Here is a 57,671-nt window from a genome sequence, read left to right on the forward strand (position 1 = left end):
ATGGTATCGTTCAAGGCTCAATCACGTCTAATGGTTTTACCAACCCCGTTTTTAACTCATGAACGATGCCAAATTCTTAACAAAATGCTTTTTCTACATCAAACGGTACTTTATCTCGCAATACATAAAAACAAGCTCTCGCTAATTTATGTGCCACTGTTTTAATAGCGATCGTTTGATTAGTTTTAGCTGATTTTCGTTGATAATAACTTTTAACGGTTTTGTTATAACGAATGGCAAAATTGGCGGCTTCTACAAAAGCCCAGGCTAAGTATTTATTGCCATTCTTGGAATTGGTTTTACCTTTCTTTTTACCGTTGCTATAACGAGCGCCACTAACACAACGGCAATAGGATGCATAATTCCCTACTTTATTAAAACGTTTAATATCGCCGGTTTCTAACATGATAGTGAGGGCGAGAATATTGCCAATACCGTCAATCGTAGTCAACTCTTGAAAATCGGGTTTTAATTGAACTTGTGTTAATACGATTTTTTCTAATAGTTTGATTTGCTCTTTTAGACACTTCATCACGGCCAGATTACAAATCGTTGCCTGTGCCGTGTTTGCAGATGAGAAATGAGTCATTATAGCTTCGGGAGTTAACTGTTTTATCTTATTGTTACTCATTTTGTAACTTAGATGACGCATGTATAGTCCTTGAATGGACAAAAGATTGAGAGTGGATTGCTGAACAAGCTGCATGCGTTTGCGCATTAAATCACGGACGGTTCGTTGCTCTTTTGGGTAAATATAACCTTCAGGTAATACACCTAATCGCAGCATTTCAGCAAGCCAGTCAGCATCGGTTTTATCATCCCCATATTTCAAACCAGAATATTGCTGAATAGCTGTGGTATTAGCGAGATGTACTTGGAAATCAGCTTCATTCAGAGCGTCAACTAGCCAATACCAGTTGAATGTAGACTCAACGACTAAGCCTGTTAATTGTTGCTTAAATGGAGCCAGAAACAGAAAAATTTGTTTTATATCGTTGGGTAATTTACGTCGCGCCATAACATCACCAGTTTCATCTTTAATTGAAAAAACGCTGTTATTTGAATGTAAGTCAATGCCACCATATAGTTTCATTTTAAAGCCCTCGTTTTAGCTATGCGTATAACATACACTCTAGGCTTGAACGTTACTCGTAAGGGCTTACTATATGATTATCACGTCTTGCATCAGAGAAACTACACGTTTCATAATGGCAGCCGCTGCTTTAGTAGATAGCTGCTGACTCACAATGGTAGATAGGAAAGTTTCAAATCCCGGTGGGCTGATTCTCGGTGCCGGCGGTCCTAACTCTTCAAATGCTTTTTCAATATTTTGATCTACAAGGCTAAGAGCGTGCATTCCGCTAACTATCGTTTTTTTATCCATATTCGTACCATTTCCAATATTGACGGTTAAGACTTTGCTAATTTTATTCTACTCCACAATCTTCCATCTATAGCTGATAAACCTAGAGCAATCAGCAATATTCCAACAAAATGGATTACTTCTAAAGACTCACTTAGAAACAGTGAACCCAACAGAACAGCTGAAACAGGGACCAGCAGCGTAACAAGTAAAACGTTCGTTGCTCCTGCTAATTCCAGTATTTTGAAGTAAAGGACGTAGGCAAGCGCAGTGGAAAGTACAGCAAGCCCTGTAATTGCAGACAATGTTTCTAAGCTAATTTCAGCAGCATTAAATTGACCATCAACAGTTAGGGTTATCGGAACCAGTACGATCGTCGACGCTGTAACTTGCCCTGCGGCAGTAATTATCGGATTTATGCCCATCGTTTTAAATCGGCGCCCATAAACACCTGCAAATGCGTAAGATAAAGCCGCTGTGATAATGGCCAGTTGAGCCGCCAGACTGCCGCTTCCACTTATCGCAGGTAGTCCTATCATCACTACCACGCCAATAAAGCCGGCAGCGATTCCCGCTAGTTTTAACGGCGTTATACGTTCGTCCGGAAGTAAAAATCCTGCCACTACAACGGTGAAAATGGGAGTTGCGGCGTTCAGAATAGACGCGAGTCCTGATGCTATTTGAGTTTGTCCCCATACAATGAGCGTAAACGGGATAATGTTATTTAACAGGCCCATTCCTAGAAAAGCTCCCCATACTCGTAAATCCTTTGGCGGGCGAAGTCCAGTCATTAGTACGATGCCCCATAACGTTATTGCTGCAATCCCCACTCGGAGGGTAACAATGGTCAACGGAGGAAGGTCTGTTACTACCACGCCGACGAAGAAAAATGAGCCGCCCCAGAGCATAGAAAGTAAAATAAGCATTGCCCATACGCGTGCATTCATTGAGGTATTAATCGAAGATGTCATAGTCAGTTCCATTGTGTGTTAATTTGTCTTTAACCTATATTAGCTAAGTGTTGAAAAACAAAACATCCGATTCTTGCGCCTTATTCCACTTTCTACATTTCAAAGCGTATTCAGCATCAATTGATGTTGATCGAAATTACTTAGCAAGAAACGGATGGAAGCATCAATAGACATGCGCTTAAATAGGTATTATCAATAACTAAGTAGAGATTACACCATGTCAATACTATCTGAGATCGAAATGAGAAAAGCTATCGAGAGACGGGATAAATCCTTCGATGGATTGTTTTTCTACGGAGTCATCACTACAGGCATTTTCTGCCTGCCGTCTTGTTCTGCCAGACCCGCAAAACATGAAAACATTAGATTCTTTTTAAGTGTTGAAGCGGCAATGACAGCGGGTTTTAGACCCTGCAAACGTTGTTATCCTGTGAATGGAAGTTCTCAAATAGAAAAATTGATAGAAGTGGCGCGCTACATTGAAGTACATTTGGATGAAAAAATGACGCTGCCAAGCTTAGGGGAAATTGCAGGCTTGTCACCCTCGAGGCTGCAGAAAGTATTCAAAAAAACATTCGGTGTATCACCTAAAGTATATCAAGATGCCGTTCGTATGCGCCATTTCAAGCATTCATTAAAAAAAGGTGATGGAGTAACGGATGCAATATATTCTGCCGGGTTTGGCTCCATTAGTCGAGTGTACGGTGAGTCGACTCGTAATATAGGCATGACGCCCAAAGTGTATCGGGCGGGCGGTGCGGGTGAGGTCATCAACTACGCATGCCGCAATACAGCTCTTGGTTTCATGATGATGGCCGCGACAGATAAAGGGATCTGCTCTGTACAGTTTGCTGATAATGAAAGTGCTTTGTTATCTCTGTTAAGGGCTGAATTTCCTAAAGCTGAACTTATTATATCCGCATCACAAAAGGCACCTGAGCTTGATATCTGGATGGAAGCTCTCGATCAACACCTAAGCCAAGGCGCTCCCAGACCAGATTTGCCGTTAGATATGAGGGGCACAGCATTTCAAATTAAGGTGTGGCAATTTTTGTTGAGTATTAAAGAAGGTGAAGTTCTTAGCTACGGCGAAGTAGCTGAACAGGTAGATAATCCCAAAGCGGCCCGTGCGGTAGGAACTGCTTGCGGTAAAAACCCTATTGGTGTGCTGATACCTTGTCATCGCGTTTTAAGAAGCGATGGAGGGTTAGGTGGATATCGTTGGGGATTAGAGCGTAAACGGACATTATTAGATAAGGAAAGAAGAAAGCGATCGCAATAAATTTTCCGTATTATTGTACGTAACTGTTTCAGCCTAACTTTTGAATTGCCAATGCAAAAGTGCTTAGTTTGATTGGAGTTAATGCCGAAGAGCGCTGCTGACTCGTATGCACCCAATAGTTCCGACCTTAAAATTGATAAGGCCCCAAAGTACTTTTATGTGCGGTTTCAGGGGAGCGTTTGACTTCTCCCAAGCAGGAGGTATCTTTAATTAATAGGCTCTTAAAGGAATGGCTGACCAATATGGAAACAATAAAACTCACTGTACAGAAATACTGGCTGGAAGCTGTCGATGATCAGCAGTTTTTAGATGATTTGGGTGTGCTGGCCGAGCTCAAAGGCGATCGAGTTTATTCAGAAACATTTAAATTATTAGCAGACTTTACTATTTCACCAGCCGATGCAGGCAGGCACTGGGGCTTATTTTTAAAACACCGGGATCTGTTATTAAATCAGCTCAATAGCTCTATTAATATGGTTGCGTTACTTTGTGATTATCTCGCTCGTCAAAACTTTAAGTTTACTCCGAAAATAACCGATATGATGAGTTTTGAAGAAACCCTTAACAAATCGACACACGACGAGTTGACTCATTTACTAAACCGCAGTTTTTTTGAAGAAACTCTAGAACATCAGCTGGCTCAAGCAAAACGGCTTGAATCGCTTATCAGTTTGTTGTTCATTGATATTGATGATTTCAAAGAGGTTAATGATAACTATGGTCACCAGGCTGGCGATTCTGTGTTATGTATTGTCGCAAAAATAATTGAACAGGAAATTCGTCAAAGTGATTTTGCAGTACGCTTTGGTGGTGAAGAGTTTGTGATTGTAATGCCTAACACAGCGTCGATGGATGCACTTATTCTCGCTGAAAGAATTCGTCGTAATATAGCTGACCACAGGTTTATTAATGACGGTAAAGAATTACGACTGACCATCAGCGGCGGCGTGACGACTTATCCGATAGATGCTGATAATAAAGAAGATCTGATTTATTATGCGGACAGTGCCTTGTACCAGGCAAAAGGGGCTGGGAAAAACTGTATTTCTATCTACAAGGCAGATAAACGTCGTTATCTGCGTATTGCTTTAGACGGGAAAGTTAGAGTTCGTCAACTTGATTTTAATTGTAATGAGGAATATACAGGGATCAGCAAGGATATCGGAATAGGCGGTATTTTGTTCGAAAATAATTGCCCTATGGATCTGGGGACTAATGTACAGCTCAGCACTAAAATTAATAATAACGATCCCATCGTGCTGATTGGTACCGTCGTTCGAGTTGAACTAATTACTGTCGATCGATATGACATCGGCGTAGCGCTTTCTTTCAAGGAGCTGGACAAACTGGCTAAAACTGAGATTGCAAAGGTTGTGGTTAAGCATGTAGACACCGAAGATGCCTGAGTCCAGTTAGAATGATAACGTATTCAAATTTTCCGTCCTTTATCTCATTATCTAGTTTCGAGTCGAAAGTCGGGGATACATGTATTTATTTAAACCAAAGGGGCCACGATGTCTGCTAATTCCCAGAAGCGGAGAGCCCTATGAATGAGTAGATATGTCAGACCTAGTTTGAATACATTATATTTTTATAATGCGGTGTTGAGTTTATACCAATCTATACCCGTATTTATACAAAAGCCCGGACAGTTTTTGCTGTCCGGTATTTTGTTATTTATGTCTAACGGGTTATATTTTGAATTTAGACAGGTTTGTGATTAATCCTTCTCCCAGTTCACCGAGACGTGTACTTGCACTGCGTGCACCCTGTGCATTGTCGGTTACTTCATTGGTGATATTAAAGATCTGCGTAACATTGCGGCTGACATCGGCTGCTACTGCATTCTGCTCCTCGGAAGCCGCTGCTATCTGCGCATTCATGCCGGTGATTTCATCAATCGTTGTCTGGATATCAGATAATGCTACGCCGGCATTTGCTGATTCATCGACAGTTTTTTGTAAGGCCAGTTGACTCTCATCCATGGAGTCATTAGCTTCAGTGGAAGCTTTTTGTAACTCATCAATAATTTTTTCAATTTCAGAAGTCGACTCCTGAGTACGTTTCGCCAGGCTGCGTACTTCGTCTGCTACCACGGCAAAACCTCGTCCCTGTTCGCCTGCTCTGGCCGCTTCAATCGCGGCGTTCAGTGCCAGTAAGTTAGTTTGTTCAGCGATGCTTTTTATAACATCTAATACTGAGCCGATTGATTCGCTTTTATCTCGAAGCTGGCTGATTTTATCTGCGGTTATCATCATATCGTTACCCAGCAGGTTAATCTGTGCTGCGGTATCATTAACAACGGCACTGCCGGTCTGTGCCAGTTTACTGCAGGTTTCGGTACTTTTGGCGGTATGGCTGGCGTTTTGTGCAATCTCATTGGTGGTCAGCGACATTTCATGCAGAGCCGTTGAGGCCTGCTCGGTTTCCTGAAGCTGCTGCTGTGTTGCCTGGACATTTTTTGACGCGGAGTTAATGATGGTATTAGAAGTCTTATTCACTTCATTAGCGGCTTCCACTACGCCTTTAACAATACTGTGCAGCTGGGTTATAAAGTGGTTAAAGTCATCTGCAAGTTTACCGATTTCGTCATTACTTTTAATGCTTAAACGGCTGGTGAGGTCACCGCCGCCCGATGCAATAATGGATAAAGCATCACCCACAGTACGCAGCGGTTTAACAACAAGATTAGAAAGGGCCAGCCAGTTCGTTAACTGTAAGACTATGATTAAAATGAAACCAATAGCAAAAAAGGCACTTTTTACCGCAGTCAGCAGCGTGTCATTGCTGTCTGTGCGGTAGACAATCACTAGCTTACCTATGTGCTTATTGCCGCTCCAGTTGATAGCAACCTCTTTTGATATTATCTGCTGATTTTGCGGTTGTGAATCGGCCGTTGTTTTTTCAGATAACAGCTGATCTCGGTGATCATAAACTGAAATTTTGTGGATATAAGGGCGCATTACAAAAGCGCCTAGAATATCCCCGATCAGCTCTTTATCGTAGGCAAAAACAGGCTCCTTAAGCACAATCTCTAATGTTGTCTGCGAGTCTGTCATTTCTTCTGACAGTAAGTCATCAAAGTAGCCGCGGGCAAAAATATAGCTGGTGGAAAAAACAATAACCATCACCAGTAATGAAACACTGCTCAGCAGCAGCATAGATTTTCTTGTAATTGAATTCATCTTCTTTTCTTCCTACAGGTTGGTGATATCTAACCATAATTCGGGGCGGTCAACAGGTGTATCCGGATGCATATTCGGGTTATTTATTCTAATCACGGTGCGGTTTTTTAAATTGGTTTTCTGCAGTGCATCTTTAATCATCTGATGATTTAAAAACAGTTGATTAAAGCTGCCGTCGGCAATTGCTGTTTCAAATCCCTGCACTAACTTATCATGCAGTGCCTGGTTGTTTTTCTCGACATAGAAATACATAGCAAAGGGGTAAACCAGCAGAACGTTTTTTTCTACAGAAAGGTTAAGCTCAGGCCGTGCCGTCACTTCAGCCCAGGGTTCATGTACGGCGCGTGGAAAATAATCAAAACGTTCGCCTTCCAGCATATAAAAAAGGTTGGGGTATTTAAGCGTAGTAACCACAGGAAGCGCCGCGTCCTGCAGTACTTTTGTATCGCCCCAGAGTGTCCCCTGACCAGCGGTTAACTGTTTAAGTTGAGCCAGTGTTTTAATATTATCGAAACGTGTCTGATGTTCTTTTTTGATAATAAAAATGCGGTGGCCGAGCAGCCCTTTATACAGGGGAATACGAATGGTCAGTAATTTATCATCTAAATGCGGAGAAGCGCCGGCCCACATCAAATCGACTTTTCCTAACTGTATTTCCTCAATCAGACGCGGCTCCGGCAGCTCTTCTGATAATTGTCGTATACCTGCCTGCGGATCTGATTTGCTGAGTATTAAAGAGAGGATATCCTGGACCAGACCATCACGGGGAGGGACCTTGTGAATGACAACTTCACTACTTTGCGCAGGTATTGCGCTTGAAAGGCAGACAAAGATAAGCAAGTTACCTATCCATTTGTTTATTTGCATATGCTTGTTCCTGTTTGTTGTTGATCTAAAACATAGGTTTTCGTGTTATTTTTGTTTCGGGTATGCACAATCAACCATAAAGGCGGGTTGAGTACATGTATGTGGAAACAAAGATGATTTACAACGAGCTGGTGCTAACAAAGGCACACTGATGATGCTGAGTGATTTGTTAAGCTGAATATATACAGGATGATTATATTTTCAACTTTCAACAGGATAGTTTATAAAATATTGTTCTTTTGTGGTGCGTTTTATGGCTGATAGCCTTATTTTTCAATTTGTTACAAATAGTTACACGTTGTAACGACGGGGATAAATACTTAATTTGTGACTGCTGGAGGGGAGAAGAGCAGGGAGTTACCCTGCTTTTTATTGATTAAAGAGCTGTCAGCAGAGTTTATCTGCTCAAGTTAATTAATCCCAGAAAATGGTTCTGAAATGTTTACGACAGACTGACTCATAACTTTCATTACCGCCTATTTCTACCTGAGCACCTTCACGTATTGGACTGCCGCTGCCGTCAAGGCGCAGGATCATATTCGCTTTACGGCCGCAATGGCAGATGGTTTTTAGTTCAACCAGTTTATCAGCCCATGCCAGCAGGTAGTGACTGCCGCTGAACAGCTCTCCCTGGAAATCTGTTTTGATCCCATAACATAATACCGGAATGCCTAGATTATCCACCACGTGGGTCAGCTGTCTTACTTGATCTTTACTTAAGAACTGCGATTCATCGATTAAGATACAATGCTGCGGCTGTTTTTTATGCGCCGTTTCTATGATCTCCGCTAAATTATCGTCACTGCTAAAAACCTGAGCATCGCTTTCAATGCCGATTCTTGATGCGACTTTGCCCACTCCAGCGCGGTCATCAATTGATGCGGTCATGACCAGGGTGTTCATACCACGCTCGCGGTAGTTATAAGATGACTGTAAAAGAGAAGTTGATTTACCGGCATTCATCGCCGAGTAGTAATAATAGAGTTGCGCCAAAATATGGTTCCTTATTGCCCAAATATGCGACGCTAGTTTAGCATTCAATTAGTTTGAAGCGCACTGATAAATATCATTGTCAGGGTTTTGCCTGCGCTGTACTTTTGTAGGTGATAACCCGGTTATCTGTTTTTGCGTTTAACAGGCACGGTTACGGCGTACCTGGCGGGTGTTCAACACTGAGTTTTTTGTTTATATTTGACCGGAATCGTTGTCAATGTCTATGCTTTGTTATAGTCATTTAAGGAGAACATTTAATGAAAAACAGCTGGATTTTTCTTATATCTCTTTTATTTGCTCTGCTTTCTTTCAAAGTTATTTCAAATGAGACTGTCGTATTTGCTATCGGCGAGTGGCCGCCTTATGTATCGCAAACAAACTCTACTGATAAAATTGCAGAAGTGATTGTTTCTGAAGCGTTAAATCTGGAAGGTGTTGATGTTAAATATGAATATTTCCCCTGGAAACGTTCGCTTGAGCGTGTTGAAGACGGCACCTATGCGGGAACATTTCCCTGGTGGTCTACTGAAGAGAGGCAAGTTGATTTTATTATCAACCAGGAACCGGTGATTGTTGCCAATGAGGTTTTTTTCCATTTAAAAAGTACGGATTTTAAATGGGACAGTTTTGATGATTTAAAAAAATATAAAATCGGAGGAAACCTCTCTTATTCTCATGTTGAACAGCTTGAAAGTAAAGGAATAGAGGTAGATGTTGCCCCGAAAGAAGAGCTGAGTTTTAAGAAACTGTTGAACGGGCGCATTGATGCCTTACCAGCTGACTTTATTGTTGGTTACGATACTATCCATAAACTGTTCTCTCCTGTTAAGGTTTCTTTGTTTACTAATCACCCTAAGTCGCTGAGAAGGGGGGATTTATTTATGCTGATTTCCAGAAAGTATCCTGACTCCCAGGAAATTGCTGATAAATTAGATCGTGGATTAAAGAAATTAAAGGAATCAGGCAGGCATGATGAAATTATTATTGAGTTTCTAGAAAGGAAATAAGCAAGAGAAATGACTCTGCTTAACTCTTAAAATATGAAGTTCTCTTTATTTACTGTCCAGCCTGAACAGGGTATTTTCATTTTTGTTTAAGCAGCATAATCTGCAGTGTCTATGTCCTATAATAGTCAGTAACAAGGAGTTTATATGAAAAATAACTGCTCTCTGCTGATTAGTTTTTTGCTGCTGAGTCTGTCGTTTAATGCTTTTGCCGGTGAAAAAATAGTATTAGCAATTGGGGAATGGGGGCCCTATGTATCAGAAACTAATTACCGGGATAAAATTCTAGAAGTCATTGTTAAAGAAGCTTTTATACGCCAGGGAATTGAAGTTGAATATAAATATTTTCCCTGGAAACGTTCTCTTGAGCGGGTGCGGAATGGCCTGATAATCGGGAGCTTTCCCTGGTGGTCTGATGAAAAAAGAGAACAAGATTTTATTATCAATAATGAACCCCTGCTTGTCGCGAAAGAAGTTTTTTTCCATTTAAAAAGTACTGATTTCAAGTGGGAAAAGATGGATGATCTTAAAAAGTATAAGATTGGAGGAACGCTTTCCTTTGAGCATATTGAGCGCTTTAAAAAGCAGGGCATAGCGCTTGATATTGCGGTAAAAGAAGATCTTAGCTTTAAAAAATTATTAGCAGGCAGAATTGATGCTTTACCTGCTGATTTTATAGTTGGCTACGCAACGATTAACAGGCTGTTTTCGCCCGCTAAAGTATCCCTGTTTACTAACCACCCGAAAGTCAGCAAGCAGGCGGGTATGTATATGCTGCTTTCCAGAGAGTTTGCCAACGCTCAGAAGACCGCTGAAAAACTGGATCTTGGGTTAAAAGAGCTGAAGAAATCCGGCCGCTACGATGAGATTATTATGGAATTTATGGAAATGAAATAAGACGGAAGATAACCTTCTCATTCTGTTTCCTGTTTATATCGACTCTCACTCTTCTTAATAAAACTCCCTATTGAACGACTGTTATACCAATTCCACTAATTAGATGATCTATTTAGGCGTAAGGAAAATGGATGAAAGCAAGGCATTGATTGTAGTGACTAGTTGTTCTAATTACAAACGAAGCTAGCATTCATTTTAACAAGCGTAAATGAATAGATAATTAATGGATTTGGTATTACTGCCCCGATATTTATCTGCTCTAACAAAAAGCTAACTGAAACCCTGCCTTTGTTTGTTAGTTCTCTAATTTCCAGGTATTTTGCGATCAGGATAAGGTCTTTTTCATGCACAAATATAAACTATAGTTATGTAGTCACAACACTTTGTTTTTTAAAAATCGCTGTTCGTGGAGTGAGTTTGTTTTTCTGCATACAGCTAAAACGGCGGTATTCTCGAGTGGTGGTACAATTTACGCAGACTACAGACTTGCTTACCGCACGGCTCATGAAAAAGTCGGTTAAATTATCAAAGAGGGCATAGGATCGCGTTTTGATCCTGAGATATATTGGATATTTACAAGTTAGGTGATGAATTCAGAACGATTCCGCTGTGCTTTAAATCGGATGATGGTGATATTGAATAAATATATAAAGCGCAGCTCAGACAGTTATGCTTAGCCAGTGGAGCTGCTTATCAATATTTTTAAGTTGTCTTATAAATGAATATACTCTTAAACTATGAACATGCCGTCCGGCTGGGCATGTTTTTGAGCCTTTTTATTATACTCGCTGGTATAGAATTTTTATTTCCGCTCGCCGAACGTAAATGCGGCCGACTCAGTCAGTGGTCGGTAAATCTGTCTTTGGCTTTTCTTGCTGGTCTTTTTTTGAATATTCTTGTGCCGTTACTGGCTGTCGGTGTCGCCCTGTCTGCTGCTGAGCATTCAATCGGACTCTTTAATATTATTGATATTCCTTATGCTGCAGCGGTGGTATTCGCGCTGTTGATGCTGGATCTGCTTATTTACGGCCAGCATGTTCTGATGCATAAAATACCGCTGCTTTGGTCGGTACATCGAATGCACCATACGGAAATTGGGCTTGATGTCAGCTCAGCTGTGCGTTTTCATCCTATTGAAATCATTATTTCCATGCTGATTAAGATGTTGTTTGTTGTGATTTTTGGCATTCCGGCGGGCGCAGTAATTATTTTTGAAGTGTTATTAAACGCTCTGGCACTTTTTAATCACAGTAATCTTAAGCTGCCGAAGGCCGTTGATAAACACCTGCGTAAATTTATTGTCACCCCCGAAGTGCACTGGATCCATCATTCTGATATAGCGCAGGAAACTAACAGTAATTATGGTTTTAATCTAATTCTCTGGGATAAACTGTTTTCCACTTATAGAGATAAACCTGCAGTAGATTACCCGCTAATGCGCCAGGGGCTTAGTGAATTCGGTGTAGAGAAACCTTTAAGTTTATATCAACTGTTAATGCTGCCGTTTCAAGGAAATAAAAACGTTTAAGAGAACTTTGCTTTTATTGCTTGGCGCACCTGTTTATGAACCGGATCGTTTAAAAACCTGCGGTGATAAACCATATGCACAGGCATTTTAGGCAGTGTGACCGGGTAGTCGAGTACTTGAATATTTAAGCGCTTTGCCCGTTTCTCAGGCAGATAAGGGGTATACAAACTAAAAGCTGTTTAAGAAAGTATTGATTTAATTTCTTCACGCACCTGTTTGTGAACGGGGTCATTTAAAAAGCGCCGATGATAAACCATATTAATTGGAATTCGCGGCAGCTCGACCGGGTATTTAAAAACTTGAATTTTTAAAATATCCGCCCAGTTTTCAGCAAGGGTGCGGGAGCAGGCACTGATATAATCAGTTTTTGCTACCGTCAGGAGCACATTAGCAAGTGACGATACTTCCATTTTAATATTGCGTTTTTTTACCCGGTCAGCTTTAAACTTCAGTCCGCTGATATTTTTACGTGTCATCTGGTAAAGGACATGGCTTTCAGAATAGAACTGCTGCTGAGACAGTGAGCCGTTAATTCTAGGGTGGTCCATACGGCAGACGGCTACGACTTCTTCATCATATAAATGTTCAACAATAAATGCGTGCTCTTCAGGAAATACGCTGTCAATGATTAGATCTACTTTTTGCGTACGCAGATGCTCCAGCAGCAGTACTTCTTCAATAGGCGGTTCATGGAATGTTACGCGGCTAAGGGAGCCGAGCTGCTGCAGTGCAGTTTCCATGGCATAGGCATGGATCTCTTCTTTTTCGGTAACCCAGTTTCAATCAGTTCCATCGCGCCTTCAAGTTTATTAGCCAGCATAATTGCTGAACTTGTTGCTGTGATGCCCCGGCCTTCTTTGACGAACAATTTTTTGTTAGGGCGCTTTTCCAGGCGGCGAAGCGCCGCGCTTATCGCGGGTTGAGTTAGATCCAGCGCATCGGCCGCTTTAGTTATTGACTGATACTTATAAACAGCCAGAAAAGGTTTGATTAGATTCAGATCCATGCGAACTCCTGCCTTTAAAGTAGATAAGAACTATAACGCACTGAAATCAGCCGCCGCAATCGAGTTCTTAATAAACTGCGGCCTGACAGCTGTCTATATACGTTAACGTTTTCATAGACGCAGATACCCGCCTTTTTATCGACGAGCGATTCAATTATCTATGCTTTGCCTGTTGTTTATTTTTAATAATTATTATCAAGGTTCGATATTTACCATTTATCGGCAGGTAATTACCTGCCGTAAACTGTCCCTAATCGTTATTCTAAATCCATCAGTAATAACGGAGAGGCATCATGGAAAAGAAGGTTTCATTAACATTAGCAGCAGCACTATTTTCAGTCACGGCATGTACATCAGCAGTCACTGCACCGGAGAATAATATGGAAATTTCAAATAAAGAGAAAACAATCGCAGTGCTTAACAGCATAGAAACAGGCGATCAGCAGGCGGTTGCATATATTAACCCATTACAATATACCCAGCATAATTTAGCTGTTGGGGACGGTCTGGCAGGGTTCGGCGCAGTATTACAGGCATTGCCGAAGAACAGTGCAAAAGTAAATGTAGTGCGGGCTTTTGAAGATGGTGATTATGTTTTCACTCATACGGACTACAACTTCTTCGGGCCGAAAGTCGGGTTCGATCTGTTTCGTTTTGAAGACGGCCTGATTGTCGAGCATTGGGACAATCTGGTGGTTAAATCAGAACTGCCTAATCCAAGCGGACGTACGCAGTTAGACGGTCCGGTTGAGATAACTGACTTGGATAAAACAGAGGAAAATAAAGCACTGGTTGCTGACTTTGTTGACACAATTCTAGTGAAAGGTGAATTTGATAAATTAACTAACTATTTTGACGGTGATAACTACCTGCAGCACAACACTGCCATTGCTGACGGTCTGTCCGGGCTGGGTAATGCGTTAGCCGCCATGGCAGAGCAGGGTATCACAATGGTCTACAGCAATAATCATATTGTATTAGGTGAAGGTAACTTTGTACTAAGTATCAGTGAAGGTACATTTGCCGGTGAAGCGACCTCATTTTATGATCTGTTCCGCGTAGAAAACGGAAAAATAGCGGAGCACTGGGATGTTATCGAAACCATTGCACCAAAGGAACAATGGAAGAATAACAACGGTAAATTCGGCAACCTGTAACTTATCTTCAATATTAATGGAGCACAAACATACTGTTTGTGCTCTATGACTGACAAATAAGGTATTAATTATGAAAAAATTTATTGCATCACTTATTATCATTCCTGCCATTTTTTGTGCTGGGGTTTCTGCTTCACAAGGTGATTTTGGCGGTTCTACGCCTAAAATGGCGTCAGAAAAAGTAGAAAAATCACAGCATCTGTTAGATGGAAGTATTGTCGAGTATCAGTTTCAGCATGGTGGCGCTGTGCGTTTGGAATTGTATGACGGGTTATTAAAATATGAATGGACTGCAGGGCCGATGAAAGGCAATAATAATAAGGATCTGCCATACCGTTCACGAAAAATAGCGGATAAAATGTATATGGTTAACTGGTATGAGCAGTCTAAACTTGATTATATTACGCTTGTTTTAAATTTTAATAACAATGTTATGCACGCTTCCGGGATCTTAAATATAGGATCAGAAAAACAGTTCAGTACTTTTGCTGGTGGTATCCTTGATGAAGTGAAACTGATTGAAAAATAGATGCCCTAGGAGATAACAATTTATTCATTAAGGAAAACTACTATGGACAGGGATGTTAAACATCGTTGTAGTTTGAAATTAATTAGTAACAAGGTCATGTGATAATAATGGAAAGTTTTCCAGAGGTGCCCAAAGTAGAATTTCGTTTTCCTGATGCTGCTAACCCCGGGCTGGAAGTGTTAGATCTTGAAACCCTTTATAAGCGCTTGTCACAGTGTAAGCATGATCCGTCTCAAGCGCACAGGATTAAGTTTCATAGTTTGATTTATATAACTCAGGGTGAAGGCGCACACTTTATTGATTTTCACGAGCATCAGTATCAGCCTGGCAGCTTTATTTTCGTGAATAAAAATCAAATCCATGCCTATGACTTTGTAAACCGTCCGCAGGGTAAGCTGATAGTGGTTACTGAAGAGTTTATCGATAGCATCCACGCTAATATCCGCCTGCCGTTTTTTACTCCGATGCACTTAGTTTCTTCCTATTTACCTGTGCTTACCCTTAATCCGTCACTGAGAGAAAGTTGTGAAGCGCTTCTGCATGAAATCAGTAAGGAGCAGAACTGCTCGAACAGCGATAATTTACTGGTGCAGTTACTTTTTTCAGCATTATTATTAAAGCTGACCCGAGAAAGAAGTGCTGATGGTACGAGATATTTAAGCGAGCAGCGCGCGCAGAAGTTTGCGCAGTTCCTGGTATTAATTGAGGATCATTACACAGTGACGAGAGAAGCATCGGCTTATGCCGATATGATGCACATTACCTATAAATCATTAAACCAGATCTGTAAACTGGCCTGTAATCAAACCGCCAAACAGCTGATTGATGCGCACCTTATTCTGCAGGCAAAACGGAAACTAATCGTAGATAGTTATCAGATCCAGCAGCTTGCTTATCAGCTGGGTTTTGATGAGGTCACTAACTTTGTCAAATTTTTCAAAAGACATACTCTGCTTACCCCTTCACAGTTTAAAGAGTGCTTTAAAAGGTAAACGGTTAGCAGCAGGTGCAAATGCCGGGGTGATTTTAACCAGCAAGGCTGAGCAGATATTTATTTAGATTAGTATTACATGCAGTTGTGCTGTTTGGTACAGGTAAAAACGCCTTTGTCAGGTGTGATAAACCCAGGTATTGCCTTTGCTGTAAAAAAGTTAAGTTCCAGTGCTGACTGGAACATAACCTTGACAGCTTGAATCAGAGAAGCTCCTGTTCGACTGCTTTATTTATGAATATGAACATCCATTTGCGGGTAAGGTATATTAAGGCCTTCTTTAGGGAATGATTTGTATACATTTTCATTCATATCAAAGAATACTCCCCAGTAGTCCGGCGCTTTAACCCAGGCACGAACAGTGAAATTAACGGAGCTGTCAGCTAATGCCGAAACGGCAATCAGCACATCCGGATCTTTTAATATACGCTGGTCTGCATCACAAAGCTGTTTGATAACCGCACGTGCTTTATCTAAATCATCTCCATAACCAACCCCGATAGTCCAGTCTACTCTGCGTGTTTCTTCAGTTGAGAAATTCACCATAGAGCCCGTTGATAAACCGCCGTTCGGCAGAATAATGGTTTTGTTATCTGGTGTTTTTAAAATGGTATTGAAAATCTGAATCTGATTAACACAACCTGTGTGTCCCTGTGCTTGCAGGACATCACCAACTTTAAACGGTTTAAATATTAAAATCATTACACCACCGGCAAAGTTCTGCAGCGTACCGGAAAGAGCCATACCTACTGCTAAACCAGCGGCCGCTAAAATCGCCACAAAAGAGGTCATTTCAATACTCAGCATACTAAGTACTGTAATACCTAGCATGACTTTAAGTAAAATAGCACTCAGGCTGGATAGGAATGGTTTCAAAGAAACATCAACCTTACTTTTATCCATGATCTTATTTAGCGTGCTGATAAGAATTTTTATCACCCATATACCAATGACCCAGACCGCGACGGCTGCAATTAACTTCGGCCCGTATTCTAGAACAAAGGTTTGTGTCAGGCTTAATATTTCTGCTGTATCCATACATTTTCTCTCTTTAAGTTGTTAGTTATTAGCTGTTGTGCTTATTTGAAAAATCCAGATTAACATGCTTTATTGATATTTATTTATTCTTATTTGAGTGATTTTTGTTTAGCCCTACAATTTTTAGCCTAAATCTGTTTTTATTCAAAGATCCAGTTCACTTTATGCAGATATTCACAATAAAAGCTAATGAATCAGGAGGCTTAGCCGTTAATAGCGGCTGCTGGGAAAAATATGCTGGGCGGCTGTGTAACTGTTTCATTCACTTTTCCCTTAAGGCAGCTATAATTTTTTACAGCAGGCAGGTAAAACAATCACTTTCCCAAGCTGTTTGTTTATCTCAGGCGTGACGTTAGAGCCTTCTGATGCAATAAGTTTGAAGAAAGTTCTTTTGGCAGATTAATACTTTATTTTATTCTCTGAACCGGATCTTAATTATGCTGGGTAAAATGCTAATACTACTTTTTGCATCTATTATTTCTACTTTCTCTAACGTCTCCAATGCAGGGGCAAATAGTACTGAGTTACAGTTGATAACCGAAGAATGGGCCCCTTACAATTATCTGGAGGGGGACAAGAACAGCGGATTTTCTGTGGAAGTCATTCGCGCAGTTATGCAGGAATTAGGCGAAGATCATCAGATAAATGTTTTCCCGGGTGCGAGGGGAATGCTGATGTTAGAAAACATGCCGAATGTTATGAATTTTTCGCTTTTCCGTACTCCCGAAAGAGAGGATAAATATAAATGGATAGGTCCGCTCTCAGATGAAGCTGTTTTCTTCTACAAAAGAAAGGGTGATCCGCGTATCTTCAGCAGTATAAATGATATTAAGGCTGTTAAAGCAGTGTCGGCGCCTGCAAACGGTCTGGTATTATCCCATGCTGACAAACTGGGAATCAGCAGCATAATAAAGTCACATAGAAAAGAGCACCAACTGATTCTTTTATTAAAAGGAAGAGTTGACCTGCTTGTTAGTGTGACACCTATCGGGATCTCCTATTACCTTAATAAAATGAACTACCCGGTTGATTCCGTTGTAAAAACTCAGGTTATGCTTTTAAAATTTCCATTATATATCGCCTGTTCAAAAGAAATTCCTGACAGCATTATAGAAAAGTGGCAAAGTGCCTTAGATAAGGTTAAGTCCAGCGCCCGCTACCAGCAGATTTATAATAAGTATCTATTTGATAGATACTAATTTAATGAGCTGCAGCTGAAATCACTCCGGCTCCGGTGCATGACTGTCGGCAATACGGTCATTAATTTCGTTGACGACTAATTCCCGAAGCTCATATAAATCATCCATTGAAACTTCGGTAAGGTGAATGGAACCGAAGATACGTTTCGAGACTAAATCCCGTTCAGCGCAGACTGTATGCGCGATACCGCGGCTGGGGATTGAAATCGGCTTACCGAGAAAATCATCTTTTTTCATTATCTCATGATTACAGAACATGCATCGCATAATTCATTCTCCACTGGTTTATAGATTTGATAAATATAGGGCCTGTTTAGTAAATGATAGTATCAAAATAAAAAATTGAGTCCGCAGCTGATTGATTACTTTCTTTAGTTAACATTTACTTTTCAGTATATTACATTTCATGTGCCATTAATTGACCTTGTTTTAATGCCTGCGATAAGCGATATCCTGCCTTTTACTGTTAAGCCGATTTCATTTGCTGAAGCTGAGAACAATGCGTGTAAAATATTAACTACCTATGTCGTTGAGAAAACAGCAGCCCTAGTATTTTACCGCTTGAAGGTAAGGTACTAGTGATTCTGTTATATAAACCCTTCTCTCTGTCCGCCTTTTAAACTGACTTTTATCATCTATATGATAAAGGTGCTAATCTGTTGGTTAAACAACATATTAATTTTAGGATGCTGTCGATGATTAAAAATATCTGTTATGAGGCTGAGTGGCTGGATCAGGAAAATGTAAAACCGAGTTCACTTTCTTGGGGGCGTACCAACGATCAGCCGTTGATCAGGCAGCGAAGAACATTTTTAGGCCCAAGCGGTTTATTACAGGAAGACAGAAAACTTTTATGGGTACTTTTTCAGCCGGGTAATTCTTCGGTTGATAAATCGTTTGTCGATTATCCGGATGAACTGCAGCAGTCATATCTTGTTAAAGTTGAACTGCTGTGCAGTGAGAAGTTTGCTTTTTCAGAAGAAGATCATTCCCGCTATTATTCTGGTACATTAAACACTTGGTATGACTGCATTATTATTGAAAGAATAAACCTTTACGATATTCCGGAGTTGCTCGGCAGTACGGAGCTTAAGTCTCTGCCTGATTATGATGAGAATGAAGCGGTCACAATGACTGAATTTGAATCATTTTTTGTCATTTATGCTGATGATCAGGCATATGCAGGCAAAAAATCATTGTATATCAAGCAGAATAACAAAGTGTATTTAACGCTGCATCACGAGTATTTTGGAGATGATCGTGAAACGACATGTTATAACTACCGCCTCACTCCGGAACAAATTATCAGGCTGAAAGCTTATTTGTAATAACTTGTTAAGAACTGCTGATACTGTGCAGCTGCCTGTGCTCGTCGAATGTTATTCTGGCGCCGCAGGTTTGTTAACAACGGGGCGCGGTTTTCCCTGCGCATCGATTGCAACGTAATTAAATTCAGCATCACAGACTAAATAAGGCGCGCTGACACCGTCAACTGCAACAGTTTTAACCCAGACTTCAAGTGCAACAGAAAGAGATGCGTTGCCGATCCTTGTACATTCGCCATAGCAGCATACCACATCACCGACGCTAACCGGGGCTTTAAAAGTAATGCTGGATACAGATACTGTTACCACACGGCCGCCGGAAATCTCCTTGGCAAGAATAGCGCCGGCTAAATCGAGTTGCGACATGATCCAGCCACCGAAAATATCCCCGTTGGCATTAGTATCTGCCGGCATCGCAAGTGTGCGCAGTAATAATTCGCCACGGGCAAATGGTTCGGATGGTGTGTGTTTATTCATAAATACGTTCTCATTGATAATAAAAGTTAGCCAGAATCGCCAAGCGTCTGATTGAGGCATTTTATCACTGCTTCCTGTAAAAAAGCACGGTAAAGACAGGGCATTTTTGTCAACTAAAAGGCAAAGTGCTACAGTTGAAGATTAGTGTTTATTAATTGTACAGAGACGGCTGTTAATTCAAACGGAAAGCTAAGTGTTCAGGCTGCAGGATAAATATAAGGAAGATTTGACGCTGTGCTCATTAAAAAACGGCACACAGAGTGTGCCGTTTTTTGCTTAAGTGATGTTTATTTTTCTATTAAATAAATATGTTCGCTGCTGACATAATAATCGTCGGCTAAAAAGTTTTTACCTAAAATCATGCTGTAGTCAAAGCGGCTGCGGTCCTGCAGATTGACCCGTACTTTTTTAGTTTCGCCATTGAGTGTAACGTCCATGATAACAACCGGGCGTTCTTTGGCTTTTTCACCCGCTTTGGCTTTGACTCTCATGACATCCACCACTTCTTTAGTAAATTCTTTTTTAGTTCCTAATTTATTTTCATAGGTAAAGGTCACCATCTCTTTACCTTTATCTTTAAAACGCTGAATATTAACAGCGTTCATAGAACTTACATCTGCACCGGTATCAAGTTTAGCCGGGAAAGCTAATTTACCGATCTGCACAACTTCTATATAACCGGCTTTAACTGGAGCGTGGGCCGTTAAGATATTTTCCGATCTAAGGTTAAGAACCCGCTTATCAGAAAAAAAGCTTCTACCCAGAAAAATATCCGGCTGCTGTGAATCCTCTTTGATATCAAGTGCAAGCAGTAGTGTAAACGGTTTCGCATTTAACGTGACATCGCCTTCTATAACAGGTCTGCGTTCTTTACCGACAACAATGGTTTTCTCAATAGGTTTGAGTATTTCCTGCTGCAGGCCGTCTTTTTTAATGGTTATTTTTACTTTGTTTTGTTTTTCTAAAACTTCAAATTTCTCTACCTGCAGCTTTGATGTGTTAGCCGCAAAAGAGGGAGCTGCTGAAAGTTTAATATTTTCAAATAGAATATCTTCCTTTGCAGATATTACCTCGGTTGTCTTGCTGCTAAATTTTTCTGTCTTTGCAGCCAGAAGGTATTCTCTGCTCGGGTCAATCATAAAAAACTTACTTAAAGATTTACGCCCCAGGCGTAACTGACTGCTGTTTTTTGAGCGGTCTTTTAAATAAACTAATATATGCTCTTTAAATCCGTTAGCCGCCTCAATTGGGATATAAACCAGCGGGGTTGAGTAATCCTTGAAATTCAGCATGCGCACTATCGGCAGCTGCATATTCTTCTTTTTGTTGTTTGAACCGATAAGATCAAAGCTGACCGTGTCGCTCTTCTGATCAACTTTTACGTTCTGTGCATTTAAGATGCTGTAGCGGTTGCGCAGTGACATACTGACATTAACGGGAATATCTAATACAGAAAGACGCTCTTTTCTACCTATGATTTGTGCTTCTTTTTGTGTCTGTAGATAATCATATCCGGCTAAAACCCACGCATTTCCCTGCAGATAGCTTCTGCCTACTAGAAAAGGTGTAGAGAAGGTGCTGCGGTTGGTTAAATTAACCGGCGTAGTGACTTTGTGGCCGCCGATAGTTAATGCCATTTCGATTACCGGTCTGAAAATAGGCTCAGGGCTGCTGCGGCTGCGTATGGAGCTGATATTAAACAGAGGCCGGGTAATGGTAATATCTGCACCTGTATACGGGTTTGGTATTGTAAACTCTACTGTTGCCTGAATGTTTTTTTCTTTTGATGTGAAATGGTCTTTGTCTAATCTTTCTTTTGGGCCACCGAGTTCATAAACTATTGTTTTCAGTAGTTCATTAGTTTTTAAACCCTTATATTTTTCATTTAAGCTGGTTACCACAATATTATCGGCGTGCATTGAGGTGGTTTCAGCTCCAGTATCAATTTTTCCAGGGAACGGGATTGCACCTAATTCTGAAACATCATTGTAGTAGATGTTTTCTAAACGCCCTAAAACTGGTTTATCGTCCACTTGATAACTGGCTTGGTTCATTATGACCTCAGCGCCTGCGGTGGAGTACAATAGTAAAGCTATAAATGCGGTCAGAATTTTTTTTATCATGTTTCATCACTCACAATTCTTATATTATTAAATAAAGCTTAACAGCTGCTTACTGTCAATCTGCCGCTAAGTTCGTTTATACCCGTTATCATTCAATAAGGGCTAGCCATTGTCATCATATTACGCCATAAATGCATCTTGATTGGTAACAGGCATATACCCTTTAATATACCCGTTACACTTCAAGATGCAAAGTCAGCAAATCAAGGGACAGATAGATTTTAGGTATGCGGCTGAAGGTATAACAAGAAATATTGTTGCTGTTTGTTCTCTTAATGCAGAAACTTGATGATTTATTAGCCATTTCCTATTCGTCGTGTAACACAATTTTAATTTAGAGCCCGTTTAGTGTAAATAATTCTTGCTTGTCCTGCTTGTACTGTTGTACTGTTGCGCCATTACACTTGTGCATCAGGGAGATTGAGAATGATAGCTAAATTATTGAGTGAAACAGTCGGTAGTGAGGACTTAACATTACTCATTCCTCTGTTGTTGTCACCTGAAGAGCTTAATGCAGTTAATGGGCGTATCTTGGTTTATAAAGAGCTGCTGCTTGGTGAAAAGCCGCAGCGTGAGATCGCCAAAGAATATAAAATCAGCATTGCAACCATTACACGTGGTTCAAACAATTTGAAATCGATGAGCAGTGCAGAAAGAAAATTATTACAAAAATTATTAATTAAGGAATAACTTTATGTCAGAAGCAATGACCAGCGAGGCACTGCCGTCTAAACAGGATAAGCAGATATCTTCACTCGGTGGTATTTTTATTATCACGGGAACCAGCATCGGTGCTGGTATGTTTTCCCTGCCGGTTCTAACGTCTAATATGTGGTTCGGCTGGGCTGCCTTGTTTCTTGCTGTTTCCTGGTACTGTATGTACAGCTCTGCTTTATATTTACTCGAAGCAAATCAGAAGTTTAAGCACGGTGTGAACTTCGATACTATGACGAAAACCTTATTATCTCCTTCGTTACGTGTAATCAACGGTTTATCTGTTCTGTTTGTTAGTTATATTCTGGTTTATGCCTATATATCCGGCGGCGGCTCTATGCTCGGACACAGCCTGCAGTCCGGATTAGGTATTAACTTGAGTCAGTCAGTAAGCAGTTTTATATTTGCAGTTTTACTGGGTTTAATTGTCAGCTTCAGTACTCGCGCAGTAGATCGTTTCACGTCAGCCATGCTCGGCGGCATGGTGATCACCTTCAGCATTGCTATTTTCGGTCTGCTTAATAATGCGCAATTTTCACAGCTGCAGCCTTTTGCTGAAATGAGCGACCGCCTGCAGTACAGCTGGGCTGCGATTCCCGCATTAATGGTATGTTTTGGTTTCCACTCAAATATTCCCAGTCTGGTTAAGTATTACCAGAAAGACAGCAAAAAAGTGGTTAACTCAATTCGGTACGGCAGTTTGTTAGCGATAGCTATCTATCTAGTATGGTTACTGGCTAGCTTTACAGCGATCGGCCGGGATGGTTTTGCCGCTGTTATTGATGCCGGTGGTAATATGGGCGCATTAGTTGCTGCGATGGAATCTGCTGATTCTGGTCCTACGCTGGCTGTTATGCTGCAGCTGTTTGCTAACTTCGCTGTAGCGACATCATTTCTTGGGGTTGCACTGGGCTTATTTGATTTCTTAACTGATCTGTTGAAAATGGATAACAGTATTGCCGGGCGCAGTAAAATTGCACTGCTGACATTTATTCCACCAATGATCGGCGGCGTGTTATTTCCTAATGGTTTTATTTATGCGATTGGTTATGCCGGTTTTGCGGCTGCTGTTTTTGCATTGTTCACTCCGGTTGCTTTAGCATATCAAGCGCGCAAGAAAATGCCGGAAAGCCGCTTTATTGTACCCGGCGGTAACCTGCGTATGCTGGCGGTAATTATATTTGCTGTCTGTGTGGTGGTATTCCAGATTTTATCTATGTTAGGTCTGGTTGCCTAAAAATACAGACACTATGCAGAATTAATTGTACTGATAGAAAAGTTTACTAGTAATAGCCCCAGGTTAATTGAATAACCCGGGGCTTTTTTTTGTCTGTAAACTGTACGGTTAAATCTTTTTATCTTCTTTGGCAGATGGTGATTATGTTTTTGAGCGTTAAATAGACGAGTTCGACTAAACTTATCAGGAGCTGTTTTAATTCAATGAGTATATCCATTTCATATAATGAAGGGGCCGATAATGAATAATAAGATAAATATGCTGATTGTGGTCAGCTGTACGGCGCTGTTCGTACCTAATGCGTTAAGCGGCTGGTTTGATAGTGTCACAGATATTTTCGCTGAAAAGGACACGCAGGAGATAACTAAAGCGCTAAGTCAATCCAGTGAGTTAAGTGTTGATGAAATTACCGAGGCATTCAAACAGTCTCTGCAGATAGCTTCTGAAAATGTTGTCAGCCAGCTTGGCGCAGTTGATGGATTTAATGCTGATTCAGCTGTTCATATTCCCCTGCCTGAAGATCTGCAGAGCGTAAAATCGATATTAGACAAGGTCGGTCTAGCGAGTGCAGTTGAAGACCTTGAACTGAAACTTAACCGTGCAGCAGAGGCAGCTGCCCCGAAAGCTAAATCGTTGTTTCTTAACTCAGTGAAAGAGATGTCATTTGATGATGTACGCGCTATTTATAACGGCCCAGATGATGCTGCAACAAAATATTTTCAGGCCTCAATGTCTGAGTCATTAAGTAAAGAGATGAGGCCGATTGTAGAGAGCAGTTTAGCGGAAGTCGGCGCAGTACAGGCGTATGATAATGTCATGGCTGATTATAAAGATGTTCCCTTTGTGCCTGATGTAAAAGCTGATTTAACGAATCATGTTATTGAAAAAGGTATGCAGGGAATATTTTATTATATTGCCGAGCAGGAAGCTGCTATTCGTGCAGATCCGCAAAAGCAGACAACTGCGCTGCTGAAAAAAGTATTTGGTGTAGAGTGATGGGATTAAAAATCTCACTGAGATTGGGAGCCTGATTAGCAGTGTAGTAACTGCTTTGCCTCCTTATAAATGGCAGAATAACGCTGCTTGTCAGAACTTGACACAATTTCCATCTCAGCAGATACTTTTTGTGTTAGTTGAATGATTTATAAAACCACCTGCGGCTCCTTGCTGTGCATCTCAAGCCGGTGTCTGGCAAAGCCTTTCAGATAACATGGGATAAAGTAGCTCGAACTGATCTGTACTGCTGAAGTGATGCTGATTTATTTTCAATGAGATAGTAAATGAAAAAATATATTTTAGTCTTTTTTATCGTGTTTGGGGGGCTTATCGGCACCGCTCAGGCTGCTGTCGAAACAATTAAAGTCGGCGGTTATTATTTTCCGCCTTTTGTTGATAAAAATGATAAAGAGCAATATTTTGGCATTGCAATTGACCTGATAAAAGAGATGAATTATTTTCAGGATAAGTTCTACTTTCAGTTCGTGCCGACTTCACCTAAAAGACGTTATTCGGCTTTTGAGCAGAAAGAATTTGATTTGATCATGTTTGAAGATTTAGCCTGGGGCTGGAAAAACAAAGATCTGGCCGCTTCAAAGGTGATTTTACAAGGGGGGGAAGTGTATATCACCAAAGCAGAGCCCTTTAAAAATCAAAGTTATTTTGATAGTCTCAAAGATAAATCGTTTGCAGTTATTCTTGGTTATCACTATGGTTTTGCTGGTTTTAATGCCGATGAAAAATTTCTTAAAAAAAACTTTAAAATTAAATTGAATACTGCGCATAGCATCAATATTAAGATGATTTTATCCGGTAGAACGGATATTTCGGTAGTCTCTCTCTCTAATTTAAACCGTTATTTAAAAAAAAATCCGGGAAAAAGAGAGATGCTGTTAGTTTCCGAAAAGTTTGATCAGCAATATAATCATCGAATTCTACTGCGAAAAGATGCGCAGATCGATGTGCTGGAAATGAATACCTTATTAACCCAAATGGACAAGGCGGGCATATTACTGCGTATTTGGGAAAAGTACGGAATTCTCTCTCCTGCTAACCGCCCGTAACTATCCTTTGTGCTCTGCGACCCTGTTTTTAACATTATCAAATTCCAATGTGTTGATCTGCAAGGCTTTCCTGTACGAAAGAGATAAAAGTTTTTATTTTAGCGGAAGGGTATATCAGCTGCGGGTAAAGCAGATAAATACTCTGCCCATGAGTATACTGCTCTTCTAATACTTTATGCAGGGTTCCCTGCTGCAGCTCTTTATTTACATAATAACCGGCTACTCGGATAATGCCTTTGCCGGCCAGTGCCTGCTGCTTGAGCAGATGATGATCGTTAATTGTTAACCAGCCGTTTACCGTCGCATGTGCAGATTTTAAAGGCCAATTACGCGGTTCTAAAGCAGATAAACACTGATGTTTAGACAAGTCTTTAATAGTTTTCGGAGTTCCCTGCAACGCCAGGTATCCAGGAGAAGCACATAAACAGTGCTGATAGGAAAACAGCTCTTTAGCAACCATATTCTGAGGTGGCTCCAGGGTGGCACGAAAAGCTAAATCAAAATCATCTTGATTTAAATCATAATTGATATAACTCGAATCGAGAACAAAATAGATTTCGGGATAGCGCTGCTGAAAAGCATGGCAGATATCTAATAGAAAAGATTCGGTAAACAACTTAGGTGCGGTGATGCGTATCACTCCCGTTAACGCGTTATGTTCCTGATGTATATTTCGTTCTAAATCTAACATAGTGCTTTTAATCTTTTTTCCCTGGCGCAGGATCTTTTCCCCTTCCGGCGTTAAGCGCACACTGCGGGTTGTTCTCAGCAGCAGCGGGCATTTTAACTCCTTTTCCAGCTTCTTTATCTGATCTGATAAATAACCTTTTGATATCGATAAGTTGTCTGCTGCTTTGGTAAAACTAAGCTGCTGGGCGATTTCTACAAATAACATCAGGCATTCAATTTTTTTATGCTGCTGCATAGGGGCACCAAGTCTACGAAAAGATAAACCCATTATTCTACGGCATAGCAAAAAATAGCAAGTCATTGTTCACTATAACTAACAATGATTTCGTTTTTTTGCTCTTCCGCTTTATCTGCTGACTATTACAATGTGCTTTTAAAAAACAATTCGATTATGAAAAGTCGGCCGTAAGGAATGATCAAAATGAACAGTAAGAAAAAAACGATTCCATTAAATCAGTATTTAGCAGATGTCAGCACTTTATCTTACGGCTGCATGGGACTGGGCGGGGGCTGGAACCAAAACCCGGTCAGCAGGGAGAATATAAATCAAGCTCATCAAGTGGTTGATACTGCTCTGCAGGCGGGTATTAATTTATTTGATCATGCTGATATTTATACCATGGGCAAAGCAGAAAAAGTATTTGGACAGGTATTAACCGAGTCTCCCGGGTTACGTGAAAAAATGTATATCCAGTCAAAGTGTGCGATTCGTCCTGCAGATGATTCAGGGCCTACGCGTTATGATTTTTCTAGACAATGGGTAAGCAGTTCGGTGGACAATATTTTGACGCGTTTAAACAGCGAATATATTGATATTCTGCTTCTGCATCGTCCGGATCCGTTAATGGAATTAGATGAAATTGCTGAGACGCTTTATCAGCTTAAAAACAGCGGTAAAGTTCACCACTTTGGTGTTTCTAATATGCATCAGCACCAGATAGCTTTTCTGCAGTCAGCGCTTGATGCCCCAATCGTGACTAATCAGATTGAAATAAGTCTGGATAAACTCGGCTGGCTGGAAGAAGGAATTATGGCGGGTAATCCCGAGGGGCGAGATATTAACTTTAGCGCTGGAACACTTGAGTATTGCCGTCTGAATAATGTACAAATTCAAGCCTGGGGAAGTTTAGCTCGCGGGTTATTCAGCGGCCGAGATACGACAGGTGCAAGTGCTGCGGTTAAGGGGACCTCATTATTAGTGTCTAAACTGGCTGACAAGTATCAGGCTCCATGTGAAGCGGTTGTTTTAGCATGGTTAATGCGTCACCCGGCACGAGTTCAGCCGGTTATCGGGACAACGAATCTGGATCGGATCAAAGCCTGCTGCCAGGCAGAGCTGGTCAACTTAACGCGTGAAGAGTGGTACTCGTTATACGAAAGTGCACGTGGACAAGCGTTACCGTAAGTTTCATCAAGAAAACAAGCTGGTTATTCGATTTATATCACAGGGAGAAGTCATGGGTATATTGTCCAAAGTAATTTCTTTATTGGCTGTTAACATCAGCAGACTAATAACGTTTTTTTCTAATATACAGCAGTTTCAGGAGCGTATCTGGGTGGTCAGCATTCAACCTAATTTGGAAATGAATAACAATGTGCTTAATAATACGTTTTTAGTTAGTGAAGACAGTTTTGACAGCCCTATGCAGTGGATGGAAAAGCAGGGATATCGGGCTGAAATTATTAACCGTGTCGATAGAATGCGGCGCTCGCAGGTTATTAAAATTCAGCTGGAAAACAGTCTGCATAGTCTGATTAGAGTGAAGTAACCCGCCTCAACCTAGCCTCACAGAAAAATACATTACAGCGCTTAAGGATACGGCAGGTTCATTCTGCCGTAATAAGCTTCTATGTCTGCAATACATTGAAATTATTAAATAATAGTTAATATGTCTTATCCGTTTATCTATTTACTGGTCGCTCATATTCAGATAATCTCGATTCATAATCAGATCATTCCCATAGAGAGTGGAAATATTATGGCGCACATACCGGTTAATTTTTTAGATAAATTAAAGTTTGAAACTGCAAAATTTAACAACCCGCAATATTTCTTTCAATTCTGGCAGTTTAGCGGTGAAATAGATGATGTGCTTCTGCAGTCAGCATTAAAACTCAGCTATGCATCGATCCCTAAATTAAATACTAAGCTGACTTTTACACAGGGTGATTATCACTACATAGAGCAGAGTTTTGCCAATAATTTTGTCACTTTTAATACATCCGGCGAGCTGAGCTGTGAACTTCAAAAAATATTAGAAAAGGATCTGTTTTCTATTGTGCACAGCAGCTGTGCTGCTCCGTTTATTTTACTAAAAATCCAGGATACAACTCAGGAGCGTTTTCTTATCTGCCTGATGATCAACCATATCTATTGTGACGCAGGATCTGCTTATCTGTTTATGGAGTGTTTAACCGGTTTTTATAATGCACTGTGTAGTGAACAGGGCAAACCCAGCCCTACAGTAGAGAAGCCTGTCGATGATGCTGATTTTGTGGCTGACGGGCTAAGCCGTTTAACCGGTGCAGAAAAAATAATGTTTGCAGATGCCTGTGTAGAACAGGCTGAAAGCGGAGCGCATTTTTTCTCGCAGGCTAATGAAGTAAAAAAAATCTACAGTGAAAGTGCCGGTAACGAAGTATTATATGATTATTTTCATCTACCCTTAAGCGCTTTAAATAAACCGCAAAACTGCAGCCTTAACTCAGTTGTGTCGGCATTGATTACGGGGACTTTTCTTGAATTAAAAGGAGATAAGACCGGTCAGGCAGCTTCGATATCCGTGTCGGCGAATGTTAGAGCGAAAGGCTGCCGGCTCTTTGGTAATTATGTTACCGCTATTCCGATACAGCTGCGCAGCAGTCATCAGGACTCATTACTTACTCAGTTTCAGCAGCAGATGAGCTCTTTTAAAAAGAACCCGACGGCACTGCTGGCTTCCTACCATCGTCTTGCAGCTCTATTTAAGCAGATTAAAGCACAGGATATTATGGCCGGATTTAGAGCCATGAGTTTAAAGTACCATTTTTATATTTCCAATTATGGTGCCTACAATCCTCTGCATAATGACGAGCTGTCCTTCTCTAACTGCAGGTTAGAAACAGCAGGGGGCTTTAATTTTCCTCTGCAGGCACACTACGGACTAATTTTCACATTGGTGCCGTTTAATAAATCAATCGGTATCAGCATTGCCTGTTCACCTTCGGTATTTTCAAAAAAAGAGATGCAGCAGTTTAAGTCTCTAATGCTGGAAAAATTGAAATAAGCACGAGTATAATTAATGTTTTCTGCAGCCGTAAAGAATCAATGGTTACTCTGAATCCACTGCCTATTTCTGTTCCATAAACAATCAAAAAAATATTTTTTACAGGCTGTATCATGTTGTTTTTGTAGATTTTTTGTAATAAAAATGTTCTTATTTTCCGCGCTTAAATAAAAATGCAATAAAAGCAGAATATTATTCAGTGTGAAAATCTTAGAAATCCAACATATTAAGGAAAAAAAATGCATAACACAGCAGTTATGAAGGCCTCCCAAAGTAATAAATTACAGCGCTTTATCCATTCTCTAGGCCCTGGTATTCTGATGGCAACGGCGGCTGTTGGAGGATCTCACCTTGTTGCATCAACACAAGCCGGTGCGATTTACGGCTGGCAGTTAGCTGGTCTTATTTTGTTAGTTAATCTGCTTAAATACCCATTTTTTAGAGCCGGTATTCAATACACTATGGGCACCGACCAAAGTCTGGTTGAGGGGTATTCGCAAATGGGGCGCGGTTATTTATGGTTATTTACTATTCTTAGTGTTGTTTCAGCAGTAATAAATACCGCTGCATTACTGTTGTTCAGCGCAAGTTTACTCGGATATTTCCTGCCTTTTGAGCTGTCGCTGCCGGTGCTTTCCGGTATTGTTTTAACTGCCTGTCTGGCAATTTTATATAAAGGGCATTATAAAGCGCTGGATAGTCTGTCAAAAATTATTATGTTGACCCTGACGATAGCAACTATCGCGGCTGTTATTATTGCAGCTGGACAGGTGAGTGCGGCACCAGCTGCTTTTGAAGCACCTTCAGCCTGGACGATTGCGTCATTTGGATTTATTGTGATCACTATGGGCTGGATGCCGGCTCCAATTGAAATATCCTGCTTAACTTCACTATGGCTAAAAAGTCAGCGTAAAGAGCGTCAGGTAACCAATAAATCTGCATTACTTGACTTTAATGTCGGTTATATCAGCACTGCATTATTAGCCGTTGTATTTCTTGCCCTCGGTGCTTTAGTGCTTCATGGCCATGTGGATGAATTACAAAGCTCCGGTATCGGCTTTTCACATCAGCTGGTGAGTATGTACTCCTCAACAATTGGTGAATGGTCGCGCAGTTTTATTGCTCTGATTGCTTTTTTCTGTATCTTCGGCAGCACCATTACTGTTATTGATGGTTATTCGCGTGCATTAGCAGAAGCACAGCTGCTGCTTCAGAATAAGGAGTTAGATCAGCGCCGCACCCATCAGGTATGGATGGCTGTTGTTAGTCTGGCCGCAATTTCAGTGATTGTGTTTTTTGCTTCCTCATTAATGGCTATGCTTAATTTTGCAATGATACTCGCATTTATGACCACGCCGGTTTTTGCCCTGTTAAATTATAAGCTGGTGGTAAACGCAGAGCTGCCTGCACAGCTTGCATTTACCAGAAAAATGAAAGTATTATCCTGGATTGGTTTAACTTACTTATTCGGCTTTTTAATCGTCTTTATCTGGTGGAAATGGTTAATGTAATCAGCATGCATAAACTCAGTTAAGCATCATCGGAATGGGGCTGGCATAATCAGCCTAACAAAATTTGCCTCATTCCCAACTAAATATTGTTAATACCCTCAGCGAGGGCATTTTTACCTGTGTACTGTTTATATCAGAACAGACTTAATCACTTTTAGTCAGCATCTTCGCAAAAGATCACTCTGCATATACCGCTTGAACAAATTCAGCTTCTGGTTTCTGCTGCGCTTTTTGTGCAAAACACATAAACAACAGGCCTATCAGGCAGAACAGTGCGGCTGCCATATACACGGCCTGATAACTGATATATTCAGCAATCAGACCGACCATTAAGCTGCTTGATAACCCGCTTAACATCAGGCTGTTATTAAACAGGGTCGAAGCCATACCCATCTGCTTTTTCATCATATCCTGTACAACCAGCATGCCTAAGCTGGCATTAATACCGATAAACAAACCGTTAAACAGCTGCAGGAGCATAAAGTGCCAGATCTGTTCGGCAAACAATAAGCCGCTGTAAAAAATAATACCGCTGATGCAGGCAATATAAATCAGGCGGGCTGAGCCGATCCTAGGCGCCAGGTATCCAGCACTTAACATGATAGGAATTTCAATAAATGCTGCAATACCCATAAAGTATCCCACCCATTTTGCGTCAAAATTGAGTTCCTGAGTGATATAAAGGCTGATTGAGGTGATATACATGTTGTTGGCACTGAATACAAAAAACATACTGATTAAAAACAGCAGTACGCCTGAGATGTTAAGCCAGTTACCTGTCTGTACTGACTCTGCGTTTGACGCTGCTTTTTCTATCTGTATATCAGGAAGTCCTTTTAACACGGTAATAAATGCAGAGGCCGAGAAAAAACCGGCGATTAAAAATGTCTGCTGAAAACTGAACAGGTCATTGATTAGAAAAGCTAATGGAGGACCGATTACCCAGGAAAGCGCCATGGCTGCGCGCATCATACTGACAAAGACGAGCGCTTTGTCACCCAGGTGTTTATCTGCGTAGCTGCGTCCCATGGTAAAAATCTGTGGTGCAGCCGCTGCATTTAATGACATGAAAAAAATCACTGCCAGCAGCGCCGTATAATAGTGCTGGGTCAGCGCTAATATAATAGTCGTGACCATAAAACCTGACTGTCCGGTTAATATGATGCGTTTGCGGCTTAAACCCGCATCGGATTTTTTCGCAACAAATTGTGAAACCAGAACGCCGCTTAGTACCATGCAGGTCATAAAAAAGCCCATGGTTAATGGTGAAACGCCGAGTGCTTCAATTAAGTACAAACTTAATAACGGCGAAATGAATGACCCGCTTAATCCTGAAAACAGGCAGATTAATAAATAGATGCAGGGTTGTTTAGCAAGCAGCATGTTGTGTTAGACCTTATTAAATGTATTCAAAAATAGAAATTATGAGCAGCGCTAAGTTACCGTTTTCTTGTGAAGCAAGTGATTTGTTTTCGGCTATTTGTGATACTATCCTGTCATAATTAACCTGAAAAATGAAAATGTCTGTGAAACCAGTTATTGAAAAAGTAAGTAACCGAAGTGATTTTGGCTGGCGCCTGCAGTATTACCACAGCTGTCCATCTAGTTTCTGCTGGCATTATCATGCTGAGTACGAGATCGTATTAAAGCGTGACTTCAAAGGCACTATGTTTGTCGGGGATCATATAGCCGAGGCCAGACATAACACTCTATTAATGTTCGGTCCTAAGCTGCCGCATACCATCACGCACGATCCTGATTTCGATAATGAAAATAATCGTATCTATATCTTGTGGTTTAGTCACGAGTGGATAAGCGGGGTGATTAAGTCCCTACCAGAGCTTGAGGGGGTAAAATCCTTATTAAGCCGATCGGTACAGGGGCTGGAATTCACAGAAGAGCTCGCCGAAAAAATATTTCCACTGCTGCAGGGCCATCAGGAATTTAGTCCGGCACTGGCCGCAAACCGTTTAATTGAAGTGCTGATTGTTTTAAGTGAAACTAAAAAAGTACGCCTGTTAAATAAATACAGCCAGCCTGCGCTGCAGGAGAACCCGAAAGAGCTGAAGTTAGTTCAGAAAGTATCTGAGTTCATTGAATTGAATTACCGCAATAATATTCAAGTGAGTGATTTATGTAATGCCGTGCATGTTAGTGAAAGTACGGTTTACCGGCTTTTTGAACGCCATTTTGTATCTAGTTTTTCCAATCATATTAAAGAATTTCGTATCGGCAAAGCCTGTGAGCTTCTGGTAAACAGTAATATCAGCATCGCAGCGATTGCTGATCAGGTAGGTTTTAGTAATCTATCAAACTTTAACCGTCAGTTTAAGCAGTGCAAGCAGATGACTCCCAAACAGTTCCGGCTTCTGTTTGCCTAACCTGCTCTGCGCTTTCATTCATCATAGGCAGGGTTTTCACCGTGCTTAGCAGTGGTTTTAATATGCTTATTAACCATTTGTTTTTAGGTGAATCTTTTTGCGATGCTTTAAAAATTAATGGTGCGGTAAACTTTATCTGAGTGACGGGCTCGATCAGTTTATAATAATCAATATCTTCATTGAGGTCCGGAAAATAAGTTTAGGTGCAATTTCATCTGCGTAGCTGGTGGGAGTTAACTTTATACTGGTTCTGACAAATAGAGGATCGTTTAACTCTTCACGTAACTGTGCAGGCACTTTAGAAACATAGGACTGTGAACGCCCCAGCTTTCTGGCCGCCTTGCTTGTTGAGCCACACTGATAGAGTGTGGCAAATACGCGTAATGCATTCAAATCCTTCATAAATACTCCTAAACCCAGCTAGTTAGAAGAAAGTATATCAGATGGAATTGTTTATATTCCTTTTTATCTGGGCTTCTCTGTATTCTGCTTCCGAGTTGATCTATTGATAGTGTGAGAGGATTGCCTGATAACGTCCGTCAGCTTTTAGCTGCTGCAGGTGGTAATTAAAGTGCTGGATTAACTGGGAGTTAGTGCCTTTTTTTACTGCAATATGAAGTTTTCCGACGTTGATCGGATGGGGCAGAAAAGTGATTTTATCCATAATTCCCATTTCTTTGATGGTTTTAAGGCCGGGAAGGCGGTCATCAATAAAAGCATCTGCCCGTCCCTCAATAACCAGGCGAAAATTTCGCTGCTGTGTTCCCTGGATAGTCTGAAATTCTCCATGTCTCCTCGCTTCATCAAATGCAGGGCCGTAACTCCAGCCTAATTTTGTTGCGATTGTTTTGCCCTTTAAATCGTGCACAGACAGAAAAGAAAAAGGGCGGGTTTTATTTATAAACAGCACTACTTCGGAGTCGTGCAGCGAATCGGAATAGTCGAGCCTCAGCGCTCTTTCTTCAGTCTTATAGATACCGATCACAATGCCTTTTCCTTGGTAGGCGTGTAATAACGCACGTTTAAAAGGTAGGATGGTGACATCAAATTCTTCTTTCATATCATCAAAAACCGTTGTGACAATATCAAAGTACAGGCCTTTAGGCTGATTACCTTCAGCATAGGAAAGAGGAGGAGCTCCGGCATAAAAAATAAGTTTTTCTGCCGCTAGGAGCGCGCTTGAAAAAAGAAGAAGAGAGGCTGTAAATATTATTATAAGTCCGGGCATAGAAACGTCCTGTTGGAATAACATCCATTATTTATAAATTATAGGTTATCTGACTGTGAAGAAATTAAAAAAGCATAGCTGACAGCAAACCTCTTCGTCGCTTATACTTAAATAACAGTGATTTTTGAAAATATATTGAAAACAGATGTGGGCTGGGAATGCTGCTGTTAATATATGCAGCTTAAATGCGTGATATGTCAATATAAGGATTAAAATGGGTTTTTTAAAAAAAGTAACTGCGTTATTCAACAGTAGTGAAAGCGGGGCTGGTGCCGCCACTTTCCCAAGCGAAGAATATAAGGGATTTATTATTACACCTCAGCCGAAAAGTGAGTCCGGGACATTTTATCTGGCCGCTTTAATCGAGAAACCGGCCGCAGAAGGACAAATTCCTAAGCAGTATTATCTGATCCGCTCTGATACATACGGCAGTGCAGAACAGGCCGCTGAGTTTTCTTTATCTAAGTGTCGTGTTTTTATTGATCAGGTCGGTGATGATATGTTTTCTAAATGAGTTAATATTTCTGTTGTTAATTGTATTAGTCTTTTTTAAGGTTTTAGGTTTTATGTTTTATGTTTTATGTTTTATGTTTTTTGTACTTTGGGAGTTTTCTTGATTTATAACGTATTATTTTTATTGATTCTTGCTTTTTTGAGCGTCGGGCAGTCGGCACAGGCAGTGCCTTTATTACAGTTAAAATTAGAAAGTGATTTTTCGGCTGCATTTAAAAAAGAGATGCGCTCAGGTCGTATTCCCGGGGCCGCTTTTGCTATTGTTCGCGGCGATCAAGTTTCAGCGATGCAGACTTACGGTATTAGAGGCAAAAAATCTCCGCAAGCCGTTAATTCTCAGACAGTATTCAGACTGGCATCAGTATCAAAAACATTTTCTGCAGAGCTGGCTGCGTTGATGGTTGAGCAGAATAAATTTTCCTGGAACGATCCTATTGTTGAATATATCCCGGAGTTTAAGCTTAAAAAAGCCGGGCAGGCTGAAAATATAACTATCAAACACATACTTAGTCATAGCAGCGGCTTAGTCCCAAATGCCTTTGACGGTTATTTAAAAGGGCGCTTTATATTTAGTAAAGTGATTGATAAGTTTTCAGCTTTAGAGCCGGCCTGCTCTGCAGGTAAATGTTACGGTTATCAGAATGTATTATTCAGCTTTATTGAAGAAGTGGTCGAACGTAATACAGGAAAATCCTATGAAGAAGTGATGCGCAGCATGATCTTCTCACCGCTGAATATGGTTAATGCCAGTGTTGGTTATGATGCTTACCAGGAGTCTGCGAATAAAGCCTACCCGCATATTACCGTCAGCCGCCGCGGGCCCTGGCATCAGGTAAAGGTTAACCCTGATTTTTATAAAGTCGGGGCGGCTGCCGGTGTGAATGCCAGCATTGAGGATATGAGCAAGTGGCTTATTGCGCAGTTAGGCAATACTCCGGAGGTTATTTCACAGCCGCTCTTAGATACAGTCAGGGAGCCGGTGGTGCGTACGGTTAAAGATTTGCGACGCAGAAGCTGGAGAGGCATTATTGATGATGCACATTATGGTATCGGCTGGCGGGTCTATCAATATAAAGATGAAACCTTATATCTGCACAGCGGCTGGGTACAAGGCTTTAGAGCGTTGATTGCATATTCTAAAGATAAACAGATAGGCTTAGTTTTACTGGCTAATGCAGAATCCCGCAGCGTAGACAGTTTAAGCATTAAGTTCTGGCGTCTGCTGCTTGCTGAGCCTGACAGTTTAATCCCTTATAAGGCGGCTAACCCGGCTCCCTTAGCCGGCCCGTTGTGGAGCCGTAAGCTGGCGTTTTTTGATTTAGATTTACAATATTTATAGCCGGAGAAAGTCGCTTTTAAGTACTTGTAATTAGAGCCAGTTGTCTGCGCAGAACAATTATTTTGATATTGATCGTATTTTAGGCGAAGGCATAACCTGTTAACCCCGCTAAGCTGCACTACAATTTATTAAAAAAAAGTACATGTGTATTACCTGAATGAAAATGTAACTTACTGTTAATAAACTAGGAAGTGAATCGTGCGAGAAAATCTGTCCACTGCTTTTTATGATGCTATGTTTGGTGAAACTCATCTTGGTACTGAGATGAATAAGCTTGAGCAGAAAGCGCTGCACAATGTACGCGATATTTTAAATAACCGTGAAGCATTGAGTGCTCAAATCCCAGCCCTGCCTGTTGTTTTGCTTGAATTGATTGATGTGTTAAAAGATGAAAATGCTGATTTTATGGCGATTGCACAGGTGATTGAAAAAGATCCCTCTTTAGCGGTTGAAGTACTGAAAGTTGCTAATTCGGCATTGTATTTTCGAGGAGAAAGGGAGCTGACTTCTTTACGTAAAGCAGTGTCTTTACTAGGGGTAGCTGGGGTTGCTAATATCACCACAACGATTCTGGTTGAAAAAATACGCCCCGCAAAACCTATCTATTATCGTATGTTCGGCAGACAGATCTGGTGTCATTCAGTACAGTGCGCTTTTTTATGTAAATCGATTGCACTTGAGAATGAGATAGATGAGTTTGATGCCTATTTTCTCGGCCTGATCCATGACATAGGTAAAATCATAATTTTTAACTGTTTATGCGATGCACTAAGTACCGAGTTGCCTGACGATCAACCTGGTAGTTTAGTTTTTAAGGAATTAATGGCCGAGATGTCTGCTGATATCTCTTTCTTTATTGCACAGGAGTGGCAGTTACCCCTGCTCTATTGCGATGCGCTGCAAAGTCAGAGAATGAAAGGCGACAGTCGTTTAGCTATGGTTTTATATAAAGGAAACCTGCTTAGCGAGCTTTATTTAATGGTTAAAAAAGGGCAGTTAGAGCAGTCTTTAGTGATAAAAATACTAGAAAAAATGGCCGTATCTGAATATATATGGCAGGATTTTTTAGCGCTTGCGCCAAAAATTGAAACAAGTGTGCAGTAACAGCATTCTGCAAAAGTAATTGATCAGTTTTTAGCTCTCTTTTAACCGCGCAATATCACAAGCATGACTGAAATTGCACTTCCATAAATAGATCATAATATTAAGTGGATTGTTATGACAATCTCTTTATTGTGCGAGAGCTATCCCGTCTATATTTCTCAATACACTCGTTATTGTTTTCAACTCATTCTGTGTACTCAATCTCATAAGAAAGCATCGACAGAAAAAGTCATTCTATAAGTTATTAAAAAATAGACAATGATATGTGCACAAGAAAAGTTACAGCGCACATTTTTTGAAAAAAACTCTGGATACAGGATAATCCAATTATTAATTTACTGAGTATTTTCCATGTTTTAAACGTCAATAAATCATCCAATACACTTGAAGGCTGACGTTTTTTTAATGGATCCTGGCTCTTTTATTCTCTATCTCCTTATGAGCATATGTTCTCACCCCCTAACAATGGTTCTAAGTTTTTAGGCTGATAACAAATGAAAACAGGCGTTTTATAAGACACAAAAATAATGTGACTTGAATGCTTAACTTTGTATCTGCCGTTTAAACAGCTTGAATAAAAGATATGAAAAATTATCACTAAGCATCCCAGCAGTATTGAGCTATCCCGTTCCATAGAAAGCAAATAGAAAAATACATGGTCAATTAAATGTCACCTATAAAACTCCATTATGTCTGATTGTTTTTTATGTTTCATATTACTTCATAGAATGCTCACTTACAGCAAATTACAGTCAATTACACATATCATGTCAAAAACTCATCATTGCCATTAAGTTGTTGATATTTATGGTTTGCTGTTGGTTTTCTCTGGTGGTGTTTTATTAATTTAAGTCACTTAAAAAAGGATCTTAAATTATTCGTCTGATCACAATAAATCAATATGACTAAGTGTAAAGTGCGTCGACTTAAGACATGCCTGTTCATGTTTTATGATTAAAGTTTTATTTATAGGCTGGTTGTTTACGGATTTCGTTTTAAGGGAACTATTTGATAAAGCCGCTGAAAAATGCTGATTAACAGATAAAAAGTGTTATTCATGCAGTGGATGATAAGAAAGTACATATGCCTCTTCTGTGGTCATGTGTTCATTCTTGATTCGCTGATCTGCTCTATAGGAAAGCCTAAAAAGACTTATTTAATCAAAATAATAAATATTCAACTAATAAACGAATTACTGATAAGTAATCATATTAACGGCCTGTTGTTATCAATACCGGGCTGTTGTAATTAAGGATAAGAAATGAAAAAAAATGCAATAGTTCTCTCTATTTTTGCTGCGTTATCATTCAGCGCTCAAGCAGAAAATATTATCACTGAAAATATTATGGGCCTTCAAGGGGAGGGAATGCACTCTCCTTACACGGATCCTGCGAATTACAAATACATCTCAGATGAGACCTTTATCGTTAAAGGGCTGGTTACTGCTATTCAAACAAAAAAATTAGGTAAAGATTTACCTGTTGGTTTCTTTATTCAGGATAAAGACGGCGACGGTAATCCAAAGACTTCAGAAGGGGTTTTCGTTGATGCTACCTACAATAAAGATACTGTCTTAGGTCTGAGCGTTGGCGACAAAGTTGAAGTAACAGGTAAAGTTAAAGAGAGTTATAGCTGGACACAAATTGTAGGAACTGAAGATAAAGTCGGCCCCGAAGTAAAAGTTCTCAGTTCAGGCCATGAACTACCTGAAGCTCGAATTATTCGCGTTCTGGAAGAGGATGAAAACTTCAGTGTTACGCTGGAGCGCCATGAAGGCATGCTGGTGAAATTCGATAAAGAATCGGATATGCACGTAACACGTACCTATGGTTACGATTTTGGACCATATCGCGACAATATGGTGATTGCAAATGCACGTGTTAATCAGCATCCTAATCAGTCAAACGTGCCTGGCAGTACTGAAGCGGCAGCACAAACACAGAGCAATAAAGACAAACGAATTATTGTTGAGTCTTTTGCAAAAGCACCTCGAGGGGTTGTACCTTGGTATCCTGGATTCGGACAGGATACAAACCAAAACGGCTCTGCGGACAATTACATCCGTATTGGTGATCGCGTTGACGGGTTAGAAGGGGTGATAACCTATTCTTACAATGATTACCGTTTATTTGTAACCAATGAAGCCGATCAAGATACTTTTGTTCGTGAGGGGACAGATAGAACGGAAGCGCCTGTTATTAAAGAGGGCGATATTAGTATTGCCACGTTTAACGTACTTAATTACTTTAACTCACCGTTTGGTGGTCCTGAAAACCCGCTAAAGCAAAATCGCGGTGCTAAATCTCTTGATGAATTTGAAGTTCAGGCGGCTAAAATAGTCAGTGCAATGACTGCACTCGATGCTGATATTCTTGGTCTAATGGAAGTAGAAAACAACGGTTTTGGTGAAAACTCTGCAATTGTTAATCTGGTGAGCCGTCTTAATGAAAAACTTGACGAAGCTGACCACTACTCAATATCTCAGCCTGCTAGTGATGATTTGACTGAAGAAGGATTTATCGGTAGCGACGCAATTACAAGTCACGTGATTTTCAAAGCATCTAAAGTCAGCCTTGAAACAGCCCGCGTAATCAAGATGCCGGAGCAGCATACTACGCGAACTGATGATAAGGGTAATATCGTTGCTGTCGACAGTTTTATGCGTAATGCTGTTACGCCGACCTTTAACATTGTCGGATCTGATGAGAAATTAACCATTGCAGTTAATCACTTGAAATCAAAAGGCTCAGCGTGCTGGGAAAACTTTGAATCGCCGGGAGATCTCGATAAGCAGGGATCATGTGCCGCGTTTCGTGTATCGGGGGCTTATCACCTGGGTAAAGTGATGGCAACGATTGATGGTCATAAAATGATCATTGGTGATTTAAACTCCTATGCCAATGAAGATCCAATCATGGTATTTACTAACCGTGATAATGCGCCTGAAGATTATGTGATTAAAGCGGCTCGCAGCACTTACATTGGCGGAACGCCTGATGCTGGCGGTGTACAGCTTCATGGTGACGACGGGGCTGTTATTACTGAGTCTTACGGTTACGCTAATGCCATTAAGAATCTACACCCATCTTCTTATAGTTACTCTTACAACGATGAAGTTGGTACTCTGGATTATATTTTAGTGTCACCATCACTTAACAGTATGGTTGTTGACGGTATCGATTGGAATATAAATGCACCTGAATCAACGCTGTTTGAATATCCAACGAAAAACTCAGGTGATTTTTCGAAGTACAATGATGCATATCGCTCTTCTGATCACGATCCTGCTATTGTTGTACTGAACTTTGGTCTTAATACTGATCCTGAAGTACCGGGAGTTACTCCGGATTTCCCTGATCAAGTAGAGTTACCAATGGATGCGCCGGCAACGCCTTCTGGTATTATTTCTGGTAATGTGTTTAAGGTTTCCTTAAACCTGCTTGATGCGTCTAAAACCGCTCTAGTTCCACTTGTTGTTGGCGATATTGCTTCAACTATTATTAGTGAGGGAGTAAATACACGTTCAGTTAAACTTAGCAATACTCAGCAAAAAGTGCTTGAAGCTGCTGATTTTGAAGCTGGTTATGTTGTATTTGAAATCGCCGCTTTAGAAGAAGGTGATTACACTATGCTGCATATTATTACTGATGCCTCAGATAAGCAGAAGTTTGCCGCTGAGCCGATTACTTTTTCGGTTGCTGATTCAGTTGACAGCAATGTGACACCGGAAGAAAAAAGCGGCGGTTCAACAGGTGTATGGAGCTTAGTCGGTCTGCTTGGTTTTGCCTTCCTTCGCCGTAAGGCTGCGAAGTAATCATCCTCTGATTTACTCATAATACCAGTCAGTTAAAAGCTGACTGGTGACCTCTTTTTGAAGGGGATTTCCCGCTTTTATGCGCAGCTGCTTAGCCCTCTTTTCCACTTTATAACGATTAACAAGAATATTTCTCCGTTTGGCTCATTCATGATTGTGTATTTCCAATACATTGTTTTCTATTGATTAATTAATAAAGTATTTATATTTACTTGCAATGCAACCGCTTGCACGATATCGTTCTTTTTCACAAGAACAGGTTTAAGCAATAATCTATTCAAAGGTTTTATGGATAATTTAAGCCGGCTTAATCAACCCGAAAATGTAACCGCTTACATGTTTGGGTTGAAAAGTTTGAGCAGGTGCTCTATGTGAAGAAAACTTTTGCGAAACATGCCGGCGCGCCGGCAGAGTATAAATTTTATTAATTTTTCGTTTATTAAGGGGTTAACAATGTCTTTAAATAAAAGTGAAGTCTTTCCAAAGGATTTTTTCTGGGGAGCTTCAACGTCGGCCTATCAAGTTGAAGGTGCATGGAATGAAGATGGAAAAGGCCCGTCTGTTATTGATATGGCAAATGTTGTAGCGGGAACAACCGATTTTAAAGTGACCAGCGATCATTATCATCACTATAAACAAGACGTAAAACTATTTTCTCAACTGGGTTTAAAAGCTTATCGTTTTTCCATTGCCTGGACACGTATTTACCCGCTGGGCGACGGTGAAATAAATATGCAGGGCATTGAATTTTACAATAACCTGATCAATGAATTGATTGCTCACGGTATTGTACCCATAGTCACTATGTATCATTTTGACTTGCCTTATGCGCTTGCTGAAAAAGGCGGCTGGTCAAATCGTGTCACGGTTGATGCTTTTGCCGGCTTTAGTAAAACACTGTTTGAATATTTTGGTGACAGGGTTAACTACTGGTTAACCATTAATGAACAGAATATGATGATCTTACACGGTGATGCGCTTGGCACTTCAAACAGTGCTGATGTTGAAAACCCGCTGCAGGATCTTTATCAGCAGAATCACCATATGTTATTAGCACAGGCAAAAGTTATGGTGCTTTGCCATGAAATGCTAGCAGGGGCTAAAATTGGTCCTGCGCCAAACATCGCCTCTATCTATCCAGCATCTTGTAAACCTGAAGACGTATTAGCCGCAAATAACTGCTCAGCAATTCGTAACTGGTTATATTTAGATATGGCGGTTTACGGGCGTTACAATAATATTGCCTGGAATTTTCTTAAGCAGCGTAATGCACTGCCTAATATCGAAGACGGAGATATGGCCGTTATGGCCAGTGCAAAACCTGATTTTATCGCTTTTAACTACTACTCAACACAAACTGTTGCTGCCAGTACGGGTGTCGATGATAAAAACTCTACAGGAGATCAGCAGATAGTGGTGGGTGAAGAGGGCATGTATAAAGGAGCCTCTAATCCTAATCTGGGGGTTAATGAATTCGGCTGGGAAATTGATCCAGTAGGTTTTCGCAATACCTTCCGCGAAATTTATGAACGTTATGCACTGCCGCTTATTGTCACTGAAAACGGCCTGGGTGCCTTTGATAAAGTGGAGCAGGACGGCTCCATTAATGATGATTACCGCATTGAATATTTAGCTCAGCATATTGAGCAGATTCAGATGGCGATAAGTGACGGGGTTGAGGTCTTTGGTTACTGTCCCTGGTCTGCAATCGATTTAGTCAGTACTCATCAGGGCTGCTCAAAGCGTTATGGTTTTATCCATGTGAATCGTGACGAGTTTGATCTTAAGGATCTGCAGCGCTCTAAGAAAAAAAGTTTTTACTGGTATCGAGACTTAATTAACAGCCATAATAGTGCCGGCTGTTAATTCATCTATGCTCACCTTAGCTGTTTTTATTAAGGTGAGTTGTCTTACTTTTGTCTGGGCTTTTAGCTAATTGATTGTTAACGGCAGCTGAGTAGTTTTATCATTTTATTTTTGTTTTAAAAGGCTGGTATTATTTATGGCGACTATGCAGGATGTTTCGCGCAGGGCCGGTGTGGCCGTTTCTACGGTGTCTCGAGTATTAAACGGCACCGCTAAAATTTCACAGGCGACAAAAGATGCGGTTTTTAAAGCGGTTGAAGAGCTTAATTACCGTCCTAATGTATTAGCGCAGTCGCTTTCCAGACAGCAGACCAATACCATAGGTTTGGTGATCCCCCGCGGTGCGGCTGTTTCTCAATATCTTTCGCAGCTGATTGAAAAATGCCAGGAGACGGCAGATCAAAGCGGTAAATTTCTACTTATTTCTCAGGCTTTTAACCAGCCTGACGGTGCTGTTCAATCTATCCGCGCTTTAGTAGATCGCCGTTGTGATGCCGTGTTGTATTATCACAACTCTTTTTTTGACCAGAGTAATATAAATGAAGATATTTTAAGTGATTTGATCGACGAGTTTCAAGTGCCGCTGGTGGTGATGAACCGTCAATTACCCAAACACCCGAATCATAGTGTCTGGTTAGACAATGTTAAAAATGCTTCGCTGCCCGTTGAGTATTTAATAAAGCAGGGACATCAGCGCATTGCTTATATTGCTGCGCCGTTAAATCAAAAAACCTCCCAGGAGCGCCTGCAGGGATACCAGCAGGTTTTGGCTGAATACGGGCTTGAAGTTGATCCTTTATTAATAAGACAAGCGGTGCGTTCTTATCAAGGCGGATATCAAGCCTGCCGAGAGTTAATACAAAGCAACACTGATTTTACAGCACTCTGCTGTTTTAATGATCAGATGGCAATCGGTGCGCTAAAAGCATTACATGAAGCGGGATTATCTGTTCCTGAAGATGTTTCTCTGTTTGGTTTAGACAATGAAGAGATATTAGATTTTTTTGAACCGGGCATCAGTTCTGTGTCACAGCCAGTCCATGAATTTGTAGCCCATTCAATGCGTCTATTATTGGCGCATCTTAACAATTCACCTTTAACAGACAGTCGCCAAAATACATTTTCAGGGGAGCTGGTGTTACGCGGCTCTGTGCGTAGTTTAAATAATAAAGGTTAGGTGTATTTTATTTAAGTGCGCTCTTTCTGAAATAAAGTGTTTTCAGCTAAGTGCTTCTACCGTGTCAAACACATTTTAATTAACTGATGTTCACCCACTTTTTCAACTTGTTTAATATATTTAAATCCAAATGTTTCATAATACTCTCTTAGGTATGCATGCGCGTGGATCTCTATGTTGTTTATGTTCAACTGCTCGGCTTTAACTAATAAAGATTTAATCAGCTTTGCTGCTATTCCCTTACCTCTATGGTTTTTTGTTATAGCCACTCGTGCCATAACGGCATTATGATTTTCCAGCAGAGCCAGCCTGGCCGCCCCGACTGCAGTATCATTTATATAGGCCAGTGCGTGGTATGAATGATTATCAAGCCCGTCTAAGTCTAACTCAACAGGGATGTCTTGCTCCTGGACAAATACTTCATTACGTATTGTTTGAGAAATTTCGATTGAATTCTGTGTTTTATTTACAACAATTTTTACCTTCATATTACCCTCAAAGAATTAATGCTGTAGTTGTTAAGTTTTTACAGTACTTGAACAGTGTATAGGAAACTGCGGGTAAACCAATATATGAGGCTCTTACCTGCCTTACTAACTGCTAGACTTTTTCATTATCTCAATCCATAACATATCTACACACTGATCAGAAAACTCACCTAAAATATCTATTATATCTCTGTATTTTTCAATGCCTTCAACGTTTTTAACGGCATGGCGGATAAGGTGTTTCCGATTTATAAAAGTGGGGTGGGCAGCACTTTCAGTTTCTTCAAAGTGTTCATCTTTTTTGCCCAATATAAAACGGGAGTATCTGGCGCATAAAATCATGGCTGAATAAAACAGTTCGACTGCAGCATATGAAAGCGCCACGTCCCTGCCGTCGGAGTTAAGCGCTTGTATCGCTAAAAGCGCGCCTAAAAAATCTGCTTCATATTCTCTGGTATGCAGCTCACTTAGATCATCCTCAATAGCAGAGTTTATTACGGCAGACTGAAATTCGTTATCTAAATGACCTGAACAAAAATGGCCGAACTCATGACCGACGATCATCAGCTGCATACCATCTTTAAGTACATTAATTAGCGGCAGGTAAACCTCTGGAGCAAGGTATGATTTTGCCTCAAGCGGCTTTTTATTTATACAAAAACAATGCAGAAGATCCTGAATTTTATCTATACATTGATTGCTGTTGTTTTCTATATGAGACTTTAGCTGTGAGAGTTCAACTGAGTACTCAACATTTTCATCTTCATTTACGATAATAGGTAAGCACAATGAGAAAGCTTTAGAAAATAGGCTGCAGAATGTAAATAAGTGAGAATCAAAGAGTAAAAAAACTTTCGATGAACCAGGAAGTTTTAATGCCGATGCATTGCCTTCTCCAGTCGGCAGAGATGCAAAGCAGGGAGTTTGCTGATTATTTACTGCCAGTATTTCAGCAGAGCTGGTTATCTTATTCATTAGTGTAGAAACAAGAGTATATTGTAATAATGAATCATATTTAGTTGGAACTGTCGTATTTGAACTTAATTGATGTTTAATCGTTGAGTCTGTTTTCTCGTTTGAAAAAAGTTCATCAGACTGGGATGTCATGCTGTTTATGCCTAGCTTATTTTCTGTTTGTGCATCGATAAGCCATTGTTTACTGACAGGAGCAAAACTTCCATTAGCAATATATTCTTCTAAGCATTTGTAGTCTGGATTGGATTCGGATAAATACTCTATTTTCATGTTAGCCCGCCAGTTACCTAAGAATTAGGCATAACCTAACTATAGAAGGAGCCTGTTAATTCTGGGCAATACAGATGTTTAAAGCTCTGTTTTGTCAGAATTGCTGCAGCTTTTTCATTCTGTTTTTATTCGGGCTGTAGTAATTGCTCTTATTATCTGTCTGATGTCCCGCAAATAATTGAAGCTAACATAATTTCTACTGCATTATCAGGGACTTCCTCGTTAATAAGTGTGACAACACCTGGAAAGAATACCTGCTCTTCACATGATGGACACGCTGCAGTATATGTTTTGCTTACGTCAAATAAGCCGCGAAATACGCCAATAAACGGTTTGCCGCAATTCTCACACTCTATTTTGGTCACGGAATTAGTCATAATATTTCCTCTCAAAAAAGATCTGTTTTAAAAATAAACTTTAGTTCTGTTTTCTCTGTTTATCAAATGGTTATGGTTTGTAAAAGGGATCTGTTATCTAAAATATTAAAAATTTTAAATATGCGCTGGCTACATGGAAAAACATCGCTTTGGTATTAAATACCCAAAGCAATTCGGCTGTGAATTCCCATCCATTTTCTTATGCAGAACAAGCGCTTTAGCAAGAAAAATCATGGATGATTTTTCTAATCTCAGTCAGTACAGGGACGTAATGTCTGAGGTGGTGCGTAAAAAAGTGGTTGGGCTGCGTAAGATAAAAATGGCTTGGGCAGCCTTTCTTTTGGTTACTTTTCTTTGGCTGTTCAAAGAGCATAACTTCTTCGAACTGCGAAACTGCGTTTCGGTTTCTCATCGTTCACTCGCCGTTAAGGGCGGAACTCCAACGATAAATGATGAACCCATCAGTTAAAGCGAAAGCCTACAACCAAGTAAACCGGCTAGGGGCTTGCTTGTATTCCCTGTAGAGTCTGAGAAAACAGCACATTTAGGTGCTACGATTGAAAACATCCACATACAAAAAAGCCCCAGGCTAATTGAATAACTTGAGGCTTCTTAAATGTAAAAATCAGCTCGAATAAATCGAGTTGATAATATTACATAATACGCTGACCTGGTTTAGCACCGTCATCAGGATTCAGGATGTGGATCTCTTTACCACCCGGGCCTGCTGCTAATACCATACCTTCAGATAAACCAAACTTCATCTGGCGGGGCGCAAGGTTAGCAACCATCACAGTCAGCTTACCTTCAAGATCTTCCGGGTTATAAGCTGATTTAATACCGGCAAATACTGTGCGTGTTTCACCGCCTAAATCTAAAGTCAGTTTAAGTAGTTTATTCGCTTTCGGCACATGCTCGGCTTTGGCGATTAACGCGACACGTAAATCCGTTTTAGCAAAGGTATCAAAATCAATCTCCGGTGCCAGCGGCTCTTTATCAAGCTCTGACTTGGATGCTTCAAGCTCAGCCGCTGCTGCTGCCGCTTTAGCTGCTTTATCCGCTTCAATACTGTCTTTTGATGCATCAACCATAGCTTCAACATGTTTCGGATCGATACGCTGGAATAACGCTTTGAACTTGTTGATCTTATGACCGGCAAGTGGTGTTTTAATGATTTCCCAGTCTAGTGTTTCTGCAAGGAAGTCTTCACTGCGTGCTGCCAGTTTCGGCATAATTGGTTTCAGGTAAGTCATCAATACACGGAACAGATTGATACCCATTGAACAGATATCCTGTACTTCCAGTTCTTTACCTTCCTGCTTAGCTAATGCCCACGGTGCTTTGTCATCAATATATTTGTTGGCATGATCCGCTAATGTCATGATTTCACGAATAGCGCGGGCAAAATCACGCTGTTCAAACAGTGCTGCAATGCTTTCACCTGCATCAATAAACGACTGGTATAACTCGGGCTCGGCAACTGTCTCTGATAACTGACCGTCATACTTTTTAGCGATGAAACCGGCTGTACGAGAAGCAAGGTTAACTAATTTATTAACCACATCAGAGTTTACACGCTGGGTGAAATCTTCAAGATTAAGATCTAAATCATCAATACGGCTGGTTAGTTTAGCCGCGTAATAATAACGTAAACATTCCGGATCCAGGTTGTCTAAGTAAGTACTCGCTTTAATGAAAGTGCCTTTAGACTTAGACATCTTCGCGCCGTTCACTGTTACGTAACCGTGTACATTTACGCCCGTAGGTTTACGGAAACCAGCGCCCTCTAAAACAGCCGGCCAGAATAAGCTGTGGAAGTTAACGATGTCTTTACCGATGAAATGGTACAGTTCTGTGGTGCTGTCTTTTTTCCAGTACTCGTCAAAATCAAGGCCGGCAGTTTTATCACAAAGGTGCTTGAAGCTGCCCATGTAACCGATTGGTGCGTCTAACCATACGTAGAAGTATTTACCCGGTGCATCAGGAATTTCAAAACCAAAGTAAGGTGCATCACGAGTGATATCCCACTGTTTTAAACCGAATTCAAACCATTCGCCAACTTTGTTAGCCATTTCAGTCTGCAGTGCACCTGATTTAGTCCATACTTTTAACATATCTTCAAACTGCGGCAGATCGAAAAAGAAGTGCTCAGTATCTTTCATTACAGGTGTTGCACCTGATACGGCAGATTTTGGATTAATCATCTCTGTCGGGCTGTAGGTTGCGCCGCAGTTATCACAGTTATCACCGTATTGATCTTCAGACTTACATTTCGGGCAGGTGCCTTTTACAAAACGATCCGGTAAAAACATCTCTTTTTCAGGATCAAACAGTTGTGAGATAGTTTTCGTTTTGATGAAACCATTTTCATGCAATGCGATATAAATTTGTGAAGACAGTGCTTTGTTTTCTTCTGTATGCGTCGAGTGGTAGTGATCAAAGCTGATATCAAAACCCTTAAAATCACTTTCGTGTGATGCTTTAATATCGGCAATCATCTCTTCAGGCTGGATACCCATCTCTTGTGCTTTAAGCATAATAGGCGTGCCGTGTGCGTCATCAGCACAAATAAAATGGATGTTATTACCACGTAAACGCTGGAAACGAACCCAGATGTCAGCTTGAACATGCTCCAGCATATGACCTAAATGGATTGGACCATTTGCATAGGGCAGGGCACAGGTGACAAGGATCTTACGGTCTTGATTTGCCATTTTATTTTTTATTCCTTTTGGATAAGCCTAAATTTTTGAAGGAGCAATTCTACCCAAAATTAACGGGAAATCCCACTGTTATATAGGTGCAGGCGATCACCTGTTTTATTTAAGGGTGAAATAAGGTACTTATTTGTTAAACTGCTGAAATATTAGGATTTGAAAAGGGCAAAACATGTTGTTTAATAAAAAAGATCTAACAGAGCAAGTGACTGACTGTTTAAGCGCAGCTGATTCAGCAGATATTATTAACAAACTGCTAGAAAATAAGCGCATTAAATTTGACCGGCAGTCTGCGAAGATCTCTCTGAATTTACCTTTTTATGCCCCGCAATGGCTGAGTTTATTACAGACGAATTGTGCTGCTGAATTAGAGAAAATCACGTCTAAAACGGTAAGCTGGCAGGTTGAGTACCAGGTTGCAGCGCTACAGAAAGACAGTAGTAAAACAACGCTGCCTAATATAAAAAATATTCTGGTGGTGGCATCGGGTAAAGGCGGGGTGGGTAAATCCACTGTAAGTGTTAACCTTGCTTTAGCTTTAGCTGCCAACGGTGCTAAAGTCGGTATGTTAGATGCGGATATTTACGGCCCGTCTATTCCTACAATGCTGGGAGTAAAGGATGCGCAGCCGAGCAGTGCCGATGGGAAACTTATGCTGCCGATAGAGGCGCACGGCTTAGTTTGTAACAGCATTGGTTTTTTAGTTGCCGAAGAAGATGCAATGATCTGGCGCGGCCCGATGGCCAGTAAAGCATTAGCGCAGGTATTAAATGAAACCGACTGGCCGGAACTTGATTACCTGGTGGTTGATATGCCGCCGGGCACCGGAGATATTCAATTAACTATGTCGCAGAATGTGCCGGTGACCAGTGCATTAGTGGTTACTACGCCGCAGGATATTGCATTAACTGATGCTAAAAAAGGGATCAGCATGTTTAATAAAGTTGCCGTGAATGTTGCGGGCATTGTTGAAAATATGAGTCTTTACTCCTGCAGTGAGTGCGGCCATCAGGAAGCCATTTTTGGTACCGGCGGCGGTAAAAAGTTAGCCGAACAGTTTGATTTACCATTTTTAGGCGCACTGCCGCTGCATATCAGTTACCGCGAAGATACTGATCAGGGGGCTCCGACGGTTGCTAAAAATGAGAAAAGTGAACTGATTTCTCCCTATTTATCCTTGGCGGAAAACTTGTCGATTAATTTATACCGTGATTTAAACCAGGCGATTGAGCAGATCTCTATTACCGAGTTGAAATAACAGCAACCTTAACAAGAGAAATAGTATGGCGAATATTGAGTTTTCAAGAGAGCAAAAAACCTTATTAGTTGCGCAGATTCAAAAGTATTTTGATCAAGAGTTGGATCAGGAGATCGGTGATTTTGATGCGGAATTTTTACTCGATTTTTTCAGTGAAAAAGTGGGAGGCTATTATTATAACCAGGGGCTCAATGATGCGCGGGCATTATTAGACGATAAGTTAGACACAATAACAGAATCGTTTTACGAACTAGAGAAAGTCACTGACTTTAATTAATAATTTAAAATCAGTCGTATAATTCATTAAATAGTCTCGTTTATCTCATGAAATTTTAGCTAAGGATAGTTAATATGTTTTTTATGATTAAACATAAGTGTTTAATAGTTAATTTATTCTTGTCTTCTTTATGGATTTATTCCTGCTCGCTCAGTGCAATGCCTCACTGGCAGCAGGAAAGTTATATCAGCAGCAGTTTTCTCGAAATTGCACTTAAACGCGAATACTCCAACCATAAAAAACTAAACTTTAACCGCTGGAAGCGTCCACTTAAAATATTTATAAAAAGCGAGTTAGGCAGTGCGGATCTGCAGCGCCGCTTGTATTTGGTTCAGGCCGAACATTTACAGAGTATTACCGGACACTCTATCTATTTTGTAGAATCTGAAGCACAAGCAAATGTGACTGTAGTTTTTACTTCTGCCGCTAATATGAAGGCGGATATCCTTAAACACGTAAAAATTAAAAATCTAGATGAAATTTTAAAAACGGCATTCTGTCTGGCAAATTATCAGATAAACTCAAAACAGGAAATTGTACGAGGTTTAATTGTTATTCCCGTTGATAAAACGCGTCAAGACGGGCGTTTAGTAGAATGTGTTGTTGAAGAGTTGACCCAGTTAATGGGCCTGCCTAATGATTCTGAGCTGGTTTACCCGTCAATATTTAATGATCGCAGTATTGACAGCTATCTTACCGGCTTGGACTATCTGTTATTAAAAATTGCCTATCACCCCAAACTGAAACCCGGTATGACGGATTCTCAAGTTCGTGCACAGCTTCCCTCTATATTAAAGCAGCTTCGCTCTGATGGAGAGATAAAACAAGCGCAGCTGCGTGTTTTATCTGACAGTATGAAAAGCTGGGTCGGTGATTAACCTTTCAATTAGTTATATATTTGCTTTATCAGCCTGCCGGTATATAAATGTGAAAGAACACTATCAGGATCAAATTAACCTTTTACATAAATGACGCCCTAGCTGAGCATTGCCATAGGCTGACTCTGTTAATTAATAAGTCTATGTTATTTTATGAGTAAATTATGCAATCGAAAATTTTTAAAATGTATGTTCCTGCCCGCTGCTAGCCGTAGTTTTTCTCAGCACGGCTGCTTTTTCTAAAAATCACTGCACCGATGCGAATTTTAAAAAAGCAGCCAGAACGCTTGCTGCTGGTGAAACACGTATTGCTAAGCCGTTTGCTCTATATAATGAAGGAGTTGTTGATAAACAGGCTTTTTATTATCTAAGGATAAAAATGTGAGCAGGTAGCAAACATTTATAAAGGAGTTTAAAGAGCATCAGGGCAGTGTTGAGCAGTCGCTGGGAAAACTGCTGCAGGTATCTCTGTCGACTTAAAGTGCACAGAGGGTCTTCTCTAACGCTATTGATCAATGGTATCGGATCCGCAGCTCCTGTATGAAATATGACAGTATTGAAAAAGCGAATATTGCGCAGGAGGGGATTAATCTGATGTCTGAATACGGTACGGATACAAGACATTTATTAGAGAAGATAGAAATACAGGTTTCTACTTACTTAAGAAAGAAAAAATTATTACAAGCGGGCAAGGAGTCAGCCCTGCAGCAGCTAAAAGAGATGAATTAAGGCAATAGGACTGCTGTCATCTGGACAACAGCCTAATATTTTTACTATTAACGGCCGGCCTATATACAATAAAACGCACGTGTTGTGACTATTTAATCTACTTTAATGAATTACTATTCACTTTTGTTGCAGTTGCGCAGTGCTCACTACCATTATTATCCCTCTGATATTAACCTTGTCAGCTGATTTGTTTGATTAACCTTTGTACAAAAATCTGTGTTAAAGGCATTTTTTTAGAAATACTGTTAAGTCAAGTCGATAAATTCTTCTCAGAATTGATCAAGATTGGATTTTATATATGTGTTTGCTGATAGGTTTTGCCACTGATCTAATGACGGATACTAGAATTAATGGAGATAAATATGCATTTCAATAAAAACCTGCTTACTGCCGCGTTACTGGCGAGTAGTTTTCTGGGAGCGAGTTTCAGCGCATCGGCCGCCGTGGTACCTGAAGGGGTGAAATTAGCCGCCAAGCAGGAGCTTATCCGCGGCAACGGTACAGAAGTTGCCTCCCTGGACCCGCAGAAAACTGAAGGGGTGCCTGAATCGCATGTTATTCGTGATCTTTTAGAAGGCCTAGTTAATCAGGATGCCAATGGTAATACTATTCCTGGTGTTGCTGAAAGCTGGGAAACACCAGACAATAAAACCTTTACCTTCAATCTTCGTAAAAATGCAAAATGGTCGAACGGTGATCCGGTAACCGCACATGATTTCGTTTACAGTTTTCAGCGTGCAGTAGACCCGGCAACCGCCTCTCCTTATTCTTGGTATCTTGAAATGACCACTATGGTTAATGCCGAAGATATTATTGCCGGTAAAAAAGATAAAAGTACCTTAGGTGTAAAAGCCGTTGATGATTATACCTTTGAAGTAAAGTTAGACAGTGCAGTACCTTATTTTGTAATGATGATGGGCCACACGACTGTTAAACCTGTACATAAAGCCACTGTTGAAAAATACGGTGATAAATGGACTAAAGCTGAAAACTTTGTTGGTAACGGTGCATTTGTTGTTAATAACTGGGTAGTTAATGAACGCATTGAACTGGTGCAGAATAAACAGTACTGGGATAACGCGAATACGGTATTAACTAAAGTCACTTTCTTACCGATTGAAAATCAGGTCGCAGAAATGAACCGTTTTCTTTCCGGTGAGCTGGATATGACCTATGAAGTGCCGAATGAGCATTTTAAGCGTCTGAAGAAAGAGCATAGTGATTCTCTTGCGATAAAAGGTAACCTTTGTACTTATTATTATAACTTTAATACTCATAAGCCGCCGTTTAATGATCTGCGTGTACGTAAAGCGGTTTCTTATGCTATTGACCGTGATGTGGTTGCTAAAATATTACTCGGTCAAGGCCAGAAACCAGCGTATTTCTTAACACCTGAAATTATTTCTGACTTCACTCCTGAAACTCCTGCTTACGGTAAACTGAGTCAGAAAGAGCGTAATGCCAAAGCGAAAGCTCTGTTAGCTGAGGCTGGTTATAACGACGCAAATCCGCTTAAATTCTCTCTGCTTTACAATACCAGTGAGAATCATAAAAAATTAGCGGTAGCGATCGGCTCAATGTGGAAGAAAACCCTGAACGTTGATGTGACGCTTGAAAACCAGGAATGGAAAACTTACCTAGAAACTAAAAAACTGGGTAATTTTGAAGCGGCTCGTGCCGGCTGGTGTGGTGATTATAACGAACCGTCAACATTTACTTCGTTAATGGAAGGATCTAATACAACCGGTGGTATTCATTATAAAAGTGCCGCTTACGACAGCCTAATTAAACAGGCTATTGAAACAACATCAGCAGCTGAGCGCGAGAAATTATATTATGCCCAGGAAGCACTGCTGACTGAAGATATGCCGATTGCGCCTATTTATCAGTATGTAACAACCCGTCTGGTTAATCCTCACGTCGGTGGTTATGCGGTAAATAATGCCGAAGATAAACTTTATTCAAAAGATATGTATATTATCGCGAAATAAATAAAGACCTACAAAAGAGGCTATCCGGCCTCTTTTTCATTTACATATAATCAGATTATCTGGTTATAACCGCTCCGATAAGTAAGTACTCTATTCAGGTGTAGGACGCTGCTAACAGCAGTTTGTACTGTTGTAACCGACGGCTTTTAGTTATGCAGATGAATAGAAATTTATCGGATACTGATAATATATAACAGAGTGAATTATGTTTAAATTCATACTAAAAAGGGTTCTTGAAGCAATACCAACCATGTTGATATTGATCACTGTCTCTTTCTTCTTAATGCGTTTTGCGCCCGGTAGTCCATTTTCTAGTGAGCGCACGCTGCCGCCGCAGGTGATGGAAAATATTAATGCTAAATATGGTTTAGATAAACCTGTTCTTGAACAGTATACAACCTATTTAACTAATGTTATTCAGGGGGATTTAGGTCCTTCCTTTAAATACAAAGACTTTACTGTTAATGAACTGGTATCAGCCGCTTTGCCGGTTTCTGCTAAAATAGGCTCCGTTGCCTTTGTTTTTGCGGTTGTGTTTGGTGTTGCAGTAGGCACTATTGCTGCTCTACGGCAGAATACCTGGCTGGATTACAGCGTTATGTCCACGGCGATGCTCGGCATTGTTATGCCGTCCTTTGTGTTAGCGCCCGTGCTTATTTATATCTTTTCTATTAATTTAGGCTGGTTCCCGGCAGGCGGCTGGCTCGACGGTTCAATCCAATATATGGTACTGCCGGTACTGGGCATGTCGATGCTTTATGTGGCAACCTTCGCGCGTATTACCCGCGGCAGCATGATTGAAGTTTTAAACAGTAACTTTATTCGTACCGCACGCTCGAAAGGCCTGAGTTATTCCTATATTGTTTTAAGACATGCATTAAAACCTGCCATGCTGCCGGTTGTTTCTTATATGGGACCTGCCTTTGTGGGCATTATTACCGGCTCCGTGGTGATTGAAACTATTTTCGGTTTACCGGGTATCGGCAAGTTGTTTGTTAATGCCGCTTTTAACCGCGATTATTCATTAGTAATGGGTGTAACCATTCTTATTGGTTTCCTATTTATCGTATTCAATGCCATCGTCGATATTCTGCTGGCTTATGTCGATCCAAAAATTCGCTATTAAAGGACGGATCTTATGTTAACAAATAAACAAAATTTAGATGCGCTCGATAAATTCAGTGAAAATTTAGAAATCGAAGGCCGCAGCTTGTGGCAGGATGCGCGCATTCGTTTTATGCGTAATAAAGCCGCTATGGTGAGCCTGGTTATTCTCGTTCTTATTACTCTCTCTGTCATTTTCGTACCTATGCTCAGCGAGTTTGCGTTTGACGATACCGATTGGTACGCCCTGCATGAAGCACCGTCTGCCGTGCACTTGTTTGGTACCGACAGTCTTGGACGAGACTTGTTTGTCCGTACCTTTATCGGTGGGCGAATCTCACTGATGGTCGGGGTATTAGGGGCATTAGTGGCTGTAGTTATCGGTACGGTTTATGGGGCTACATCGGGTTTTATCGGCGGTAAAACCGACCGGGCAATGATGCGTATTCTGGAAATACTGTACTCGATTCCGTTTATGTTTTTAGTGATTGTATTAGTGACCTTTTTCGGCCGTAATATTATTCTTATTTTCGTTGCGATCGGCGCTATCGCCTGGCTTGATATGGCGCGGATTGTTCGCGGTCAGACATTAAGTTTACGCAGCAAAGAGTTTATTGAAGCTGCTCATGTATCAGGCGTGAGCAAATGGAATATTATCAGACGTCATATTATTCCAAATGTATTAGGTATTGTTGCTGTTTATTCAACGCTGCTGGTACCGAGCATGATCTTGACGGAATCTTTCCTTAGTTTCTTAGGACTTGGTGTACAGGAGCCGATGACCAGCTGGGGCGCACTGCTGCAGGAAGGGGCGCAGACAATGGAAGTGGCTATCTGGCAGTTAAGTTTCCCGGCAGCATTTATGGTTATCACTCTATTCTGTTTTAATTATATTGGTGATGGTCTGCGTGACGCGCTTGATCCGAAAGACAGATAAAGGAAAGTAAAATGAGTTTATTAGAGGTAAAAGATCTGCGCGTTGAATTTACCACCCAAGATGGTGTGGTTACCGCAGTGAATGATTTAAATTTCTCTCTACAGCCCGGTGAAACACTGGGTATTGTAGGTGAGTCGGGATCAGGTAAATCACAGACTGTATTTGCACTGATGGGGCTGTTAGCTAAAAACGGGATTATTTCCGGCAGTGCGAAATTTGAAGGTAAAGAAATCCTTAATCTGCCTGAAAAAGCATTAAATAAAGTGCGGGCCGAACAGATTGCGATGATTTTTCAGGATCCGATGACCTCGCTGAATCCCTATATGAAGGTCAGCGCACAGATGATGGAAGTGCTTATTCACCATAAAGGCATGAGTAAAAAAGAGGCCTTTGAAGAATCGGTTAGAATGCTGGAAGCGGTTAAAATTCCTGAAGCACGGGCACGTATTGATATGTATCCGCACGAGTTCTCCGGCGGTATGCGTCAGCGTGTGATGATTGCAATGGCGCTTTTATGCCGCCCAAAACTGCTGATTGCCGACGAACCGACAACGGCACTGGATGTGACCATTCAGGCGCAGATTATGGATCTGCTTAACGAGTTAAAGCATAAGTTTAATACTGCAATTATTATGATCACCCACGATTTGGGGGTGGTTGCCGGCAGCTGTGACAAAGTGCTGGTAATGTATGCCGGAAGAACCATGGAATACGGCTCTGTGGAGGATATTTTCTACAAACCGAGTCATCCTTATGCAGAAGGGCTGTTAAAAGCCATTCCGCGTATTGATACAGAAGGGGAAATACTGCCGACGATCCCTGGTAACCCACCGAA

The 57,671-nt window shown here is 40.7% G+C and carries 54 protein-coding genes (1 of these 54 running past the window's edge); 34 read left to right on the top strand and 20 right to left on the bottom strand.

Annotation, left to right across the window (positions count from 1 at the left end; all coding sequences use genetic code 11):
• Positions 1–76: 76 nt before the first annotated feature.
• The 3 genes from G327_RS0113810 to G327_RS0113820 form a co-directional block, all read right to left on the bottom strand.
• The gene (locus tag G327_RS0113810) at positions 77–1,093 is read right to left on the bottom strand and encodes an IS110 family RNA-guided transposase (RefSeq protein WP_019615383.1); all 1,017 of its coding nucleotides are present in this window, start codon (positions 1,091–1,093) and stop codon (positions 77–79) included.
• A gap of 69 nt (positions 1,094–1,162) precedes the next feature.
• On the bottom strand, positions 1,163–1,384 hold the full coding sequence (locus G327_RS0113815; protein WP_019615384.1) for a DNA glycosylase family protein: 222 nt from the start codon (positions 1,382–1,384) through the stop codon (positions 1,163–1,165).
• A 26-nt stretch (positions 1,385–1,410) separates the two neighbouring features.
• A complete protein-coding gene (locus tag G327_RS0113820; protein WP_019615385.1) occupies positions 1,411–2,334 on the bottom strand; it encodes a DMT family transporter in 924 nt (307 codons plus the stop codon).
• A gap of 217 nt (positions 2,335–2,551) precedes the next feature.
• Here G327_RS0113820 and G327_RS0113825 point away from each other — a divergent pair, with 217 nt between their 5' ends.
• A complete protein-coding gene (locus G327_RS0113825) occupies positions 2,552–3,616 on the top strand; it encodes a bifunctional transcriptional activator/DNA repair enzyme AdaA (RefSeq protein ID WP_019615386.1) in 1,065 nt (354 codons plus the stop codon).
• 242 nt (positions 3,617–3,858) lie between these two features.
• On the top strand, positions 3,859–5,022 hold the full coding sequence (locus tag G327_RS26115; RefSeq protein ID WP_019615387.1) for a diguanylate cyclase: 1,164 nt from the start codon (positions 3,859–3,861) through the stop codon (positions 5,020–5,022).
• A 285-nt stretch (positions 5,023–5,307) separates the two neighbouring features.
• Here G327_RS26115 and G327_RS24745 read toward each other — a convergent pair whose 3' ends face one another.
• From G327_RS24745 to G327_RS0113845, 3 genes are all read right to left on the bottom strand, one after another.
• Positions 5,308–6,801 (bottom strand): methyl-accepting chemotaxis protein, encoded by a 1,494-nt coding sequence (locus G327_RS24745; protein ID WP_019615388.1) that lies wholly within the window; start codon positions 6,799–6,801, stop codon positions 5,308–5,310.
• A gap of 12 nt (positions 6,802–6,813) precedes the next feature.
• Entirely contained in the window at positions 6,814–7,668 is an 855-nt protein-coding gene (locus G327_RS0113840; RefSeq protein WP_019615389.1) for a type 2 periplasmic-binding domain-containing protein, read from the bottom strand.
• A 414-nt stretch (positions 7,669–8,082) separates the two neighbouring features.
• A complete protein-coding gene (locus tag G327_RS0113845; protein WP_019615390.1) occupies positions 8,083–8,661 on the bottom strand; it encodes a thymidine kinase in 579 nt (192 codons plus the stop codon).
• A gap of 257 nt (positions 8,662–8,918) precedes the next feature.
• Here G327_RS0113845 and G327_RS0113850 point away from each other — a divergent pair, with 257 nt between their 5' ends.
• The 3 genes from G327_RS0113850 to G327_RS0113860 all read left to right on the top strand — a co-directional run bounded on the left by G327_RS0113850 (position 8,919) and on the right by G327_RS0113860 (position 12,090).
• Positions 8,919–9,668, top strand: coding sequence for a substrate-binding periplasmic protein (locus G327_RS0113850; protein ID WP_019615391.1), 750 nt, complete (start codon positions 8,919–8,921; stop codon positions 9,666–9,668).
• A 144-nt stretch (positions 9,669–9,812) separates the two neighbouring features.
• On the top strand, positions 9,813–10,562 hold the full coding sequence (locus tag G327_RS0113855; RefSeq protein ID WP_019615392.1) for a substrate-binding periplasmic protein: 750 nt from the start codon (positions 9,813–9,815) through the stop codon (positions 10,560–10,562).
• Between the two features lie 718 nt (positions 10,563–11,280).
• On the top strand, positions 11,281–12,090 hold the full coding sequence (locus G327_RS0113860) for a sterol desaturase family protein (protein ID WP_019615393.1): 810 nt from the start codon (positions 11,281–11,283) through the stop codon (positions 12,088–12,090).
• A 179-nt stretch (positions 12,091–12,269) separates the two neighbouring features.
• Here G327_RS0113860 and G327_RS25695 read toward each other — a convergent pair whose 3' ends face one another.
• Positions 12,270–12,830, bottom strand: a complete 561-nt coding sequence (locus G327_RS25695; RefSeq protein ID WP_083938524.1) for a LysR substrate-binding domain-containing protein — start codon at positions 12,828–12,830, stop codon at positions 12,270–12,272.
• Positions 12,788–13,096, bottom strand: a complete 309-nt coding sequence (locus tag G327_RS26565) for a LysR family transcriptional regulator (RefSeq protein ID WP_083938526.1) — start codon at positions 13,094–13,096, stop codon at positions 12,788–12,790. The genes G327_RS25695 and G327_RS26565 overlap by 43 nt, the downstream gene beginning before the upstream one ends.
• Positions 13,097–13,389: 293 nt before the next feature.
• Here G327_RS26565 and G327_RS0113875 point away from each other — a divergent pair, with 293 nt between their 5' ends.
• The 3 genes from G327_RS0113875 (at position 13,390) to G327_RS0113885 (ending at position 15,774) form a co-directional block, all read left to right on the top strand.
• Positions 13,390–14,253 carry a nuclear transport factor 2 family protein gene (locus G327_RS0113875; RefSeq protein ID WP_019615394.1) on the top strand — a complete coding sequence of 288 codons (864 nt, stop codon included), beginning with the start codon at positions 13,390–13,392 and terminating at the stop codon, positions 14,251–14,253.
• 70 nt (positions 14,254–14,323) lie between these two features.
• Positions 14,324–14,782: a MoaF-related domain-containing protein gene (locus G327_RS0113880; RefSeq protein WP_019615395.1), complete on the top strand. Its 459-nt coding sequence runs from the start codon at positions 14,324–14,326 to the stop codon at positions 14,780–14,782.
• A 107-nt stretch (positions 14,783–14,889) separates the two neighbouring features.
• Positions 14,890–15,774, top strand: coding sequence for an AraC family transcriptional regulator (locus tag G327_RS0113885; RefSeq protein WP_019615396.1), 885 nt, complete (start codon positions 14,890–14,892; stop codon positions 15,772–15,774).
• 227 nt (positions 15,775–16,001) lie between these two features.
• On the opposite strand, the gene G327_RS0113890 is transcribed toward G327_RS0113885, so the two are convergent.
• Positions 16,002–16,811, bottom strand: coding sequence for a mechanosensitive ion channel family protein (locus tag G327_RS0113890; protein WP_019615397.1), 810 nt, complete (start codon positions 16,809–16,811; stop codon positions 16,002–16,004).
• 437 nt (positions 16,812–17,248) lie between these two features.
• On the opposite strand from G327_RS0113890, the gene G327_RS0113900 reads away from it, so the two are divergent.
• Entirely contained in the window at positions 17,249–18,010 is a 762-nt protein-coding gene (locus G327_RS0113900) for a substrate-binding periplasmic protein (RefSeq protein ID WP_019615399.1), read from the top strand.
• Positions 18,011–18,031: 21 nt separating this feature from the next.
• Here G327_RS0113900 and G327_RS0113905 read toward each other — a convergent pair whose 3' ends face one another.
• Positions 18,032–18,247 (bottom strand): hypothetical protein, encoded by a 216-nt coding sequence (locus G327_RS0113905; protein WP_157601134.1) that lies wholly within the window; start codon positions 18,245–18,247, stop codon positions 18,032–18,034.
• Positions 18,248–18,705: 458 nt separating this feature from the next.
• On the opposite strand from G327_RS0113905, the gene G327_RS0113910 reads away from it, so the two are divergent.
• A complete protein-coding gene (locus tag G327_RS0113910) occupies positions 18,706–19,338 on the top strand; it encodes a hypothetical protein (protein ID WP_019615401.1) in 633 nt (210 codons plus the stop codon).
• Between the two features lie 51 nt (positions 19,339–19,389).
• On the opposite strand, the gene yciA is transcribed toward G327_RS0113910, so the two are convergent.
• Both yciA and G327_RS0113920 read right to left on the bottom strand, forming a co-directional pair.
• Positions 19,390–19,812: an acyl-CoA thioester hydrolase YciA gene (gene yciA / locus G327_RS0113915; protein ID WP_026339359.1), complete on the bottom strand. Its 423-nt coding sequence runs from the start codon at positions 19,810–19,812 to the stop codon at positions 19,390–19,392.
• A gap of 287 nt (positions 19,813–20,099) precedes the next feature.
• The gene (locus G327_RS0113920) at positions 20,100–21,866 is read right to left on the bottom strand and encodes a putative ATP-dependent zinc protease (RefSeq protein WP_019615403.1); all 1,767 of its coding nucleotides are present in this window, start codon (positions 21,864–21,866) and stop codon (positions 20,100–20,102) included.
• A gap of 495 nt (positions 21,867–22,361) precedes the next feature.
• Between G327_RS0113920 and trpR the strand changes: the two genes are divergently transcribed.
• The 4 genes from trpR to G327_RS0113940 all read left to right on the top strand — a co-directional run bounded on the left by trpR (position 22,362) and on the right by G327_RS0113940 (position 25,946).
• Positions 22,362–22,625, top strand: a complete 264-nt coding sequence (gene trpR / locus G327_RS0113925; protein WP_019615404.1) for a trp operon repressor — start codon at positions 22,362–22,364, stop codon at positions 22,623–22,625.
• Between the two features lie 4 nt (positions 22,626–22,629).
• Complete coding sequence (locus G327_RS0113930; protein WP_019615405.1) at positions 22,630–23,886, top strand: aromatic amino acid transport family protein; 1,257 nt, start codon at positions 22,630–22,632, stop codon at positions 23,884–23,886.
• Between the two features lie 240 nt (positions 23,887–24,126).
• The gene (locus G327_RS0113935; RefSeq protein WP_019615406.1) at positions 24,127–24,882 is read left to right on the top strand and encodes a DUF4197 domain-containing protein; all 756 of its coding nucleotides are present in this window, start codon (positions 24,127–24,129) and stop codon (positions 24,880–24,882) included.
• Positions 24,883–25,166: 284 nt separating this feature from the next.
• Positions 25,167–25,946: a substrate-binding periplasmic protein gene (locus G327_RS0113940; protein WP_019615407.1), complete on the top strand. Its 780-nt coding sequence runs from the start codon at positions 25,167–25,169 to the stop codon at positions 25,944–25,946.
• Between the two features lie 37 nt (positions 25,947–25,983).
• Here the strand turns inward: G327_RS0113940 and G327_RS0113945 are convergent, their stop codons facing one another.
• Positions 25,984–26,871, bottom strand: a complete 888-nt coding sequence (locus G327_RS0113945; protein ID WP_019615408.1) for a LysR family transcriptional regulator — start codon at positions 26,869–26,871, stop codon at positions 25,984–25,986.
• A gap of 186 nt (positions 26,872–27,057) precedes the next feature.
• Between G327_RS0113945 and G327_RS0113950 the strand changes: the two genes are divergently transcribed.
• The 4 genes from G327_RS0113950 (at position 27,058) to G327_RS0113965 (ending at position 31,413) form a co-directional block, all read left to right on the top strand.
• On the top strand, positions 27,058–28,041 hold the full coding sequence (locus G327_RS0113950; protein ID WP_019615409.1) for an aldo/keto reductase: 984 nt from the start codon (positions 27,058–27,060) through the stop codon (positions 28,039–28,041).
• A 52-nt stretch (positions 28,042–28,093) separates the two neighbouring features.
• Positions 28,094–28,405: a hypothetical protein gene (locus G327_RS0113955; protein WP_019615410.1), complete on the top strand. Its 312-nt coding sequence runs from the start codon at positions 28,094–28,096 to the stop codon at positions 28,403–28,405.
• 210 nt (positions 28,406–28,615) lie between these two features.
• Complete coding sequence (locus tag G327_RS0113960; RefSeq protein ID WP_019615411.1) at positions 28,616–29,902, top strand: hypothetical protein; 1,287 nt, start codon at positions 28,616–28,618, stop codon at positions 29,900–29,902.
• 239 nt (positions 29,903–30,141) lie between these two features.
• Positions 30,142–31,413, top strand: a complete 1,272-nt coding sequence (locus G327_RS0113965; RefSeq protein WP_019615412.1) for an NRAMP family divalent metal transporter — start codon at positions 30,142–30,144, stop codon at positions 31,411–31,413.
• A 177-nt stretch (positions 31,414–31,590) separates the two neighbouring features.
• On the opposite strand, the gene G327_RS0113970 is transcribed toward G327_RS0113965, so the two are convergent.
• Positions 31,591–32,796 carry a sugar efflux transporter gene (locus G327_RS0113970; RefSeq protein WP_019615413.1) on the bottom strand — a complete coding sequence of 402 codons (1,206 nt, stop codon included), beginning with the start codon at positions 32,794–32,796 and terminating at the stop codon, positions 31,591–31,593.
• Positions 32,797–32,933: 137 nt separating this feature from the next.
• Between G327_RS0113970 and G327_RS0113975 the strand changes: the two genes are divergently transcribed.
• Positions 32,934–33,794 (top strand): helix-turn-helix domain-containing protein, encoded by an 861-nt coding sequence (locus G327_RS0113975; RefSeq protein ID WP_245542697.1) that lies wholly within the window; start codon positions 32,934–32,936, stop codon positions 33,792–33,794.
• A gap of 153 nt (positions 33,795–33,947) precedes the next feature.
• On the opposite strand, the gene G327_RS0113980 is transcribed toward G327_RS0113975, so the two are convergent.
• Both G327_RS0113980 and G327_RS0113985 read right to left on the bottom strand, forming a co-directional pair.
• A complete protein-coding gene (locus tag G327_RS0113980; protein WP_019615415.1) occupies positions 33,948–34,196 on the bottom strand; it encodes a helix-turn-helix domain-containing protein in 249 nt (82 codons plus the stop codon).
• A 100-nt stretch (positions 34,197–34,296) separates the two neighbouring features.
• On the bottom strand, positions 34,297–35,022 hold the full coding sequence (locus G327_RS0113985; RefSeq protein WP_019615416.1) for a substrate-binding periplasmic protein: 726 nt from the start codon (positions 35,020–35,022) through the stop codon (positions 34,297–34,299).
• Positions 35,023–35,236: 214 nt separating this feature from the next.
• Between G327_RS0113985 and G327_RS0113990 the strand changes: the two genes are divergently transcribed.
• The 6 genes from G327_RS0113990 (at position 35,237) to G327_RS0114015 (ending at position 44,835) form a co-directional block, all read left to right on the top strand.
• Positions 35,237–35,536: an HlyU family transcriptional regulator gene (locus G327_RS0113990; protein ID WP_019615417.1), complete on the top strand. Its 300-nt coding sequence runs from the start codon at positions 35,237–35,239 to the stop codon at positions 35,534–35,536.
• A gap of 99 nt (positions 35,537–35,635) precedes the next feature.
• Positions 35,636–36,874, top strand: a complete 1,239-nt coding sequence (locus G327_RS24755) for a serine hydrolase domain-containing protein (RefSeq protein ID WP_019615418.1) — start codon at positions 35,636–35,638, stop codon at positions 36,872–36,874.
• Positions 36,875–37,072: 198 nt separating this feature from the next.
• Positions 37,073–37,978 carry an HDOD domain-containing protein gene (locus G327_RS0114000; RefSeq protein WP_019615419.1) on the top strand — a complete coding sequence of 302 codons (906 nt, stop codon included), beginning with the start codon at positions 37,073–37,075 and terminating at the stop codon, positions 37,976–37,978.
• Between the two features lie 1,261 nt (positions 37,979–39,239).
• Positions 39,240–41,792, top strand: coding sequence for an ExeM/NucH family extracellular endonuclease (locus G327_RS24760; protein WP_019615420.1), 2,553 nt, complete (start codon positions 39,240–39,242; stop codon positions 41,790–41,792).
• Positions 41,793–42,245: 453 nt separating this feature from the next.
• Positions 42,246–43,658, top strand: a complete 1,413-nt coding sequence (locus G327_RS0114010; protein ID WP_019615421.1) for a glycoside hydrolase family 1 protein — start codon at positions 42,246–42,248, stop codon at positions 43,656–43,658.
• Between the two features lie 136 nt (positions 43,659–43,794).
• Positions 43,795–44,835 carry a LacI family DNA-binding transcriptional regulator gene (locus G327_RS0114015; RefSeq protein ID WP_019615422.1) on the top strand — a complete coding sequence of 347 codons (1,041 nt, stop codon included), beginning with the start codon at positions 43,795–43,797 and terminating at the stop codon, positions 44,833–44,835.
• Between the two features lie 56 nt (positions 44,836–44,891).
• Here the strand turns inward: G327_RS0114015 and G327_RS0114020 are convergent, their stop codons facing one another.
• The 3 genes from G327_RS0114020 to G327_RS0114030 form a co-directional block, all read right to left on the bottom strand.
• On the bottom strand, positions 44,892–45,323 hold the full coding sequence (locus tag G327_RS0114020; RefSeq protein ID WP_019615423.1) for a GNAT family N-acetyltransferase: 432 nt from the start codon (positions 45,321–45,323) through the stop codon (positions 44,892–44,894).
• A 105-nt stretch (positions 45,324–45,428) separates the two neighbouring features.
• The gene (locus tag G327_RS0114025; protein ID WP_019615424.1) at positions 45,429–46,568 is read right to left on the bottom strand and encodes a M48 family metalloprotease; all 1,140 of its coding nucleotides are present in this window, start codon (positions 46,566–46,568) and stop codon (positions 45,429–45,431) included.
• A gap of 152 nt (positions 46,569–46,720) precedes the next feature.
• Positions 46,721–46,945 carry a hypothetical protein gene (locus G327_RS0114030; RefSeq protein WP_019615425.1) on the bottom strand — a complete coding sequence of 75 codons (225 nt, stop codon included), beginning with the start codon at positions 46,943–46,945 and terminating at the stop codon, positions 46,721–46,723.
• A 133-nt stretch (positions 46,946–47,078) separates the two neighbouring features.
• On the opposite strand from G327_RS0114030, the gene G327_RS0114035 reads away from it, so the two are divergent.
• Positions 47,079–47,414 carry a hypothetical protein gene (locus G327_RS0114035; RefSeq protein WP_157601140.1) on the top strand — a complete coding sequence of 112 codons (336 nt, stop codon included), beginning with the start codon at positions 47,079–47,081 and terminating at the stop codon, positions 47,412–47,414.
• Positions 47,415–47,598: 184 nt separating this feature from the next.
• On the opposite strand, the gene metG is transcribed toward G327_RS0114035, so the two are convergent.
• Positions 47,599–49,659 carry a methionine--tRNA ligase gene (metG, locus tag G327_RS0114040; RefSeq protein ID WP_019615427.1) on the bottom strand — a complete coding sequence of 687 codons (2,061 nt, stop codon included), beginning with the start codon at positions 49,657–49,659 and terminating at the stop codon, positions 47,599–47,601.
• A gap of 175 nt (positions 49,660–49,834) precedes the next feature.
• On the opposite strand from metG, the gene apbC reads away from it, so the two are divergent.
• The 8 genes from apbC to oppD form a co-directional block, all read left to right on the top strand.
• On the top strand, positions 49,835–50,920 hold the full coding sequence (apbC, locus tag G327_RS0114045) for an iron-sulfur cluster carrier protein ApbC (RefSeq protein WP_019615428.1): 1,086 nt from the start codon (positions 49,835–49,837) through the stop codon (positions 50,918–50,920).
• Positions 50,921–50,945: 25 nt separating this feature from the next.
• The gene (locus G327_RS0114050) at positions 50,946–51,197 is read left to right on the top strand and encodes a DUF2164 domain-containing protein (protein ID WP_019615429.1); all 252 of its coding nucleotides are present in this window, start codon (positions 50,946–50,948) and stop codon (positions 51,195–51,197) included.
• 74 nt (positions 51,198–51,271) lie between these two features.
• A complete protein-coding gene (locus G327_RS0114055; RefSeq protein ID WP_019615430.1) occupies positions 51,272–52,075 on the top strand; it encodes a DUF2927 domain-containing protein in 804 nt (267 codons plus the stop codon).
• 540 nt (positions 52,076–52,615) lie between these two features.
• A complete protein-coding gene (locus tag G327_RS0114060) occupies positions 52,616–52,804 on the top strand; it encodes a hypothetical protein (protein WP_019615431.1) in 189 nt (62 codons plus the stop codon).
• Between the two features lie 362 nt (positions 52,805–53,166).
• A complete protein-coding gene (locus G327_RS0114065; RefSeq protein ID WP_019615432.1) occupies positions 53,167–54,795 on the top strand; it encodes an ABC transporter substrate-binding protein in 1,629 nt (542 codons plus the stop codon).
• A 205-nt stretch (positions 54,796–55,000) separates the two neighbouring features.
• Positions 55,001–55,921: an oligopeptide ABC transporter permease OppB gene (gene oppB, locus G327_RS0114070; protein ID WP_026339366.1), complete on the top strand. Its 921-nt coding sequence runs from the start codon at positions 55,001–55,003 to the stop codon at positions 55,919–55,921.
• 12 nt (positions 55,922–55,933) lie between these two features.
• Positions 55,934–56,836, top strand: a complete 903-nt coding sequence (gene oppC / locus G327_RS0114075) for an oligopeptide ABC transporter permease OppC (protein WP_019615434.1) — start codon at positions 55,934–55,936, stop codon at positions 56,834–56,836.
• Between the two features lie 11 nt (positions 56,837–56,847).
• Positions 56,848–57,671, top strand: partial view of an oligopeptide ABC transporter ATP-binding protein OppD gene (gene oppD / locus G327_RS0114080; RefSeq protein ID WP_019615435.1) — the 5' portion only. 142 nt of this gene lie beyond the right edge of the window; only the first 824 of its 966 coding nucleotides appear in the window; its start codon is at positions 56,848–56,850; its stop codon lies beyond the right edge, outside the window.

The sequence above is a fragment of the Psychromonas ossibalaenae ATCC BAA-1528 genome, assembly GCF_000381745.1.
Lineage (GTDB): Bacteria > Pseudomonadota > Gammaproteobacteria > Enterobacterales > Psychromonadaceae > Psychromonas > Psychromonas ossibalaenae.

What these genes read in the sequence shown, in the direction of transcription:
- G327_RS0113810 (WP_019615383.1), bottom strand. Translation starts at nt 1,093, where the DNA reads ATGAAACTATATGGTGGCATTGACTTACATTCAAATAACAGCGTTTTT.
- G327_RS0113815 (WP_019615384.1), bottom strand. Translation starts at nt 1,384, where the DNA reads ATGGATAAAAAAACGATAGTTAGCGGAATGCACGCTCTTAGCCTTGTA.
- G327_RS0113820 (WP_019615385.1), bottom strand. Translation starts at nt 2,334, where the DNA reads ATGACATCTTCGATTAATACCTCAATGAATGCACGCGTATGGGCAATG.
- G327_RS0113825 (WP_019615386.1), top strand. Translation starts at nt 2,552, where the DNA reads ATGTCAATACTATCTGAGATCGAAATGAGAAAAGCTATCGAGAGACGG.
- G327_RS26115 (WP_019615387.1), top strand. Translation starts at nt 3,859, where the DNA reads ATGGAAACAATAAAACTCACTGTACAGAAATACTGGCTGGAAGCTGTC.
- G327_RS24745 (WP_019615388.1), bottom strand. Translation starts at nt 6,801, where the DNA reads ATGAATTCAATTACAAGAAAATCTATGCTGCTGCTGAGCAGTGTTTCA.
- G327_RS0113840 (WP_019615389.1), bottom strand. Translation starts at nt 7,668, where the DNA reads ATGCAAATAAACAAATGGATAGGTAACTTGCTTATCTTTGTCTGCCTT.
- G327_RS0113850 (WP_019615391.1), top strand. Translation starts at nt 8,919, where the DNA reads ATGAAAAACAGCTGGATTTTTCTTATATCTCTTTTATTTGCTCTGCTT.
- G327_RS0113855 (WP_019615392.1), top strand. Translation starts at nt 9,813, where the DNA reads ATGAAAAATAACTGCTCTCTGCTGATTAGTTTTTTGCTGCTGAGTCTG.
- G327_RS0113860 (WP_019615393.1), top strand. Translation starts at nt 11,281, where the DNA reads ATGAATATACTCTTAAACTATGAACATGCCGTCCGGCTGGGCATGTTT.
- G327_RS25695 (WP_083938524.1), bottom strand. Translation starts at nt 12,830, where the DNA reads ATGGAAACTGCACTGCAGCAGCTCGGCTCCCTTAGCCGCGTAACATTC.
- G327_RS26565 (WP_083938526.1), bottom strand. Translation starts at nt 13,096, where the DNA reads ATGGATCTGAATCTAATCAAACCTTTTCTGGCTGTTTATAAGTATCAG.
- G327_RS0113875 (WP_019615394.1), top strand. Translation starts at nt 13,390, where the DNA reads ATGGAAAAGAAGGTTTCATTAACATTAGCAGCAGCACTATTTTCAGTC.
- G327_RS0113880 (WP_019615395.1), top strand. Translation starts at nt 14,324, where the DNA reads ATGAAAAAATTTATTGCATCACTTATTATCATTCCTGCCATTTTTTGT.
- G327_RS0113885 (WP_019615396.1), top strand. Translation starts at nt 14,890, where the DNA reads ATGGAAAGTTTTCCAGAGGTGCCCAAAGTAGAATTTCGTTTTCCTGAT.
- G327_RS0113890 (WP_019615397.1), bottom strand. Translation starts at nt 16,811, where the DNA reads ATGGATACAGCAGAAATATTAAGCCTGACACAAACCTTTGTTCTAGAA.
- G327_RS0113900 (WP_019615399.1), top strand. Translation starts at nt 17,249, where the DNA reads ATGCTGGGTAAAATGCTAATACTACTTTTTGCATCTATTATTTCTACT.
- G327_RS0113905 (WP_157601134.1), bottom strand. Translation starts at nt 18,247, where the DNA reads ATGAAAAAAGATGATTTTCTCGGTAAGCCGATTTCAATCCCCAGCCGC.
- G327_RS0113910 (WP_019615401.1), top strand. Translation starts at nt 18,706, where the DNA reads ATGATTAAAAATATCTGTTATGAGGCTGAGTGGCTGGATCAGGAAAAT.
- yciA (WP_026339359.1), bottom strand. Translation starts at nt 19,812, where the DNA reads ATGAATAAACACACACCATCCGAACCATTTGCCCGTGGCGAATTATTA.
- G327_RS0113920 (WP_019615403.1), bottom strand. Translation starts at nt 21,866, where the DNA reads ATGAACCAAGCCAGTTATCAAGTGGACGATAAACCAGTTTTAGGGCGT.
- trpR (WP_019615404.1), top strand. Translation starts at nt 22,362, where the DNA reads ATGATAGCTAAATTATTGAGTGAAACAGTCGGTAGTGAGGACTTAACA.
- G327_RS0113930 (WP_019615405.1), top strand. Translation starts at nt 22,630, where the DNA reads ATGTCAGAAGCAATGACCAGCGAGGCACTGCCGTCTAAACAGGATAAG.
- G327_RS0113935 (WP_019615406.1), top strand. Translation starts at nt 24,127, where the DNA reads ATGAATAATAAGATAAATATGCTGATTGTGGTCAGCTGTACGGCGCTG.
- G327_RS0113940 (WP_019615407.1), top strand. Translation starts at nt 25,167, where the DNA reads ATGAAAAAATATATTTTAGTCTTTTTTATCGTGTTTGGGGGGCTTATC.
- G327_RS0113945 (WP_019615408.1), bottom strand. Translation starts at nt 26,871, where the DNA reads ATGCAGCAGCATAAAAAAATTGAATGCCTGATGTTATTTGTAGAAATC.
- G327_RS0113950 (WP_019615409.1), top strand. Translation starts at nt 27,058, where the DNA reads ATGAACAGTAAGAAAAAAACGATTCCATTAAATCAGTATTTAGCAGAT.
- G327_RS0113955 (WP_019615410.1), top strand. Translation starts at nt 28,094, where the DNA reads ATGGGTATATTGTCCAAAGTAATTTCTTTATTGGCTGTTAACATCAGC.
- G327_RS0113960 (WP_019615411.1), top strand. Translation starts at nt 28,616, where the DNA reads ATGGCGCACATACCGGTTAATTTTTTAGATAAATTAAAGTTTGAAACT.
- G327_RS0113965 (WP_019615412.1), top strand. Translation starts at nt 30,142, where the DNA reads ATGCATAACACAGCAGTTATGAAGGCCTCCCAAAGTAATAAATTACAG.
- G327_RS0113970 (WP_019615413.1), bottom strand. Translation starts at nt 32,796, where the DNA reads ATGCTGCTTGCTAAACAACCCTGCATCTATTTATTAATCTGCCTGTTT.
- G327_RS0113975 (WP_245542697.1), top strand. Translation starts at nt 32,934, where the DNA reads ATGTCTGTGAAACCAGTTATTGAAAAAGTAAGTAACCGAAGTGATTTT.
- G327_RS0113980 (WP_019615415.1), bottom strand. Translation starts at nt 34,196, where the DNA reads ATGAAGGATTTGAATGCATTACGCGTATTTGCCACACTCTATCAGTGT.
- G327_RS0113985 (WP_019615416.1), bottom strand. Translation starts at nt 35,022, where the DNA reads ATGCCCGGACTTATAATAATATTTACAGCCTCTCTTCTTCTTTTTTCA.
- G327_RS0113990 (WP_019615417.1), top strand. Translation starts at nt 35,237, where the DNA reads ATGGGTTTTTTAAAAAAAGTAACTGCGTTATTCAACAGTAGTGAAAGC.
- G327_RS24760 (WP_019615420.1), top strand. Translation starts at nt 39,240, where the DNA reads ATGAAAAAAAATGCAATAGTTCTCTCTATTTTTGCTGCGTTATCATTC.
- G327_RS0114010 (WP_019615421.1), top strand. Translation starts at nt 42,246, where the DNA reads ATGTCTTTAAATAAAAGTGAAGTCTTTCCAAAGGATTTTTTCTGGGGA.
- G327_RS0114015 (WP_019615422.1), top strand. Translation starts at nt 43,795, where the DNA reads ATGGCGACTATGCAGGATGTTTCGCGCAGGGCCGGTGTGGCCGTTTCT.
- G327_RS0114020 (WP_019615423.1), bottom strand. Translation starts at nt 45,323, where the DNA reads ATGAAGGTAAAAATTGTTGTAAATAAAACACAGAATTCAATCGAAATT.
- G327_RS0114025 (WP_019615424.1), bottom strand. Translation starts at nt 46,568, where the DNA reads ATGAAAATAGAGTATTTATCCGAATCCAATCCAGACTACAAATGCTTA.
- G327_RS0114030 (WP_019615425.1), bottom strand. Translation starts at nt 46,945, where the DNA reads ATGACTAATTCCGTGACCAAAATAGAGTGTGAGAATTGCGGCAAACCG.
- G327_RS0114035 (WP_157601140.1), top strand. Translation starts at nt 47,079, where the DNA reads ATGGAAAAACATCGCTTTGGTATTAAATACCCAAAGCAATTCGGCTGT.
- metG (WP_019615427.1), bottom strand. Translation starts at nt 49,659, where the DNA reads ATGGCAAATCAAGACCGTAAGATCCTTGTCACCTGTGCCCTGCCCTAT.
- apbC (WP_019615428.1), top strand. Translation starts at nt 49,835, where the DNA reads ATGTTGTTTAATAAAAAAGATCTAACAGAGCAAGTGACTGACTGTTTA.
- G327_RS0114050 (WP_019615429.1), top strand. Translation starts at nt 50,946, where the DNA reads ATGGCGAATATTGAGTTTTCAAGAGAGCAAAAAACCTTATTAGTTGCG.
- G327_RS0114055 (WP_019615430.1), top strand. Translation starts at nt 51,272, where the DNA reads ATGTTTTTTATGATTAAACATAAGTGTTTAATAGTTAATTTATTCTTG.
- G327_RS0114060 (WP_019615431.1), top strand. Translation starts at nt 52,616, where the DNA reads ATGAAATATGACAGTATTGAAAAAGCGAATATTGCGCAGGAGGGGATT.
- G327_RS0114065 (WP_019615432.1), top strand. Translation starts at nt 53,167, where the DNA reads ATGCATTTCAATAAAAACCTGCTTACTGCCGCGTTACTGGCGAGTAGT.
- oppB (WP_026339366.1), top strand. Translation starts at nt 55,001, where the DNA reads ATGTTTAAATTCATACTAAAAAGGGTTCTTGAAGCAATACCAACCATG.
- oppC (WP_019615434.1), top strand. Translation starts at nt 55,934, where the DNA reads ATGTTAACAAATAAACAAAATTTAGATGCGCTCGATAAATTCAGTGAA.